This window comes from Cupriavidus neocaledonicus, assembly GCF_000372525.1.
In the GTDB taxonomy this organism is placed as follows: Bacteria; Pseudomonadota; Gammaproteobacteria; order Burkholderiales; family Burkholderiaceae; genus Cupriavidus; species Cupriavidus neocaledonicus.
Genome location: NZ_AQUR01000096.1, coordinates 113071 through 155095, shown reverse-complemented (window position 1 = coordinate 155095; position 42025 = coordinate 113071). Strand labels below are relative to the sequence as shown.

Here is a 42025-nt window from a genome sequence, read left to right as displayed (position 1 = left end):
CACATGAACGTGCTGCTGGCCGAGGCCGAGGTGCCGTACGACCAGGTCTTCGAGATGGAAGACATCAACAGCGAGTTCGGCCAGGCCGACGTGGTGCTGGTGCTGGGCGCCAACGACGTGGTCAACCCGGCGGCCAAGACCGATCCCAAGTCGCCGATCGCGGGCATGCCGATCCTGGAGGCGTACAAGGCCAAGACCATCATCGTCAACAAGCGCTCGATGGCGGCCGGCTACGCCGGCCTGGACAACGAGCTGTTCTACATGGACAAGACCATGATGGTGTTCGGCGACGCCAAGAAGGTGGTCGAGGACATGTTCAAGGCGGTCGACTAACGCCTCCGGCCAGTCTCCGACCCGCGCCGGCCGGGATCTTTCCGGTCCTGGCGCGGGCCATGGTCGTCCCCCGCCGGCCACCCCGGAAACAAGGGCCGGCCTTCCCCGCCATCCCGCCGCCAGGGCCCCTGCCCGCCAGGCGTGCCTTGCAAGGCAGCCATGGCGCGCTATACTGGCCTGCGAATACGCACGCTGGCTTGCCACTTGCGCCACGCCTGTGCCAACCCCTGCCCGCCGCTCCATGACCTTCAATCCGCACGACAGGAATCTGTCGGTCTTTCATCACCCGGTCCTGACTGTCCTTGTGGATGACAGCAAGTCCTTCATCGACAGCCTGGCGTTCCAGATGGATGCCGCGCGCGGCGTGATCACCTTCACCGACCCGCGCGAAGCGCTGCAGTGGATCCGCGAAGCCTACGCCACCCGCTTCCCGGGCTTCCTGCCGGTGCGCGTCACCCACGACGACCTGACCTTCCTGACCGAGCGCCGCACGGTCCAGCTCGACATCGACCGCATCTACCGCCAGATCCACGACGTCAACCGCTTCCTGCAGCCTGGCGTGGTGGTGGTCGATTATTCGATGCCGCAGATGGACGGCCTGGAATTCTGCCAGGCGCTGCAGGACCTGCCGTGCAAGACCATCCTGCTGACCGGCACCGCCGACGAAAGCATCGCCGTGCAAGGCTTCAACCACGGGCTGATCGACCGCTATGTGAAAAAGCACGACAGCAATATGGTGGAGCGGCTGGACCAGGAAATCGAAGCCATGCAGCAGGCGTACTTCGCCACGCTGTCGCGCACGCTGCGCGAACTGCTGACGCGGCATTCGTTCTCGTTCCTGTCCGATCCGGCCATGACCGAGCGCGTGCGCCAGCTGACCGCGCGCTACGGATTTGTCGAGTACTACCTGTACCCCAATCCCGCCGGCATCCTGCTGCTGACCGCACAGGGGCACGCCACCCTGATGGTGATCGAGACCCGCGCCGGGCTGATGACGCAGGTCGAGTCGGCCGAGGCCTACGATGCCCCCGCGGCCCTGATCGAAGGCCTGCGCGAAGGCCGGCTGGTGCCGTTCTTCTGGCCCGGCAACGGCATGTACACGCCGGCCTGCGTCGATTGGGAACAATACTGCCTGCCGGCCGAGCGCTGCGAAGGCAGGGAAGAATTCTTCTACGCGCTGTTCGACCTGCCGCGCCACCTGCTGCAGGAACCGGTGGTCAGCCTGCAGAGCTTCCTGGCGGATTTCAGCCGCAACCCCGACGCCTTGACGGGGCGCAAGCGCCCCTGACGCCACAAACCCGGCCCCTGGCCAGGGTCAGTCCGCCTGCGGCGCCCGGTTGGCGCCGCGCACCATGTCGAAACGGAACAGCCGGCACTCGATATTGCCGTTGTAGAGCGGCGTGCGGCGCGATTCCTTCAGCCGCAGCCGGCGCGGGAAGCCCAGATCGCCGGTGAATACCCACGCCTGCCAGCCGGCGAAATGCTGCTTCAGTGTGGTGGCGAAGGCGCTGGCGAACTGGTTGGCGGCGGCTTCTTCGACCTCGTCGCGCGGCACTTCGTCTTCCGGCGCGCGGCGCTGCCCGCGCACCGCAATGCGCTCGCCATACGGCGGATTCATCAGCAGCAGGCCCGGCTCGTCATAAGGCGGCTGCACGAAGCGCGCGTCCACCTGCTTGGTGCGCGCCTCGCCCGGCAGGCCGGCGCGCTCCCAGTTGGCGCGCGTGATCGCCAGCATGTCGGTGGAGATGTCCGAACCGACCACCTGCAGTTCATCGGCCGAGGCCAGCATGCGGACGCGCTGCGCGTCCGCCTTCAGCTTCTGCCAGGACTTGGTATCCATGCCCTTGAGCCATTCGAAGGCGAAGCTGCGGCTGCCGCCCGGCGCGATGCCCAGCGCCACCTGCGCGGCCTCGATCAGGAAGGTGCCGCTGCCGCACATCGGATCGTAGAAGGGCCGGAAGGTCTGGCCCGGGACCCAGCCCGCCAGGCGCAGGATGCCGGCCGCGAGGTTTTCCTTCAGCGGTGCCTCGCCCTTCTCGGTGCGCCAGCCGCGCTTGAACAGCGGCTCGCCGGTGGTGTCGAGATACAGCGTGCAGTCGCGCTCGGTGAGGTGGGCGTAGATGCGCACATCCGGGCTCACCGTGTCGACGCTGGGCCGGGCCCCGAGCCGCTCGCGCATGGCATCGCAGACGCCGTCCTTGACCCGCAACGCGATGAAATTGAGGCTGCGCAGCGGCGACTTGTGCGCCGTAACGTCCACGCGCAGCGACTCGTCGGGCGAGAACCACTGCTCCCAGCGCACCCCGCGCGCCAGCGTGTAGATGTCGTCCTCGTGCCGGTAGCCGCGCGCGGCCACGCGCATCAGCACCCGGCTGGCAACGCGCGAATGCAGGTTGACCGCATAGGCGGCAGCCATCTCGCCAGAGAAATTGACGCCGCCCGGCACTTCCTGGTGCACGGCGAACGGCGCCAGCGCTGCCATGCCCGGCATCGCGGCGATCTCGCGCAGCTCTTCGGCGAGCGCGCTCTCCAGGCCGCGCGGGCAAGGGGCAAAGAAGGCTTGGGTCATGAGAGGGTTCCTGCAAACAAAAACGTCCGCCGTGGCGGACGGGGAAGTATCGATAGCTTAGGTCAGGCCGCGGCCAAGGCGCGGTCGAGAAAATCGAGGCGGTCCTGGCCCCAGAACGGCTCGCCGTCGAACACGTACCACGGCGCGCCGAACACGCCGGCCGAGATCGCGTCCTGCGTGTTCTGCGCATAGGCGGCCTGCACCGACTGGGCTTCGCTTGCCTTGAGCAGGCCGGCGCCATCCAGGCCGGCCTCGTCGGCGATCTGCGCCAGCGTGGCGGCATCGGCGATATTGCGCTGCTGCGCCCACACCGCCGCGCCGATCGCGCCGGTCAGTGCCATCGCGCGCGCGGTGCCGTGCGCCAGTTGCGCGGCAATGATCAGCTTGCTGGCGGCGTCGCCCGACACCGGGAAGAACGTCGGCTCGACATGCAGCGGGATGTTCAGGAACGTGCTCCAGCGCCTGAGCTCGACCAGCCGGTACGCCTGCCGCTGCGGCGGGCGTTGCGCCAGCGGCAGCCCGCCGGAGACCGAGAACACCTTGCCGAGGTCACACGGCTTGAGGTTCACCTGCGCGCCGTGGCGCGCGGCGATGTCGCTGAAACGGGCATGGCCCATGTAGACGTACGGCGATTGCGGCGTCAGGTAGTAGTCGACCAGCTTGCTCATGTTGGTTTCCGCGATGGAATCAGGCAGCAATGTATAGGCGAAAAAAGCGCGAAACGCGGCCAGCCTCAGAACGGCTTGACCACGACCAGGATCACCACTGCCAGCAGCACCAGCACCGGCAGCTCGTTAAACCAGCGATAGAACTTGTGCGAACGCGCGTTGCGCCCCGCCTCGAACTTGCGCAACAGCACGCCGCAGCCGTGGTGGTAACCGATCAGCACCAGCACCAGCGCCAGCTTGGCATGCATCCACCCCTGCCCTGTGCCGCGGCCGATGCCATAGCCCAGGTACAGCCACAGACCGAATACCACCGCGGGCACCGCCAGCATGGTCATGAAGCGGAACAGCTTGCGCCCCATCAGCAGCAGGCGCTCGGTGCTGGCGGCATCGGTTTCCATCGCCAGGTTGACGAAGATGCGCGGCAGGTAGAACAAGCCGGCGAACCACGAAACGACGAAGACGATATGCAGCGCTTTGACCCAGAGCATCGGCGGACAGACCTTGGCTTGCGGTGGTTATTGTTGCTGGCGGGCCGGCTTCAGGTCCGGCTTCAGGTCCGGCATCAGGTCCTGATCTCGCCGTGACCGAACACCACGTACTTGAGCGAGGTCAGCCCTTCCAGCCCGACCGGGCCGCGCGCATGCAGCTTGTCGTTGGAGATGCCGATCTCCGCGCCCAGCCCGTACTCGAAGCCATCGGCGAAGCGGGTCGAGGCATTGATCATCACGCTGGCCGAATCGACCTCGCGGATAAAGCGCATGCCCGCCGAGTAGTTCTCGGTGATGATCGAGTCGGTATGGTGCGAGCCGTATTCGTTGATATGCGCAATGGCTTCATCAAGGCCCGCGACGGTCTTGATGGCCAGGATCGGGGCCAGGTATTCCAGGCGCCAGTCTGCCTCGGTGGCATCGACCAGGCCGCCGAAGCCTGCCGCTTCCAGCGTGGCGCGGGTGGCCGGGCACACGCGCAGTTCGACGCCCTTCTGCTGGTAGATGCGGCACAGCGGCGGCAGCGCGGCCGCGGCGATGTCCGCCGACACCAGCAGCGTCTCCATGGTGTTGCACGGCGCGTAACGCTGGGTCTTGGCGTTGTCGCAGACGCGCACGGCCTTGTCCAGGTCGGCGGCCGCGTCGATGTAGACGTGGCAGATGCCGTCGAGGTGCTTGATCATCGGCACCCGCGCTTCTTCCATCAGCCGCGCGATCAGGCTCTTGCCGCCGCGCGGCACGATCACGTCGACATATTCGGTCATGGTGATCAGCCGGCCTACCGCGGCGCGGTCGGTGGTCTCGATCACCTGCACCGCCTCGGACGGCAGGCCGGCCGCGGACAGGCCCTCGGCCACCAGCGCGGCCAGCGCGGTGTTGGATTCGATCGCCTCGGACCCGCCGCGCAGGATGGTGGCGTTGCCCGACTTCAGGCACAGCGCGGCGGCGTCGATGGTCACGTTGGGGCGCGACTCGTAGATGATGCCGATCACGCCCAGCGGCACGCGCATCTGGCCCACCTGGATGCCGGTCGGGCGGAACTTCATGTTGGAGATCTCGCCGATCGGGTCGGCCAGCGCGGCGATCTGCTCCAGGCCGGCGGCCATGGTGTCGATGGCCTTGTCCGACAGCGTCAGGCGGTCGACGAAGGCGGCGTCCTGGCCGTTGGCGCGGGCGCGCTCGACGTCGCGCGCGTTGACGGCCTTGAGCCGGTCGGCATCGCGGCGGATCGCCGCGGCAATGGTCAGCAGCGCGCGGTTCTTGTCGGCGGTGGAGGCACGCGCCATCGCGCGCGACGCGGCGCGGGCCTGGCGGCCGACGCGGTCCATGTATTGGTTGAGGTCGAGCTCGGTCATGTCAGTGGCCGGGGGTGATGGCCGTCAATGTATGTTTTCTCACTCTCCCGCTTGCGGGAGAGGGGAGCAAACCGCCAGGGGAGCAAGCCTCCGAGGCTTGCCGCTAGCGCGCAATCATCAGCGCCAGCTGTTGCAAGCCGTCCCACGGCTCGGCCGGCAGCGGCGCGCTGCCTGGCGGCGGCAGGTCCTGCAGGCCCTTGACCTGGCGGTCCAGCCGCGCGGCCAGCGCCAGGGCCGCTTCCAGCCGGGACTGCGACAGGCGCTGCGCCGCCTGCGGCACCAGCCGCTCGCGCGGGCCCCAGACGCGCAGTTCGCGCATCAGCACGCCCGCCGGCTTGCCCGCCGCGAGCCCTTGCCGGACCTTGGATAATACGCGAATTTCCTCGGTCAGCGCCCACAGCACCAGCACCGTGGCCTCGCCCTCGCCGCGCAGCCCTTCGAGCATGCGCACCAGCCTGGGCACGTCGCCCGCCAGCATCGATTCCGACAGCTTGAAGACGTCGTAGCGGGCCACGTTCAGCACCGCGTCGTGGACCTGGTCGAAACTCAGTTCGCCGGGCGGGTACAGCAGGCCCAGCTTCTGGATTTCCTGGTGCGCCGCCAGCAGGTTGCCCTCGACCTTGTCGGCGATGAACTGCAACGCGCGCCGGCCGCTTTCGGCGTTCGCGCCGCCCTGCACGCGCTGCTGCTGCAGCGCCAGCCGCTCGCCGACCCACGCCGGCAAGCGGGTACGGTCCACGGTGTCGACCTTGATCGACACGCCGGCGCCTTCCAGCGCCTGGAACCACGCCGACTTGGACGCGGCAAAGTCCAGCCGCGGCAGCGTCACCAGCATCACCACGTCGGGCGACGGCTGCGCGGCCACGGCGCGCAGCGCATCGCCGCCATCCTTGCCGGGCTTGCCCGAGGGAATGCGCAGCTCGACGATCTTGCGATCGCCGAACAGCGACATCGACTGCTGCGCCTCGACCAGCCGGCCCCAGTGGAAGCCGCGCTCGGCCACCAGCACCTCGCGTTCGGAGAAGCCGGCTTCGCGCGCCGCCGCGCGCAGGCGGTCGACCGCTTCCAGCACCAGCAGGTGCTCGTCGCCGTGCACCACGTACAGCGGCGCCAGCCCCTTGGCCTTGGCCTGGCGCAGGTGCGCGTCGAGCCCGTCGAGCTTGAGCTGCATGCCGTCAGCCTGCCCGCGCGCTCAGATCGCCTTGACGGCGGCCAGCCGGCGCATCAGCTGCTGCACGATGTCGCGCTGCATGTCGCGGTACAGCTGCTGCTCTTCGTAGTCCTTGGCCAGCGTATTGGCTTCGTTGTAGGTCAGGTCGCGCGTCAGCACCAGCTGCGACGGCGCGATCAGTTCCTTGCCGGCGGGGTCGCGCAGGCGGAAGGTGAAGCGCTGGGTCAGGCGGTATTCACGCACCACGCCCTCGGTCGTGATCGACAGGATGGTCTTGGTGCGGGTGTCCTGCAGCACGTCCAGCAGCGCGTCCGCCTCTTTCTGGTCGGCTACCACCTGGGTGTCCGAGCCGCCGCGGATGGCGCGGCGCAGGTCCGCGCCCATCAGCGAGTTGGGCGGGATGCCGATATACAGCCGCTTGAAGACGAAGTCCGAGTTGCCGCGCAGATGGAAGCCGCAGCCGGCCAGCAGGCCGGTGGCCGGCACTGCCAGCAGGGCCGCGAGCAGCTTGCGGCGTCCCAGGTTCAGTCGCTTCATGGTTGGCGATTCCTTTGTCAGGTTCCGGCGGGCGGACGGCGCGGTCAAAGCACCACGTTGACCAGGCGGCCAGGCACCACCACGATCTTCTTGGGCGCCTTGCCTTCGGCGAACTTGGCCACGGTGTCGCTGGCGGCGGCGGTGGCCTCGATCGCGGCGCGGTCGGCGTCGGCGGGCACGGTGATGCTGCCGCGCACCTTGCCGTTGATCTGCAGCACCAGTTCGATCTCGCTGCGCACCAGCGCGGCTTCATCGACCTGCGGCCACGGTGCGTCGAGCAGGTCGCCGCACTCGGCGGCATAGCCCAGCTGCTCCCACAGGCCGTGGGTGATGTGCGGCACCACCGGGTACAGCACGCGCAGCAGGATGCCGAAGCACTCCCGTCGCGCGGCCGGCGACGCGGTCTTGGCGTCGTCGAGCGCGTTCAGCATCTTCATGGTGGCGGACACCACGGTGTTGTACTGGATGCGCTGGTAGTCGTAGTTGGCCTGCTTGAGCACGCCGTGGATCTCGCGGCGCAGCTCGGCATCGTCCACGCCCGGCGCGCCGGCGGCACCGTCGCGGATGGCGGCGGCATTGGCATAGCCATAGTTCCACACGCGGCGCAGGAAGCGCGACGCGCCCTCCACGCCCGAACCGCTCCACTCCAGCTGCTGCTCGGGCGGCGCGGCGAACATCACGAACAGGCGCGCGGTGTCGGCGCCGTACTGGTCGATCAGCGCCTGCGGGTCGATGCCGTTGTTCTTGGACTTCGACATCTTCTCGATGCCGCCGATCACCACCGGCTGGCCGTCGGCCTTCAGCGTGGCGCCCACCGGGCGGCCGCGCTCGTCGGTCTGCACGTCGACGTCGGCCGGGTTGTACCAGTGCTTCTTGCCCGAGGCGTCTTCGCGGTAGAAGGTCTCGTTCAGCACCATGCCCTGCGTCAGCAGGTTGGTGAACGGCTCGTCGAACTTGACCAGGCCCAGGTCGCGCATGACCTTGGTCCAGAAGCGCGCGTACAGCAGGTGCAGGATCGCGTGCTCGATGCCGCCGATGTACTGGTCCATCGGCATCCAGTAGTCGTTGCGGGCATCGACCATGGTGGCCGCGTCCGGGCAGGTATAGCGCATGTAGTACCAGCACGAATCGATGAAGGTATCCATCGTGTCGGTCTCGCGGCGCGCCGGCTTGCCGCACGACGGGCAGGTGCACTGCAGGAAGCGCGGATCCTTGGCCAGCGGGTTGCCGGTGCCGTCCGGCACCAGGTCTTCCGGCAGCACCACCGGCAGGTCCTGCTCGGGCACCGGCACCACGCCGCAGCTGTCGCAGTGGATCAGCGGGATCGGCGTGCCCCAGTAGCGCTGGCGCGAGATGCCCCAGTCGCGCAGGCGCCAGGTGGTCTTCTTTTCGCCCAGGCCCATTGCGCCCAGGTCGGCGGCGATCGCCTCCACCGCGGCCTGGTAGCCGAGGCCGTCGTACTTGCCGCTGTGGATGCAGGTGCCGTGCTCCTTGTCGCCGTACCATTCCTGCCAGGCTTCGGTCGAGTACGGCTGGCCCTTCACGTCGATCACCTGCCTGATCGGCAGGCCGTACTTGTTGGCGAAGGCGAAGTCGCGCTCGTCATGCGCGGGCACGCCCATCACGGCGCCGTCGCCGTAGCTCATCAGCACGTAGTTGCCGACCCACACGTCGACCTTGTCGCCGGTGAGCGGATGCACCACCTGCAGGCCGGTCGGCATGCCCTTCTTCTCCATGGTCGCCATGTCGGCTTCCATGACCGAGCCGTGCTTGCATTCGTCGATGAAGGCGGCCAGTTCGGGGTTGTTCAGCGCGGCGTGCGTGGCCAGCGGGTGCTCGGCGGCAACCGCGCTGAAGGTCACGCCCATGATGGTGTCGGCGCGCGTGGTGAAGACGTAGAGCTTGCCGTCGTGGATCGGCTTGCCGTCCTCGCCCGGGATGTCATGGGTGAAGGCGAAGCGCACGCCCACGCTCTTGCCGATCCAGTTCTGCTGCATCACCTTGACGCGCTCGGGCCAGCCCAGCTGGTCCAGGTCGCCCAGCAGCTCCTGCGCATAGTCGGTGATGCGCAGGTAGTACATCGGGATCTCGCGCTTTTCGACCACCGCGCCCGAGCGCCAGCCGCGGCCGTCGATGACCTGCTCGTTGGCCAGCACGGTCTGGTCGACCGGGTCCCAGTTGACGGTGCCGGTCTTGCGGTAGGCGATGCCCTTCTCCAGCATCTTCAGGAACAGCCACTGGTTCCAGCGGTAATAGTCCGGGCTGCAGGTGGCGACCTCGCGCGACCAGTCGATCGCCAGGCCCATCGACTGCATCTGCTTCTTCATGTAAGCGATGTTGTCGTAGGTCCAGGCGGCCGGCGCCACGCCGTTGTTCAGCGCGGCGTTTTCCGCCGGCATGCCGAAGGCGTCCCAGCCCATCGGCATCAGCACGTTGTTGCCGTTCATGCGCAGGTAGCGCGCCATCACATCGTTGATGGTGTAGTTGCGCACGTGGCCCATATGCAGCTTGCCCGACGGGTACGGCAGCATCGAGCAGGCGTAGAACTTGGGCTTTTCCTTGCCGTCGGGCCCGGCTGCATGCTCCGACACGCGATAGGCGTCGATGGCTTGCCAGTGCTGCTGGGCGGCTTGTTCAACGGCGGAAGGAAGGTATTTGTCTTGCATGGTCGGGACAGCGGTCAAGGACAGCGTCTGCGCGGCAACTGGCCTGCCGGCATCCGGGAAGATTCGTTCGAAGGAAAGCGGCAGGCGCCAGTCTGGGCGCCCGCCCGGCGTGCAATGCTAAAGCAATCGATTATAACCGTGGCGGCAGCGCTGGCCGCCCCGCGCCGGCCTTACTTCAGGCCCAGCACGTCCTGCATGTCGAACAGCCCGGTCGGCTTGTCGGCCAGGAAGCGGGCCGAACGCACCGCGCCGTCGGCATACGACTGGCGGCTCGACGACTTGTGGCTGATCTCGATGCGCTCGCCGATGCCGGCAAACATCACGGTGTGGTCGCCCACGATATCGCCGCCGCGGATGGTGGCAAAGCCGATCGAACCGGGATCGCGCTCGCCGGTATGGCCTTCGCGGGCGAAGACGCCGCAGGTCTTCAGGTCACGGCCCAGCGCATCGGCGATCACTTCGCCCATCTTCAGCGCGGTGCCCGACGGGGCGTCGACCTTGAAGCGATGGTGGGCCTCGATCACCTCGATGTCATAGCCGCTCGACAGCAGCCTGGCCGCCACTTCCAGCAGCTTGAAGGTGGCATTGACGCCGACGCTGAAGTTGGCGGCAAAGACGATGCCGATCGACTTGGCGGCCTCGGCCAGCGCGGCCTTGCCGGTGTCGTCGAAGCCAGTGGTGCCGACCACCATCTTGACGCCCAGCTTCTTCGCCGCTTCCAGGTGCGCCAGCGTGCCTTCCGGACGGGTGAAGTCGATCAGGCAGTCGGCGCCGGCCAGCCCGGCTTCCACGTCCGCGGTGATTGCGACGCCGGTGTTGCGGCCCAGGAACAGGCCCGCATCCTGGCCCAGCGCCGGCGAGCCCGGCACGTCGAGCGCGCCCGACAGCTTCACGCCTTCGGTGTTCAGCACTTGTTCGATCAGCATGCGGCCCATGCGGCCCGATGCGCCTGCGATGGCGATGTTCATGGTGTCTGGCTCTGCGGAATATGCGCGGTGCGCGAAAGGAAAGCGAGCCGGCCATGCCTGGCCGGCCCGGAAAACCGGCGGCGCGCCGCGGCGGGCGCGCGTCATGGATCAGTTGGCGGCGGGCTTGGCCGCGTCGGCCGGGGCAGTGGCCTGGGCCGGCGCCGATGGCTCGGCGACGGGCTGGGCCGCCTGCGCCGGTTGCGCGCCCGCGCCGGTCGCTTCCGGCTGCTGCGCCTGCCGCGGCACGAAGTTCTCGACCGTGGTCTGCTGCTCGGGCGGGGCCGCGGCTGCGCTGGTGGAGATCTTGCCCGGCGTCTGCTCCTTGAGCGCCTTCTTCATGCCGTCGATTTCGGCGATCAGCTCGTACTCGGACGGCAGTTCGTCGCCGCCAAACTTGACCAGGCGGTCGCCGTCGAAGAACACCGTGTAGCGGCGCTGCTGCACCACCGAGGTATTGCCACGGCGGAAAGAAAACACGTAATCCCAGCGGTTGGCATGGAACACGTCGGTCAGCAGCGGCGTGCCAAGCAGGAACTTGACCTGGTCGCGGGTCATGCCCTCGCGCAGCTGCGAAGCGGCTTCGCGCGAGACGAAGTTGCCCTGCACGATGTTGATCCGGTACGGCGTGATGGCGTTGGCTACCTTGCGCGAAGTGGAATCGTAGGCCGAGCAGGCGCCGGCCAGCAGGGCCGCGGCCAGCAGGGAGACAACCAGCGTCGGACGCATGGCGGACGAACGGATAGAACGCATGGATCTCGTTTCCGGAGGGAAAGAAAAGTAACGCGGCAGAGGACGGGCGGCGCAGGCATAAAAATGGCGCAAAATGCGCCGATTGCACCACACCAGCCGCCAGCATCTGCCGCAGCAACCACATGGGGCGGCAGCCTCGCCGGGCACGCGATGCCGACCTCGGGACATCGTCGGCACGAGCGACTTTTGCTGCCAAAACCCTTATGATTCAACTATCCAGACATTGTACTCTAGGGAGTCACCCACATGCCGAGTCCGGCGGACCTCAAGAATATCGGCCTGAAGGCGACCGTGCCCAGGCTGAAGATTCTTGAAATTTTTCAAACCAGCGAACAGCGTCACCTGAGCGCGGAAGACGTCTACCGCATCCTGCTCAACGAGCATATGGATATCGGCCTGGCCACCGTCTACCGCGTGCTGACCCAGTTCGAGCAGGCCGGCCTGCTGTCGCGCAACAACTTCGAGTCCGGCAAGGCCATCTTCGAGCTCAACGAAGGCAAGCACCACGACCACCTGGTGTGCCTGGATTGCGGCCGGGTCGAGGAATTCTTCGATTCCGAGATCGAGCAGCGCCAGCAAAGCATTGCGCGCGAGCGCGGCTTTACCCTGCAGGAACATGCGTTGTCGCTGTACGGCAACTGCACCAAAACAAACTGTCCCCACAGACCCAAACGATAAGCCGCTACTCGCTCCCTTGCGGAGCGCAGACGGGCAACAAAAAACCGGCGCCAAGCGCCGGTTTTTTGTTGGAGGCTTGCCGCCGAGGCTCAGCGCGCCTGCAGGTCCTGCAGGTCCTGCTCGCTTACCGCCCGTGCCGGGCGTGCCGGCGGCAGGCCGACGAACTCGCCCACCACCTGGCGGAACAGGCCACGCGCCCACACCAGCATCGGATGGGTATTGCGGCTGCGGTGCCAGAACATGTTCAGGCCGAGCGTGGTATTCAGCTCCGCCGGCAGCGGGAAGGCCTTCAGGCCATAGGTCTCGCAGGCCATGTCCTTGGTCAGCGCATTGACGGTGAAGATCATGTCGGTCTGCGAGGCCAGTTCGGCCTGGGCCCGCCATGAATGTACCGTCAGCGATGCGTTGCGCTTCAGGCCACGCTGCTGCAGCGCGTAGTCGAGCGGGATCAGCGACGGTGCCGGGCGCCCCGAGCCACCGGAGTGCGCCATGAAGATATGGCCGCAGTCCAGGTATTGCTCGAGCGTGCAGTGGCCCTTGAGCACCGGATGGTCCTTGCGCGCGCACACCCACAGGTTCAGCGACGTCACCATTTCCTCGACGATTTCCGGATGGCGGGTCGGGAACGGCGAGAATGCCAGGTCGAGCTCATTGGCGCGCATCGACGCCACGTCGGTTTCCCACGAGTGGGACTCGACCAGCTTGATATGCAGGTCCGGCGCCAGCGCCTTGATGCGCAGCACGAAACGGTTGAACACCGTATCGCCCAGCTCCGCGGCAAAGCCGATGCTCAGCGTGCCGGTGGCGGTGGCGGGGTCGAAGTTGTCCGCGTCGCCCTCGTTGATCGACGACCACAGGTCCAGCATGTCGCGGATCTTGGGTCCCAGTTCGAGCGCGCGCGGTGTCGGCGTCAGCCCGTGCGGGACGCGGATGAAGAGTGGATCGTCAAAGATTTCGCGCAGCCTGCCCAGCGAATGCGAGACCGCCGGCGCGGTCATGTGCATCTTCTCAGCCACGTAGGTGGCATTACGCTTGCTCAGCAGCTCGGTGAAGATCACTAGAAGCTTTGTGTCTACGTTCACCATGATCAGGCCCCCGGTCAGATTTTTCACAGCTAAGATGGCCCCACCACTTGCACTGGCTGCACATCAGATTTCAACAGCGTCTTAATAGTGTAAGAGGAAAAATCAGGCTCGGAAAGCAAATTCGGCATTTCTGAAAAGGTCGCCCATGGCATAACTGCGAAAAATTGCGCGATTTTGCGGCAATTGATCGTAGATGCGTACATTGGTGGCGGCGCAACCAGCACTTCGCCTCGGCTATCCCCAACCTTAGGGTTCCACTTTTATCATTCTTTTCTGACGCAACTATTTCAGTGGCGGCAGCAGACCAGCATCCTGCCTGAAAAAAGAAAAACGCGCCCGCGGGCGCGTTTTCCTGGGCGCGGAAGGCGCGGATTACTTGGCCACCACGCGGGCCATTTCCAGCACCTTGTTCGAGTAGCCCCACTCGTTGTCGTACCAGCTCACGACCTTGATGAAGGTGCCGTCCAGCGCGATGCCGGCTTCGGCGTCAAAGATCGAGGTGCGGGCATCGCCGCGGAAGTCGGTGGCGACGACCTTGTCTTCGGTGTAGCCCAGCACGCCCTTCAGGGCGCCCTGGCTCTGTGCCTTCATCTCGGCGCAGATTTCCTCGTACGACGCCGACTTTTCCAGTTCGACGGTCAGGTCGACCACCGACACGTCGGAGGTCGGCACGCGGAACGACATGCCGGTCAGCTTCTTGTTCAGCTGCGGGATCACCACGCCCACGGCCTTGGCGGCGCCGGTCGACGACGGGATGATGTTCTCCAGGATGCCGCGGCCGCCGCGCCAGTCCTTGTTGGACGGGCCGTCGACGGTCTTCTGCGTGGCGGTGGCGGCGTGCACGGTGGTCATCAGGCCGCGCTTGATGCCCCACTTGTCGTTCAGCACCTTGGCCACCGGGGCCAGGCAGTTGGTGGTGCAGCTGGCGTTGGAGATGATCGCCTCGCCCTTGTAGGTGTCGTGGTTCACGCCGTACACGAACATCGGGGTGTCGTCCTTGGACGGGGCCGACATGATCACCTTCTTGGCACCCGCGTCGATGTGCTTCTGCGCGCCTTCCTTGGTCAGGAAGATGCCGGTCGACTCGACCACCACGTCGGCGCCGATCTCGCCCCACTTCAGCTCGGCCGGATCCTTGACCGCGGTCAGGCGGATCTTCTTGCCGTTGACGACCAGGGTATTGCCGTCGACCGACACTTCGCCGTCAAAGCGGCCATGCACCGAGTCGTACTTCAGCATGTACGCCAGGTAGTCGGGCTCGAGCAGGTCGTTGATGGCAACGACTTCGATGTCCTTGAAGTTGGCGACGGCGGCGCGGAACACCATGCGCCCGATGCGGCCGAAGCCGTTGATGCCGATCTTGATGGTCATGACTGTCTCTCCTGAGGATCGATTGAAACCGGTGGGCGCCGCGTCTGCCGCGCGCACCGCGCGGCTCCAGCGCCCGGATGCTTAGATAAGGGTGTCCTTCACCGTACGGACCACGTTCTCGACGGTAAAGCCGAAGTGCTTGAACAGCACGCCGGCCGGGGCCGATTCACCAAAGGTGTCGATGCCCACCACCGCCTGGACCTGGTACTTCCACCAGAAGTCCGTCACGCCGGCCTCGACCGCCACGCGCGGCACACCGGCCGGCAGCACGCTGGCCTTGTAGGCGGTGTCCTGCTTGTCGAACACGGTGGTCGCGGGAACCGACACCACGCGCACGTGCACGCCTTCGGCGGCCAGTGCATCGGCGGCACCGACGGCCAGGCCCACTTCGGAACCGGTGGCCAGGATCACGGCGTCCGGGCGGCCGGTGCTGGTGTTGACGCTGTCGCGCAGCACGTAGCCGCCGCGCGCGATATTGGCGCGGGTGGCGTCGTCGCGCTGCTGGAACGGCAGGTTCTGGCGGCTGAAGATCAGGCAGCTGGGGCCGTTCTCGCGGCGGATCGCCTCGGCCCAGGCCACGGCGGTCTCGGTGGTGTCGGCGGTACGCCAGACGTCCATGTTGGGGATCAGGCGCAGGCTGGCGACGTGCTCGATCGACTGGTGCGTCGGGCCGTCTTCGCCCAGGCCGATCGAGTCATGGGTGAACACGAACAGCGAGCGGATCTTCATCAGCGCCGCCATGCGCAGCGCATTGCGGCTGTAGTCCGAGAACGTCAGGAAGGTCGCGCCGTAGGGAATGTAACCGCCATGCAGCGTGATGCCGTTCATGATCGCGCTCATGCCGAACTCGCGCACGCCGTAGTTGATGTGGTTGCCCCAGGCATCGACGCGCACGGCCTTGCTGCCCGACCAGTTGGTCAGGTTCGAGCCGGTCAGGTCGGCCGAGCCCCCGAGGAACTCGGGCAGCACCGGTCCGAAGGCTTCGATGGTGTTCTGGCTGGCCTTGCGGGTGGCGATGGTCTCGGCTTTTTCCTCGCACTTGGCGATGAAGGCTTCGACGGCAGCGTCGAACGCGCCAGGCAGTTCGCCCTTCATGCGGCGGGTGAATTCGCCGGCCTCGTACGGGTGGCGCTCGGCATACGATTCGAACAGCGCGTTCCAGGCACGCTCCAGCGCCTGGCCGTTGGCCTTGGCGTCCCAGGCGTCGTAGACCTCGGCCGGCACTTCGAACGGGGCGTGGGCCCAGCCCAGTGCCTCGCGCGTGGCCAGTACCTCGGCGCCGCCCAGCGGGGCGCCGTGCACGTCGTGGCCGCCTTCCTTGTTGGGCGCGCCCTTGCCGATCTTGGTGCGGCAGCAGATCAGGGTGGGCTTGTCGCTGGCCTTGGCCTGCGAAATTGCCAGGTCCACGGCGGTGACGTCGTGGCCGTCGATGCCGCGGATCACGTTCCAGCCGTAGGCTTCGAAGCGCTTCGGCGTGTCGTCGTTGAACCAGTGCACCACGTCGCCGTCGATCGAGATGCCGTTGTCATCCCACAGCGCAATCAGCTTGTTCAGCTTGAGCGTGCCGGCCAGCGAGCAGGCCTCGTGCGAGATGCCTTCCATCAGGCAACCGTCGCCCAGGAACACATAGGTGTAGTGGTCGACGATGTCGAAGCCCGGGCGGTTGAATTCCTCGCCCAGCAGGCGTTCAGCCAGCGCCATGCCGACCGCGTTGGTGATGCCCTGGCCGAGCGGGCCGGTGGTGGTTTCCACGCCCGGGGTGATGCCGTATTCCGGGTGGCCGGCGGTCTTGCTGTGCAGCTGGCGGAAGTTCTTCAGCTCTTCGATCGGCAGGTCATAGCCGGTCAGGTGCAGCAGCGCGTAGATCAGCATCGAGCCGTGGCCGTTGGACAGCACGAAGCGATCGCGGTCGGCCCACTGCGGGTTGCTCGGGTTGTGCTTCAGGTGCCGGCCCCACAGCGCCACGGCGATGTCTGCCATGCCCATCGGCGCACCGGGGTGGCCGGAATTGGCCTGCTGGACGGCGTCCATGGCAAGCACGCGGATGGCATCGGCCATCAGCTTGGCGGGCTGGGAAGCAAAAGGACTTGTGGCGGGATGGGCAAGGGCGGACATGCGGGCGGATTCGGCGTAAGCCTTGGCGGCAGGAAAACCGCAATTTTAGCAGAAGCTAGGGGGTTTTCCGGACTCCCGGACGCCCCGCCGGCCGAGTCCGGGCGATCATCGCAGGCCGCCCGCGCCGCCGCATGCCGCAATGGGAACCATCCGGGCCCCGGCATGCCTGATGCTTCACCCCGGCGCCGCTGCCCGCGCGGCCGCGCGGCACTTCGACAGCCTAGCGCGGCACGCGTAAGATGCACTCTCGCACCGCGCGGCACGCCGCCGCGCCGGGTTTCCCGCAATCAGGAGACGATCATGACCAGACCGGCCAACACCCCCTGGCTCACCCCCTACCTGACCGTCGCCAATGGCCGCGCCGCGCTGGATTTCTATGGCCGCGCCTTCGGCTTCACCCCCGGCAACGTGGTCGACGAGAACGGCGTTCCCACCCACGCCGAGATGCACTACCAGGGCCAACTGGTGGTGATGTTCGCGCCCGAGGGCGCGTGGGGCAGCACCGCGCGCACGCCGCGCTCGCTGGGCGTCGAGTGCCCGCAGACCTTCTATGTCTATTGCGACGATGTCGACGCCATGCACCAGCGCGCGGTCGATGCCGGCGCGGTCAGCCTGATGGCGCCGGCCGACCAGTTCTGGGGCGACCGCTACTGCATGGTCGAGGATCCCGACGGCTACCGCTGGGGCTTCGGCAAGCCGCTGGCCCAGGCCAACCAGGCAGGCCAGGCAGGCCAGGCAAGCCAGGAAAGCTGATGGCGCCACGATTTTTTGTCGGCGGCACCGACACCGTACTGGCCGCCGAGTCCGATTTCCCGCTGCCCGAGCCGGTGGTGCGCCACGCGCAGGTGCTGCGCCTGGCGCCGGGCGACGCCATCACCCTGTTCGACGGCCGCGGCGGCAGCCACGCCGCCACGCTGGTCGAACTCGGCAAGCGCCACGCGCTGGCGCGCATCGGCGCGCACGACGCCGCCGAGGCCGAGCCGCCCTTCCGCGTTACGCTGGCACAGGGCCTGGCCGGCGGCGACAAGATGGACTGGCTGATCGAGAAAGCCGTCGAACTTGGCGTCGCGGCGATCCAGCCGCTGCAGGCCAGCCGCTCGGTGGTGCGCCTGTCCGGCGAGCGCGCGCAGAAGCGCCAGGCGCACTGGCAGGCGCTGGTCCAGGCCGCCTGCGAGCAATGCGGCCGAAATCGTTTGCCGGCAGTGGCGGAGGTCACTAACTTGGATACGTGGCTGGCGCGCGCAGACCGGTCCGCCAACGGCGGCACCAGGCTGCTGGTGTCGCCGCGTGCCGCGCAAGCGCTGCCGGCGCTGGTGGCAGAACGACGCGAGGCCTTGCTGGCCGATGGCGTCACTCTGCTGATCGGCCCCGAAGGCGGGCTGGCCCCCGAAGAAGAACAGGCCGCGCTGCAGGCGGGGTTCACCGGCGTGTCGCTCGGCCCGCGCATCCTGCGCACGGAAACCGCCGGGCTCGCGTGCCTGGCAACCCTGAACGCCTTGCTGGGCGGATTCTGACGACAGGGCCGCCCCGGCCCGGTGTCACCTTGCAACCCCTGACTGAAAGGAGTCGACCATGGGACTAGTCGATAGCGTGCTGGGCGGTGTGCTCGGGCAGCTCGGCGGCGCGCGCGCAGAGAACGGCCAGGCCGGCGGGCTCGACCCCAAGCTGATGATGGCGCTGGGCCTGCTGGCAACGCTGGCCATGCGCCGGCGCGCGCAAGGCAGCGATGCCGCCGGCGACGCGCCCGCGGCCGATGATGGGCTGGGCGGGCTGGGCAGCCTCGGCGGGCTGCTGGGCGGCATGCTCGGCGGCGGCGCCGGCACCGCGCCGGGCGGCGCTACGGGCGGGCTCGACCTGGGCTCGCTGCTCGGCGGCCTGCTGGGCGGCCAGGGCGGCGCGCCGGCCAACAGCCAGGCGCTCGGCGCGGCCGCGGGCGGCATCGGCGCGCTGCAGCAGATCCTGGCGCAGGCCGGGCTCGGCGAACAGGTCGACTCATGGATCAGCAGCGGCCCCAACCAGCCGGTCACGCCGTCGGCATTGAGCGATGCGCTGAACGACACCGGCGCGCTGCAGTCGCTGGCGCAGAGCACCGGCATGTCGCAGGACGACGTCGCGGCGCAGCTGAGCGAAGGCCTGCCGGAACTGATCGACCGGCTCACGCCGCATGGCCATGTGCCGGCGCAGGAATAGGCGCCGCACCTGGCGCTGACAAGCAAAAAGCCCGCATCAGCGGGCTTTTTGCTTGGTATGCCGCGGCACGGCAGCCGGCGCGCTCAGGCGAACGAATAGAACACGCGGAACTGCACCTTGCGCTCGCCCCAGAACTCGGCGGCGTCGCGGAACACGTCGAGCAGCACTTCGCGCGCTTCCTTGTCGAACTTCTGCGCGATCGGCAGGCCCTCCAGCACGATCACGAAACCCGGCTGCGGGCCGGCCTTGTAGATCATGTCGGTCAGGCAGTCGGCCAGCGCGTCGAAATTCTTGCCGAAATGCTTGGGAAAGGTGAACGAGGTGGCGATCGTTTCCAGGATCTCCGCCTTGCTCGCGCAATGCGCGCAATTGGCATAGAGGAAATGCTGGCCGAGATCGGCCGCGGCCTGGGCCAGTTCCGGCACGCGGAAGGCGCGGATCGACTGGACGATGTTCGGGCGCACCGTCTTGAACAGGTTCATGGCCCCCTCGCTGGTGCCGTCGTTCCAACCGGGACCGGCGGGCATGGCCACGGGCGCGGTCGCGGGCGGGAGTTTTTGCATGAGCTCCTGGCTCGGCATCATCAGCACGTTGTCGTATAGGTTCTGGGCCTGCTGCTGAGCCCGCTGCCAGCCATCTCCGGCGCCGCGCTCTTCGCGGGCGGCAAGGGCGTCGCCCAGTCCGAAAATGTCAGTCATCATTTGAGTATCCGTTTGAAGCTGTTGTAGTGGTCTTCCGTGTAGTAACAATCGTTGGCAGCGCGCTGTTCCCCGCCGCAGACGATCCGCTTGGCTCCCCGGTTCCGGCTCCTGGCGCTCTTGACCGTGTATTCGCGGTAATAACCGCGTTCTCTTTGCGGCAGGATGCGTTCGTAGTTGCCGAATCGCGAGCCGTCCTTGTCATACGGGAAGGGGCCGCCGGCTTCGATGCGCTCCAGGGTCTGCCGCGCTTCGTTGGGCAACTGCTGCACTGCAATGGTTCCCAGCCCTTCGGTCTGCGCCTGGCGCGCCAGCGTCGGCTGCGCCAGGGCCAGCACCAGCGCCGCGCCGGTCAGGGACCGGGCCAGCATGCGCGTTGCCTGCCGCATCGGAGAAACTTGGAAACCCACGTTGCTTGTCTTGGTTGAACCGGAAATCGAGCCTGCCGCTGGTTGGGTAGACGATCTGGCCGGGCCACCCTGGCCTGCCCCTCTGCGCTGCGTGAAGCATCGCGCGAGGAATGCCGGCCGCACCGGGGCGCTCATGGCGAGCGCCTGTATCAAAGGCGTAAGGTTACGCGCATGCACGCAATTAATCAATCCCGCCCCTGTCGCAGCGCAATTTCTTCAATTGTTTCAATATGTTAAGCGTATGTGTGCGCATACTAACCACCATTGCGAGGCGATAAAAAAAGCCGGGCGAACCCGGCTTTTCGTACCTTGGCCCGCTCCGGGCCAGGTCAATCGGCTTAGCGCTTGGCAGCGGCGTCTACCACCACCAGCGACGTCATGTTGACGATGCGGCGCACCGTTGCCGACGGCGTCAGGATGTGGACCGGCGCCTTCACGCCCAGCAGGATCGGACCGATCGCGACGTTGTTGCCCGCGGCAACCTTGAGCAGGTTGTACGAGATATTGGCCGCGTCGATATTCGGGCACACCAGCAGGTTGGCCTCACCCTTGAGCGTGCCGTCCGGCACCAGCTGGTCGCGCAGCTTCTGGTCGAGCGCGCAGTCGCCGTGCATTTCGCCGTCGATCTCAAGCTCGGGCGCCTGCTCGCGCAGGATCGCCAGGGTTTCGCGCATCTTGCGCGCCGACGGCGCCTCGGACGAGCCGAAGTTCGAATGCGACAGCAGGCCGACCTTGGGTTCGATACCGAAGCGCTTCAGCTCTTCGGCGGCCATCAGCGTGATCGCGGCCAGTTCCTCCGCGCTCGGGTCGACGTTGACATGGGTGTCTACCAGGAAGATCTGGCGACCCGGCAGCACCAGGCCGTTCATCGCCGCATAGACCTTGTTGGTGCCGCCCAGCACCTGGTCGATATAGCGCAGGTGCGCCGCGGTGTTGCTGACGGTGCCGCAGATCATGCCGTCGGCCTCGCCCTTGTGCACCAGCATCGCGCCGATCAGCGTGGTGCGGCGGCGCATTTCCAGCTTGGCGTACTGGGGCGTGATGCCCTGGCGCGCCATCATGCGGTAGTAGGCGTCGGAATAATCGCGGAAGCGCTCGTCGTGTTCCGGGTTGACCACGGTAAAGTCCACGCCGGCGCGCAGGCGCAGGCCGAAGCGCTCGATGCGGTGCTGCAGCACGGCGGGGCGGCCGATCAGGATCGGGTTGGCCAGCTTTTCGTCGACGATCACCTGCACCGCGCGCAGCACGCGCTCTTCCTCGCCCTCGGCGAAGACGATGCGCTTCTTGTCCATCTCGACCTTGCGCGCGGCGGCATAGATCGGCTTCATCACCGTGCCGGAGTGGTACACGAACTGCTGCAGCTGCAGGCGGTACGCGTCCATGTCCTCGATCGGGCGCGCGGCCACGCCGGACTTCATCGCGGCTTCCGCCACCGCCGGCGCCACCTTGACGATCAGGCGCGGGTCGAACGGCTTCGGAATCAGGTATTCGGGCCCGAACGACAGGTCCTGGATGCCGTAGGCGGTGGCAACGATGTCGCTCTGCTCCTGGCGCGCCAGTTCGGCCAGCGCATTGGCCGCGGCGATCTCCATCTCGCGCGTGATGGTGGTGGCACCGCAGTCCAGCGCGCCGCGGAAGATAAACGGGAAGCACAGGACGTTGTTGACCTGGTTCGGGTAGTCGGTACGGCCGGTGGCCATCACCGCGTCCGGACGCACTTCCTTGACCAGTTCCGGCGCGATTTCCGGATTCGGGTTGGCCAGCGCCAGCACCAGCGGCTTGTCGGCCATGCGCTGGACCATGTCCTGCTTCAGCACGCCCGCCGCGGACAGGCCCAGGAAAATGTCGGCGCCGTCGATCACTTCGCCCAGCTTGCGCTTGTCGGTCTTTTGCGAGAAGCGGGCCTTTTCCGGGTCCATCAGCTCGGTGCGGCCCTCGTAGACCACGCCGGCCAGGTCGGTCACCCAGATGTTTTCGATCGGCAGGCCGATGTCGACCAGCAGGTCCAGGCAGGCCAGCGCCGCCGCGCCGGCGCCGGAAGCCACCAGCTTGACCTTGGCGATATCCTTGCCGACCACCTTCAGGCCGTTGATGATGGCGGCGGCGACCACGATGGCGGTGCCGTGCTGGTCGTCGTGGAAGACGGGAATCTTCATCTTCTCGCGCAGCTTGCGCTCGACGTAGAAGCACTCCGGTGCCTTGATGTCTTCCAGGTTGATGCCGCCGAAGGTGGGCTCGAGCGCGGCGATGATCTGGACCAGCTTTTCCGGGTCCTTTTCGTCGATCTCGATATCGAACACGTCGATACCGGCAAACTTCTTGAACAGCCCGCCCTTGCCTTCCATCACCGGCTTGGAGGCCGCGGCGCCAATGTCGCCCAGGCCCAGCACGGCGGTGCCGTTGGTGATCACCGCGACCAGGTTGCCGCGTGCGGTGTAGCGGAACGAATTGGCCGGATCGGAAACGATTTCTTCACAGGCTGCGGCCACGCCGGGCGAATATGCCAGGGCCAGGTCGCGCTGGTTCGACAGCGGCTTGGTCGGCGTGACCGAGATCTTGCCGGGAGTGGGAAACTCGTGATACTCGAGCGCCGCTTTGCGCAGCGCCTCGCGCTGCTGCTGTTTCAGATCGTCTTGGGACGGGGACTGTGGGCTGGTCATCGGCGCATCTTCCAATCGGTGGAGCCGTCATTGACAAGGCGGGGACGATCGGCGGACCGGCTCCACGCGTCCGCCCTTCTCTTCCTTTGGAACCCAGCATTTTATATAGTGAAAAACTATTTCACAATAAGCGTTTTGCTTGGGGCACCTTTGCGATTCGGTACAATATGCCCCATCCTCCCGGGCAACACCAGCAGGCGTAGCGCCCAGCCGGCAAAGCGGCGCAGCGCATGGCGGTCATGGCTGTGATGCGCGGCAGTATCTTGCTGAAACGCGCGACGTGCACTCATGCTGAGGCCCGCGCCGCTGCTGGATTTACGGGCATGTCCCGCCGATCTGCTGCAAAACCCCGCCGTCACTTCACCGCCCGTCTCGGGCACGTCGTCGATCCATGCCCAACGCCCAGCCCGCCCAGCTTTCCGAATTCGACCTGATCCGCCGCTATTTCACGCGGCCGGTGCGCAAGGCTGCGCTCGGCGTGGGCGACGACTGCGCACTGATCGAGGGCCGTCCCGGCCATCATCTCGCCATCAGCACCGACATGCTGGTCAGCGGCCGCCATTTCTTCCCCGACGTGGCGCCGCGCGCGCTCGGCCACAAGGCGCTGGCCGTAAACCTGTCGGACCTTGCCGCCATGGGTGCCGAGCCGCGCGCCTTTACGCTGGCGCTGGCCTTGCCGGAGGCCGAGCCCGATTGGCTCGCCGAACTGGCGGGCGGCATGCTGGCGCTGGCCGACGAACATGGCTGCGAACTGGTGGGCGGCGACACCACGCGCGGCCCGCTGACGCTGTCGCTGACGGTATTCGGCGACGTGCCGCTGCGCGCGGCGCTGCGCCGCGACGCGGCCCGCGCCGGCGACGATATCTGGATCTCCGGCACCCTGGGCGACGCGCGCCTGGCGCTGGGCGACTGCCGCGGCGAATGGCTGCTGCCCGAACCCGAATTCAGCCAGGTGAGGCCGCGCATGGACACGCCCACGCCGCGCGTGGCGCTGGGCATGGCCCTGCGGGGCGTGGCGCATGCGGCACTGGACATCTCCGACGGCCTGGTCGGCGATCTCGGCCATATCCTGTCGCGTTCGCAGGTCGGCGCGCTGGTCGACGTCGATGCCCTGCCCCGCTCGGCCGTGCTGGCCGGCCAGCCCGAGGCTATCCAGCGCGAATGCGTGCTGGCGGGCGGTGACGACTATGAACTGTGTTTCACCGCACTGGCCGGCCAGCGCGACGCCATTGCGGCAATCGGCGAGCGCCTGGCGCTGCCGCTGACGCGTGTCGGCGCGATCACGCCCGAGCCGGGCCTGCGGCTGGTCGACCGCGCCGGCAACCCGACCCGCTACGAGGGCGCCAGCTTCGACCATTTCGCTGCCCCCTGACACCCGGCCACAGGCATGTCATGATGCCGGCATCGGCGCCTGCGCGGGCAAGGGAGTCCCGCACGCATCGCAGCGCAAGCCGGCCATAACCATAAGCCGTATCTGCATCACACGAGCCAACTTTGATGCCCACCTTCCCTCCCGGGGCCGCGCCGCGCGACCCCGCCCTGACCCTGGAAGCCGGCCAGACCGTCAAGGTCACGCGCCCGAGCGCGCGCTTCATGCTGGCGCATCCGGCGCACCTGATCGCCTTCGGCTTCGGCTCGGGCCTGTCTCCGGTCGGTCCCGGCACCGTCGGCACGCTCTACGCCTGGCTCTCGTTCGTGGTGATTTCACTGTGGATCGAGCCCGCCGCCTGGCTGTGGATCATCGCCGGCGGCTTCGTTCTGGGCCTGTGGGCGTGCGCCCGCACCGCGCGCGCCATGGGCGTGCACGACCACGGCAGCATGGTCTGGGACGAGATCGTAGCCTTCTGGCTGGTGCTGGCCTTTGTCATGCCGACCGGCTTCTGGGGGCAGTTCGCCGCGTTCCTGTGGTTCCGGCTGTTCGATATCGCCAAGCCCGCGCCGATCGGCCACTATGACCGCAGTTTGAAAGGCCCGGGCCTGCGCGGCGGCTTCGGCGTGATGTTCGACGACATCTTCGCGGCGTTCTACACGCTGCTGGTGTTTGCCCTGTGGCGCTCGTTCTGAGCGGCCAACGCCAGACTGATTCCCAACACAACCTTTGCACCCATCATGTCCGTCAGCCGCCTGCTCGACCAGCTCGCCATCCAGGCCGGCGTCGCCCTAGCCGACAAATCCCTGATGCTGGCCACCGCCGAATCCTGCACCGGCGGCCTGGTCGCCGCCGCCATTACCGACGTGTCGGGCTCGTCGGGCTGGTTCGAGCGCGGCTTCGTCACGTATTCCAACGAGGCCAAGTCGACCATGCTGGGGGTGCCGGCCAAGCTGATCCGCGATCACGGCGCGGTCAGCGAAGAGGTCGCGCGCGCGATGGCGGAAGGGGCGCTGCTGAACAGCCGCGCGCAGGTTTCGCTGTCGATCACCGGGGTCGCCGGCCCCAACGGCGGCACGCCGGAAAAGCCCGTGGGCATGGTGTGCTTTGGCTGGAGCAACCGCATCACCACCATCGTCGAAACCCAGCGCTTTCCCGGCGACCGCGCGCAGATCCGGCGCCAGGCGGCCGAGCACGCGATGCGGGGCCTGGTGGAGTTGCTGCGCAACGAGGCCTGAAGCCGCTGCCGCCGCAAGCCGCTCAAACGAAAAACCGCGCCAGCAGGCGCGGTTTTTTTATCGTTCCGCGTGCGGCGGTCAGCCGTGGCGGTAGCGGTTGATGGTCTCGCGCGTCTGCAGCGCGACGTTGCGCGCGGCCGCGGCGAAGTCTTTCTCGCGGCTGGCGTACAGGATGGCGCGCGAAGAGTTGATCATCATGCCGGTGCCGTCGGCGGTGCGCCCGGCCTTCACCGTGGCTTCGATATCGCCGCCCTGGGCGCCGATGCCGGGAATCAGCAGCGGCATGTCGCCGACGATCTGGCGCACCCGCGCGATCTCGTTGGGGAAGGTCGCGCCGACCACCAGGCCCATCTGGCCGGTGGTGTTCCAGCGCTCGCGCGCGGCCTCGGCCACCAGCTGGTACAGCGGCTTGCCGTCGACCTGCAGGAACTGCACGTCGGAACCGCCCGGATTGGAGGTGCGGCACAGCACGATCACGCCGCGGCCCGGGTAGGCGAGATAGGGCTGCATCGAGTCGAAGCCCATGTACGGGCTGACCGTGACCGCATCGGCCTTGTAGCGCTCGAAGGCTTCCAGTGCATAGTGCTCGGCGGTCGAGCCGATGTCGCCGCGCTTGGCGTCGAGGATCACCGGGATGCCGGGGTGGGCATCATGGATATAGTGGATCAGCTGCTCGAGCTGGTCTTCGGCGCGCTGCGAATGGAAGTAGGCGATCTGAGGCTTGAAGGCGCAGACCAGGTCGGCGGTGGCGTCGACGATCTCGCGGCAGAACGAGAAGATGGCGCCGCCGGCCCCGGTCAGGGACAGAGGAAGCTTGTGCGGATCAGGATCGAGCCCGACGCACAGGAGGGAATCGTTGCGCTGCCAGGCGGCAGCAAGCTGCTCGGTGAAAGTCATGGGTACTCGGAATGTCCTGGTGGCGCCGGCGTCTCATCGTGAAGCCATCGTTGGCCGAAGAACTCGGCCGGCGCGGTTGGCCGCAGCGGCGTGAAAACCGTTCATCCCTGCAGCATATGTCGCTTTCGGCAATTTTACCCGCTGCGTGCTATCGTTTTGCGCTTCCTCTCAAAACAAAGCGCGGCATCCCGCACAGCCGCGTCCCGTCATGTCTCTCGATCGCCGTGGTCTCTTCCTGCTTGTGGTGCTGACGCTCGCCTGGGGCATCAACTGGCCCATCATGAAGGTCGGCGTGGCGCATTTCCCGGCGCTGGGCTTCCGCCTGCTGTGCATGGCCGGCGGGCTGGTTGCGCTGGGCCTGGCGCTGCGGCTGCGCGGCGATTCGCTGGCGGTGCCGCGGCGCGAATGGGGCACGGTATTCCGGCTGGCGCTGCCCAACATGGTGATCTGGCACCTGTTTGCGATCTGCGCGGTCAAGATGCTGTCGTCGGGCCGCGCCGCCATCCTGGGCTACACCATGCCGATCTGGGCGGTGGTCTGGGGCCTGGTGTTCTTCCGCGAGCGCATCGGCGCATGGGCGTGGCTGGGCATCGCCTGCGCGCTGGCGGGCACGGTGCTGCTGCTGTCGGGCGAGCTCGCCGCGCTGACCGGCAGCCCGGCCGGTACGCTGCTGATGCTGCTGGCCGCGGCCGGCTGGGGCTTCGGCACCCAGCTGATGAAGCGTACCCGGACCGACGTGCCGATCGGCGCCATGACCTTCTGGATGCTGGCGGTGACGCTGCCCTTCCTGGCGCTGGGCTCGCTGCTGCTGGAAGACGGCTGGCGCATGCCCACCGCGATCGAATGGGCCGCGATCGCCTACAACGCGGTGGTGGTCTTCGCCTTCTGCCACCTGGTCTGGTTCGGGCTGGCGCGCAGCCTGCCGCCGGTGGTGTCGAGCCTGTCGATCATGTTCATCCCGGTGGTCGGGGTGTTTTCCGGGATGTGGATGCTGGGCGAGCAGCCGCACTGGCAGGACTACGCCGCGATCGTGCTGATGTTCCTGGCGCTGTCCTCGGTGATGCTGGCGCCGCTGCTGTGGCGCCGGCTGCGCGGCGTGGCCGGCTGACGCCCGCGGTGCATGGCGGGTCGCGAGCCGGCAACGGCGCGCGCCGTTCGCGGAGATTTCACTTAACAAGCCACCCTCCGTTGGGCTACACTCGCGGCCATCACAATCCCGGAGAAATTACGTGGGCAGTAGCATCGGGTGTTCGAGTTGGCGCGGCAACGCTGCGACCTCTGCGAATGCCATGTCACTGCGGGCTGCGTAACGACGACCCGCCCGGAGCACCCGGCTCCGCGCTTCGTCGGCCTTGCCCGCAGTCAGAACTGCGGGCGAGTGTCTTTCCGTGCCACCGGCGGCGCCTCCATGCGCGCCCACCGTGGCGGATCTTCCCTCTCCCGGCTAGCCAGCCAACCCAGGCAAACGCCATCGCCTTGTCCGCCTGCCGCGCGCAGCCGCGGCACAGCGCGATCACGCTTGCCCGTGGCCCGGCCTTGCGCGGCATGCCGCGCGGCCATGACGGGGCATGACGCAATACCTGGGAATGCGGCGAGCCGCCTGCGCTTGTCTTCGCGCTTGTCTTTGTTTTTCGTCGCAATCAGCAATAAGGAATCCCGGGGATGATCAACCTGTTCGTCCTGCAAAAAGGCCGGCTTGCCCAGGAGCAGGTCGACGAGCGCAATGAGCTGCTGCAGCACAAGCCGATCTGGATCGATGTCGTCAATCCCGACGACGAGGAACTGAACTGGATCAAGGAAGCCTATGGCGTCGCCCTTCCCGAACTGGAAGACCTGGGCGACCTGGAAGCGTCCGCGCGTTATTTCGAGGGCGAGGACGAGAATATCCATATCCGCACCGACTTCCTGCTCGACGAGGAAGAGGTGTCGCGCAACGTGCGCGTCGCCTTCGTGCTGACCAAGGACGTGCTGTTCTCCATCCACGACGAAGACCTGCCGGTGTTCCGCCTGGTGCGGCTGCGCGCGCGCATGCGCCCGGGCTCGGTGCGCAACGCCAAGGACGTGCTGATGGACCTGTACGCGACCGACGCCGAATACTCGGCCGACTCGATCGAGGAAATCTACGAGCGCCTGGAAGAAGCCAGCCGCCGCGTGCTGGCCGAGAACGTGACCGATGCCGCCGCGGCCGACGTGCTGGAAACCATCGCGCGCGAGGAAGACCTGAACGGACGCATCCGCCGCAACGTGATGGACACGCGCCGCGCGGTGTCCTTCCTGATGCGCAGCCAGCTGTTGTCGGCCGAGCAGCAGGACGAGGCGCGCCAGATCCTGCGCGACATCGACTCGATCGAGAACCACACCGCGTTCCTGTTCGACAAGATCAACTTCCTGATGGACGCCACCGTCGGTTTCATCAACATCAACCAGAACAAGATCATCAAGCTGTTCTCGGTGGTGTCGGTGGCGCTGATGCCGCCCACGCTGATCGCCAGCATCTACGGCATGAACTTCAAGTTCATGCCGGAACTCGACTGGGGCGCCGGGTATCCGTGGGCGATTGCGCTGATGGCGGTGTCGGCGGCGATCCCGCTGGTGTATTTCCGCCGCAAGGGGTGGTTGAGCTGAGGCCGGCGGCTTCAGTCGGGCAGCGTCGCTGCCCCCATCCGCCGCGCGATGATGCCCGCCTTGGCGCGGAAGTTCACGCGCACGTTGGCGCAGTATTCCTTCTTGTCGAAGCACTTGGGCGCCGGCAGCGCCGCCGCCAGGCGCGCTGACTGGCCCACGCTGAGCTTGTCGGCGCTGGTGCGGAAGTAGTGCTGCGCCGCGGCCTGCGCGCCGAACACGCCCTCGCCCCATTCGACAGAATTCAGATAGATCTCGTAGATGCGCTGCTTGTCCAGCCAGAACTCGAGCATCCACGTGATGGCGAGTTCCTGGCCCTTGCGCAGGTAATGCTGCTCGGACGACAGGAACAGGTTCTTGGCCAGCTGCTGCGTGATGGTCGAGCCGCCGCGCACGATGCGCCCGCGCTTCTTGTTGCGCTCCCAGGCATCCAGCATGGCATCGAGCTCATAGCCGGGGTGGTTGACGAAGTCGGCATCCTCGCTGGCGATCACCGCGCGCTTGAGGTTGCGCGAGATACGGTCGTACGGCACCCACTGCCGGTCCAGGCCGCAGCTCCATACATTGATGCCGCACAGGCGCCAGCGCTCGGCGCGCATGAAGGTAGTGGTGCTGGGATTGAGATACTGCCAGCTGGCGATCTGCACGAAGAAGTACAGTTGCATCGCCACCACGCCGGCAACCACGCAGCCCAGCAGGTAGCCGAGCCAGCGCACCGGATTGAAGACGGCGCGCGCCGGCGCCGCGTGGGTGCGGGCGGCACTGGCCGTGCGGTTGCGGTTGGCCACGGCTGGCGGCGCCCCGGTCAGCCCTTGCGTTCGGCCTGCAGCGCGGCGCGCAGCTCGGCCAGCACGGGCGCGGTACGGGGCCGCACGCCGCGCCAGATATAGAAGGCCTCGGCGGCCTGCTCGACCAGCATGCCCAGCCCGTCGCTCACGCGCGCGCCGCAGCGTGCGGCGAACTGCAGGAACACGGTAGGCTCGGCGCCGTACATCATGTCGTAGGCCAGCACGCCCTCGCCCAGCAGGAACTCCGGCACCGGCGGCACCTCGCCCTGCAGGCTGCTGGACGAGGCATTGATCACCACGTCGACGGCTTCATCCTCGGACAGGCCCTCGAGCGCGTCGAGGCCGCCGCCCCACAGCTCGACGCCATACTGGTCGGCTGCCTCGACAAATTCTTCGAGCATGTCGCTGGCGCGCGACGCGGTGCGGTTGGCCACCACGATGCGCGAAGGCCGGCATTCGACCAGCGGCAGCATCGCGCCCATCGCCGCGCCGCCGGCGCCCAGCAGCAGCACGCGCTTGCCCTCGATCAGGGTGTCGAGGTTGTCCTGGATATCGCGCACCAGGCCGATGCCGTCGGTGTTGTCGCCATGGATCAACCCCTCTTCGATCCACAGCGTATTGACCGCGCCGGCGGCCTCGGCGCGCTCGGTCAGGCGGTCGGCCAGGTCATAGGCTTCGAGCTTGAACGGCACGGTCACGTTGCAGCCGTAGCCTCCGTCGGCGAAGAACTGGCGCACGGTGTCGGCAAACCCGTCCAGCGGCGCCTCCAGGCGGTCATATTGCACGGCCTCGCCGGTCTGGCGCGCGAAGGCGGCGTGGATCGCGGGCGAGCGGCTGTGCGCGACCGGGTTGCCGATCACCACATAGCGGTCGGCGCTGGCTTGGGAAGGATCAGTGGATGTCATCAGCGTGCCTGCAAGCGGGTTTCCAGCCCGCTGCGCGAAAACTTGAAAGTGGATATGACTTCGAGGATGTCCTGGCGCGCCGACATCTCCGCGGTAAAGGCGCCGAACGGCGCGGCCGCGCGCACGATCGCCACCGCCTGGCGGTCCAGCGCGGGATCGCCCGAGCTCTTGACTACGTCGATGGCATCGACGTTATAGCCATCGCGGTTGTAGCCGAGCTTGCCCTGCCGGTTGACGTTGATCACCAGGATCAGCTGGCCGTAGAGCGGCTTGCCGTTGCGTTGCGGGAAATCCGTGGTGCCGCGCGCCTCGATCTTGCGGCGCAGCCGGTCGTAGTACTGCGCGTAGTCGACCGCCTGCGCGCTGGTGGCGGTCAGCTGGAAACGCTTGGGCCGCTTGGCGTAATGTTCCAGGTTGCGGCCGATCTCGGCTTCCAGCCTGGCCATCTCGTCGGCCGAGGTGCGCTCGTCCTGGCCGCGCAGCGGCGTGTCCTGGCGCTTCTCGCCGGGCTTGAGCGGCTGGTTGCGCACCGCAGGCGCGGCCTCGCGCGCCTGGGTCAGCAGGCGCTGCTGCTCCTGTTCCAGCTGCTCGACGCGGCGCTGCACCTGGCGCACCAGCTCGCCCTCCTGCGTCAGGGTCTGTGCCGGCAGCGGCGTGGTGGCGCGCTGCCGGTCATGGTCACCACCGCCGTCGAGGTTGGCCTGCGCCAAAGCGGTCGGGTTGCGCGGCTTCTGCGCCGACTTGGCATTGACCAGCACCACGTCGAGCGCGGCATCGCTGCGCTTGATCTCGAACACTTCCGGCGCGGCCACCCGCACCATCAGCAGCAGCGCGTGCACGGCCACGGAAATGGCCAGCGCCCGGGCCAGCATACTGCTGTTTTGCCACCTGGCATGCCACCAGGGGCGGGAAGCGGCAAGAGTGGCGTTCACGATGGATGGATGAGGGCTCGGCAGACAACCGCGGCGGCACCGGCCGGTGCCGGTCTGGCAGAGCGGGCCCGCGGGCCCGCGGGTCCGACTGGACCCGACCCGCATTGTAAGGGAGCCCCGCGGATTTCCGAAGGCTTCAGCCGGCCGCCGGGGCGCCGGTGTCGCGCTCGCCCGACGCCTCGCCGCCGGCGTCACCCCCCGGCTGGCCCGGCTCCGGATCCGCGACGCCCGCGGCGTGCTCGGCGGCTTCCTCGGCCGCTGCCTCGGCTGCGGCTTCGGCGGACATTTCAGCGGCTTCCTCGTCGCTTTCCAGCTCTTCTTCGGGGACTTCGCCTTCACCGGCAAAGATCTCGAGCACCCGGCACGAGACCTCCAGCGTGATCTCGTCGGTCTCGCCGATCTCCAGCAGCACCTGGGTGCCGCGCTGCGCCTGCACCAGCTCGGGCACGCGCGTGACCAGCGGGATCTCGGTAAAGCGCACCGCGCCTTCCTTGAGCACGGAGGCCACCATGCGTTCGCGGTTTTCCTGCTTGAGCCAGCGCAGGCACCAATAGCGCTCCATGGTCGACTGGTGGTCGGCATAGGCGGCGTAGGTGCCTTCGAAATCGGCCACCGCGGCCAGCAGGTCGGCGTCCTTGGGCTTGAACGGCGCCACCAGCTTGGCGGTCACGCCGTGCTGGGCCACCGCCAGGATCTGCCACTGGTTGACCAGGTCGACATAGCGGCGCAGCGGCGAGGTGCTCCACGCGTACTGCGCCACGCCCAGCCCTTCATGGGGTGCCGGATAGGTCTGCATGCGCGTGCGATGCATGCCCCAGGCCTTCTGCGTGCGGTAGATGCCCGGCACGCCGTGGTCCGCCAGCAGCTTGCCCCAGGTACTGTTGGCCAGGATCATCATCTCGGCCACGATCTTGTCGAGCGGCGAGCCGCGCTTGCGCTGCTCGATGCGCACACGCTGGCTGCCGTCGGCCTGCTCGTCGAGGTAGAAATTGAAGTCGGCGCGGTTGTGCGTCTCCGGGCGCAGGCCGCTGGCGAGGCGCGCCCGCTGGCGCTCGTCGTACAGGTAGCCGGCAAAGTGCCACAGCCGGGTCAGCGCCTCGCGGAACGGATACTCGCCGGTGCCCTCGGCGAGCGAGGCCTCGGTAATGACGTCGTCGAGCAGGTTGTGGCGCAGGTTGGCGGCGATGGGCACCATCTCGGCGCGGGTCTCGCTGCCGGTGATCAGCCACACCGACGGGTCCACCGTCACGTACAGCGACAGCGCCGGGCAGACCCGGCCTTCCTGCAGCGTGTAGCGCTCGACCACCGGGTCGGGCAGCATGGTGATCTTGTCGCCCGGGAAGTAAACGGTCGACAGGCGCTGGCGCGCGATCGCGTCGAGCGGCTCGCCGCGGCGGATGCCCAGCGCCGGCGCGGCGATATGGATGCCGATGCGCAGCTTGCCGTCGGGCAGCTGCGTCACCGACAGCGCATCGTCGATCTCGGTGGTGGTGACGTCGTCGATCGAGAACGCCTCGACCTCGGCCAACGGCAGGTCTGCCGGCGGCTCGGGCACGTCGGTATCGGGAAAGCCAGTGCCCTTGGGGAAGCACTCGGCGAGGAACTTGGCCTCGTGCAGCGCGCGCGCGCTGGCGACGCCGCCGGCGGCCACCATCAGCCGCATCGGCGACATGCCGAGCGCGGTGCAGGCGGCGTCCATGGCCTTGTATTCGAGGCTGTTCTTGTCCGGCTTGAACAGCAGCTGCAGCACCTTGTTGCGGAACGATTCCGGCAGCGTCAGCGCCTTCAGCTGTTCCTCATATTCGGCCTGCACCAGCGCCTGCTGGCGCTTGCGCTCGAGCGCGGCCAGCGCGGCCTTGAGCTGGTCTTCGGGCGCGCGCTGGTAGCGTCCGCGCCCCTTGCGGCGGAAGTACACCGGGTTGCCGTGCAGCGCCATCGCCAGCGCCGCCTGCTGCACCGCCCCGGGCTCGGCGCCATAGTATTCGGCGGCCAGCTCGGCAAAGCCGAACTCGGCCTCGGGCGCGCATTCCCACAGGAAGTCCAGGTCGATCTCGGCCACCATGTCGCCGGTCTGGCGCACCAGCTCGGGCGCCGACGGCTGCGCGAACTGCAGCAGCACGTCGCGCGACTTGACCTTGGTGCGCTTGCCGGCCGGCAACTCCACCTGGTAAGCCTCGCCCTGCTGGTTCAGCACGGTGCCGGCGCGGATCTCGCCGCCTTCTTCGAACAGCAACTGCATCGATCGGTACTTTCAACTATGCGCGGAACCGCGCCGGGCGGCCCTGTGGCCAGCGCTGGAGCGGATCCTGTGGGAGAAATGGTGCCACCGCGCGCACCCCGCCATCGAAGCGTGCGAACGGCAACGGCTGGGGGCGCGTGTGCCTGCCGGTGGCCTGCCGGTGACTGGCAAAGACCCGGCCTGAGACCTGGCATGATACCGCACCGCGGTCCGGCCGCCCCCGGGCTCAGAGCGACATGCCGCCGCTGGCCTCGATCGCCACGCCGTTGACGTAGCTGGCGTCGTCGCTGGCCAGGAAGGCGTAGATGCTGGCGATCTCGGCCGGCTCGGCCAGCCGGCGCAGCCAGCACGACGACTTCATGCCGTCCAGCACCTTGTCCGGCACGGTCTGCAGGATCTCGGTGTTGACGAAGCCCGGGCACACCGCGTTCACGCGCACGCCCTTGGGACCGAGCTCGCGCGCCCAGGTCTTGGTGAAGCCAATCACGCCGAATTTGCTGGCGGCGTAGTTGGTCTGGCCGAAATTGCCGTACAGGCCGACCACGCTCGAGGCGTTCAGGATCACGCCCTTGCCCTGCTCGGTCATCAGCCCGGCCACGGCCTGCGCGCAGTTGAATACGCCTTTCAGGTTGACGTCGATGACGGCATCGAACTGGGCCTCGGTCATCTTGGCCAGGCGCGCGTCCTTGGTGATGCCGGCGTTGTTGACGAGGATATCGACCCGCTCGTGGGCGGCCAGTACGGCCGCCACCATGGCGTCGACCTCTTCGCGGCGCGTCACGTCGACGCGGTAGGCCGATACGGTGGCGCCGGTGGCCGCCAGCCTGGCGGCGGCCTCGCGCACGCGCGCTTCGTGCACGTCGCACAGCACGACGATGGCACCGTCTTCGGCAAAGCGCTGCGCGGTGGCAAAGCCGATGCCGGCGGCGGCACCGGTGATGATGGCAACCCGACCCTGCAGTTTCATCTCGTGGTCTCTTTCTTGGTTTCGGTAGTGTGTGTCGAAACAGGGCTTCGGTCTGTCGTCCGCATATATTTGGGATGCGGTACCGCCTCGGTCCCCGGGGATGGCCGCGACAGCAGGTCCGGCAGGAACACTTCCGTCACGAGCATGACGCCGCTGCCGCGCCGGAACACCGAGCGCCGCGCGGTCAGCATGGGCACCGCCGCCATGGCCGGCAGCACGCGGTGCAGGGCCTGCCGCAGCGGGTGGTGCGGCAGCAGCCGCGCAAACTGGAACGGCTCGCGCTGCACCGCCGGATCGACGAACAGGCGCCCGCCCAGCGGGCGCTCGCCCAACCCGCGCAGGAACGGCCAGTCGCGCCGCGCATGGCGCAGCCGCACCACGGTGTGGGCGAACACGGCGGGGATCTCGTCGCAGATCAGCAGCACCTCGCGCGTCAGCGCGGGGGTGCGGTCGGCCTGGCCCAGCGCTTGCCATTCGTCGGCGAGCGGGCGCTGCGGCGCCTGCAGCAGCCGCGCCACGCGAAAGCGCGCGGAGGCAGCCACCAGCCGCGCCGTCAGCGAGCCGTCATCGCCGGTGACCCAGCGCCGCAGGTTGGGCGGGACCGTCGCGTCGAAGGCCAGGTGGGGACTCCAGCCGCAGCGGCGCACCGACTGCGCGCTCATGCCACGCCGGCGCCGTCCGGCACCTTGCCGCCCGGGCCATAGCCGCAGAAGGCGAGCACATCGTCGACGTAGTCGGCAAATTCGCTGATGCCGTGGTCGCTGCCTTCGATTACGCGGATGTTCGCGCCGGGGCAGGCCTCGACCATTTCGCGGTAATCCAGCACCTCGTCGCCGGTGGCGGCGATCAGGTAGTAGCGCTCGGGCCGGGTGATGGTGTCCACGCGCAGGTCCAGCAATTCCTGCAGGTGGCGGGGTTCGACCGTGACCGAGCCGCCGCCGTGCCACAGCGGCTGTTCGCCCAGGTAGCTTGCCAGGTCGGTCCAGGGATGGATCGCGGGATTGAGCAAAACGGTCTTGCAGCCGTGCTGCTCGCCCAGCCAGCGCGCATAGAAGCCGCCCAGCGACGAGCCGACGATGGCGATTTCCTGGTCGCCGCCGGCTTGCGCGGCGCGGATCGCCGCCTGCGCCTGGGCCACGGCCAACGCCGGCGAGACATTGAGCGTGGGGCAGGCGTAATAGCGCCCCACGCCCCACTCGCGCATGCGCGCCTGCACCAGCTGGGCCTTGAACGATTGCGGCGAAGAGCGAAATCCGTGCAGATACAGCAGCATGGCGTCGGGTCCGGTCAGGCCGCCGCGCCCTGGGCCAGCGCGTCCAGCAGCTTCTGGTGGACGCCGCCGAAGCCGCCGTTGCTCATCACCAGCACATGGTCGCCCGGGCGCGCCGCGGTGCACACCGCCTGCACCAGCGCGCCGAGGTCCTGGAATGCGGTGGCGGTGGCGCCCAGCGGCGCCAGCGCTTCGGCCAGGTCCCAGCCCAGGGCGTCCTTGCCGGCGGGGGCGCCGTAGCCGAACACCAGGTCGGCCTGCTCCAGGCTGGCCGGCAGCTGCGCCTTCATCACGCCCAGCTTCATGGTGTTGGAACGCGGCTCCAGCACCGCCAGGATGCGGGCATTGCCGACACGGCGGCGCAGCCCTTCGAGCGTGGTCTGGATCGCGGTGGGATGGTGGGCGAAGTCGTCATAGACCGTGACGCCGCCGGCCACGCCGCGCACTTCCATGCGGCGCTTGACGTTGGCGAAGCGCGACAGCGATGCGATCGCCTGCGCGGCCGGCACCCCGACATGGCGCGCGGCGGCGATCGCGGCGAGCGCGTTCATGCGGTTGTGGGTGCCCTGCAGGCCCCACACCACGGTGCCGGCGACGGCGTCGCCGAACCAGACATCGAACGCATCCTTGCCTGGCGCCGCCTCGGTGCCGGCGGCGTCGCTCTCGCGCCAGTCGCCCACGCCGAACTGCTCCACTTCGCTCCAGCAGCCGCGCTCCAGCACTCGCGCCAGGCTCGCTTCCACGCCGTTGACGACGATCCGCCCCTGGCCCGGCACGGTGCGGACCAGGTGATGGAACTGGGTCTCGATCGCGGCCAGATCCGGGAAGATGTCGGCGTGATCGTATTCCAGGTTGTTCAGGATGGCGGTGCGCGGACGGTAGTGGACGAACTTGCTGCGCTTGTCGAAAAACGCCGTATCGTACTCGTCGGCCTCGATCACGAAGAAGTCCGATTCGGTCACGCGCGCCGAGATGCCGAAGTTCTGCGGCACCCCGCCCACCAGGAACCCGGGGTTGTAGCCCGCGTCTTCGAGGATCCAGGCCAGCATCGACGTGGTGGTGGTCTTGCCGTGCGTGCCGGCCACCGCCAGGACCCACTTGCGCGCCAGCACGTGCTCGCCCAGCCATTGGGGGCCGGACACGTAAGGCAGGTTGCGGTCGAGGATGGCCTCCATCAGCGGATTGCCGCGCGAGACCACGTTGCCGATCACGAACAGGTCCGGCTCCAGCGACAGCTGGGCCGGGTCGAAGCCCTCGATCAGTTCGATGCCCTGGGCTTCGAGCTGGGTGCTCATCGGCGGGTAGACGTTGGCATCGCAGCCGGTGACGCGGTGGCCGGCCTGCTTGGCCAGCACCGCCAGGCCGCCCATGAAGGTGCCGCAGATGCCGAGGATATGAATATGCATGGGTTCCCGGAAAGACTTGAAGCCCGCAGGCGTGGGGGATTCGGGCCCGGCGGCGCGGCGGCTGGGTGGAGCCTTGTGGCGCGGCGGCGGCCGGGCAGGAAGCCTACGATTGTACCCGAGCGCCAGCGCCCTTCGCTGCACTGCGGCAGCGTGCGCACCGCGTGCGGGGACGCCTCCGGTATCATGGGGCATGAACCGACGTACCGCCCCTGACCCCACCCGCTTGCGCGAGGAAATCGCCCAGGCCGCCGCCCGCATGATCGCCGAGGACGGCGCCGACTACGCCACCGCCAAGCGCAAGGCCGCGCGCCAGGTGCTGGGCGAGCAGCGCGTGCCGGGCGAATGGCTGCCCGACAACGAGCAGGTCGAGGCCGAAGTGCGCGCCTACCAGGCGCTGTTCCACGCCGACAGCCAGCCGCGCGTGCTGGCGCTGCTGCGCCGGCTGGCGGTGCTGGCGATGCAAGACCTGGCGCCGTTCCGGCCCTATCTGGTCGGCGCCGTGCTCAACGGCACCGCCACCGAACACTCCGATATCTATCTGCAATGCTTCTGTGACAGCGCCAAGGACGCCGCGCTGCACCTGATCAACGCCGGTGTCGACTTCGAGACCAGCGAGAGCCGCCACTTTGGCGGCCGCGGCGAGGTCGAAACGCTGAGCTTCCTGTGGAAAGGCCAGTGGCCCGACCGCCGCGAGGCGCGGCTGCTGGCGGGCGAGGTCCGCGCGGAACTGGGTGCGCCAGTCGGCATTCATATAGCGCTGTATGATGCCGTCGATGAACGCGGCGCAGTGCGAACGGACGCCTCCGGGCGCGCGGCGCGCGCCGATGCGCAGGCCGTGCAGGCCTTGCTCGATGCCGCCGACGCCGCCGGCAACGCCTGAAGCCCGCCCTCCCTTCTACTGGTCAAGCCACCCATGACTGAAACCGTCGTCCCGCCCGTCCGCCGCTCCCGTCTGTGGCTGTGGATCGCCGTCGCCGTGATCGCCTCTGCCGCCGGCGCACTGGCCGGGCATTTCGTGTTCTCGCCGAAGCCCGCAAACGACCAGGCCGTCGAAACCTTGTTCCAGTCGCGCCTGCCGGATCCCGCCGGAGCCGAGCTGGACCTGGGCAAGTTGCGGGGCAAGACGGTGGTGGTCAATTTCTGGGCACCGTGGTGCGGACCGTGCGTCGAGGAAATGCCGGAACTGACCGCGCTGCACGAGGAGTTCAAGCATCGCCAGGTCGAATTTGTCGGCATCGGTATTGATTCCGCGGCGAACATCCAGCAGTTCACCAAAAAGGTACCGGTCGCTTACCCCTTGGCCGTAGCCGGCTTTGCCGGTACCGAACTATCCCGCAATTTCGGTAACAGTGCCGGCGGCCTGCCTTATACCGTAGTCATCCAGCCGGACGGATCGGTGAAGTACCGCAAAATGGGGCGGGTCAGCGCGGATGAGCTGCGTGCGGTGCTGCCGCGCTCATGAGTCCATCACTGCGACAACGTCGTGCAATTCCTGCGTTCTTGACAGAATTACTGGCGTTACGGATCGCTTTGGTGCGAAAGTGCGGGAAAGGCCGCCGCAAGCGCGCGCCGGCCCGGCAGAACCTGTATGGCGTGCTAGACAAATCCCTCTAAGCTACGGTAATCTCCGCGCAATTTCGTTGATCTGGTCGAGCCGCCGTGACTGCATCCCGCTCTATCCGTCGCTCACCCCGCTACCGCAAGGTGCTGGTCCTGCATGGACCCAACCTGAACTTGCTTGGGACGCGCGAGCCGGAAACCTACGGGCACACCACGCTGGCCGATATCGACGCGGCCCTGGCAGAGCGTGCGGCGAAAGCCGGCATTGCGCTGGATACGTTCCAGTCCAACCACGAGGGAGCGCTGGTCGACCGCATCCATGCCGCGCGCGCGGAAGGGGTCGAGTTCATCATCATCAACCCGGCTGCCTATACGCATACCAGCGTGGCGTTGCGTGACGCGCTGGCCGGCGTGGCGATCCCGTTCGTCGAGGTGCACCTGTCGAACGTGCACCGGCGTGAAAGCTTCCGGCACCACTCCTATTTCTCGGACGTGGCGGTCGGGGTGGTCTGCGGGCTAGGCTGGCAGGGTTACCTGCTGGCGCTGGACTATGTACTGGGCCAGGAGCAGCCCCCGCCCGACAGTTCGGGGAGCTGAACCCCCACAAGGATTTTTTCGACAACCTGCGCGCGCCGCCCGGCGGCCTGCGCCCGTTGGCGTGCCTTGGCACGGCGGGTGCGGATTTCCGGTGGCCGGCACAACGATTGTTCCGCTACGGCTCGTCCCGGGCAGCGGCGGAAAACCCGATTCAGGAGGATAAAAAGATGGACCTGCGCAAGCTGAAGACGCTTATCGACCTGGTGGCCGAATCCGGCATCTCCGAGCTGGAAGTCACCGAAGGCGACGGCAAGGTACGCATCGTCAAGCAACCGCCGCAAGTCGTCGCCGCGCCGATGGCCATGCCGCAGATGCAGGCCCTGCCCGCCGCCATGCCGGCCGCCGCGGCCCCGGCCAGCGCCGCCGCACCGGCGGCCGAGCCGGCTGCGCAACTGCCCGCCGGCCACGTGGTGACCTCGCCGATGGTGGGCACTTTCTACCGCGCCCCGTCGCCGGGCGCCGCGCCCTTCGTCAACGTCGGGGACGCGGTCAAGGAAGGCCAGACCGTTTGCATCATCGAAGCCATGAAGCTGCTCAACGAGATCGAGTGCGACAAGGCTGGCGTCATCAAGGAAATCCTGGTCGAGAACGGCCAGGCCGTTGAATACGGCCAGCCGCTGTTCGTCATCGGCTGATCCTGACCGGCATGCCGGGCCCGATGCTGCAGCCGCCCGCGCCAGCGGTCCACTGCGGCACTGCCCGCGCGGCATGCCAGGGCGCTTCCCGCGCCACGGACGTCGTGGGCCTCGCGGCCCGTTCCGTGCAGTTTCATGCAGTTCCCGCAGTCTCGCCGCCCGCGTGGCCACCGGCCATCGCGGAGCGCGCCCGGCGCGCCATGGCGCCACGTAGCGGGACCGCTACTGTTCTCGCAGAGAGAGACCATGTTTGAAAAAATTCTGATCGCGAACCGCGGCGAAATCGCTCTTCGCATCCAGCGCGCCTGCCGCGAGCTGGGCATCAAGACGGTCGTGGTGTACTCCGAGGCCGACAAGGAGGCCAAGTACGTGCGCCTGGCAGACGAAGCCGTCTGCATCGGCCCGGCCCCGTCGCCGCTGTCCTACCTGAACATGCCCGCCATCATCTCGGCCGCCGAGGTGACCGATGCGCAGGCCATCCACCCCGGCTACGGCTTCCTGTCCGAGAACGCGGACTTTGCCGAGCGCGTGGAAAAGTCCGGCTTCGTCTTTATCGGCCCGACCGCCGACAGCATCCGCCTGATGGGCGACAAGGTCTCGGCCAAGCAAGCCATGATCAAGGCCGGCGTGCCGTGCGTGCCCGGCTCGGATGGCGCCCTGCCCGACGATCCCAAGGAAATCCTGGCGACCGCGCGCCGCGTCGGCTACCCGGTGATCATCAAGGCCGCCGGCGGCGGCGGTGGCCGCGGCATGCGCGTGGTGCATACCGAAGCCGCGCTGATCAACGCCGTCAACATGACACGCGAAGAAGCCGGCCGTGCCTTCGGCAATCCCGAGGTCTACATGGAGAAGTTCCTCGAGAACCCGCGCCATGTGGAAATCCAGATCCTGGCCGACCAGCACAAGCAGGCCATCTGGCTAGGCGAGCGCGACTGCTCGATGCAGCGCCGCCACCAGAAGGTGATCGAGGAAGCCCCCGCGCCGCATATCCCGCGCCGCCTGATCGAGCGCATCGGCGACCGCTGCGCCGACGCTTGCAAGAAGATGGGCTACCGCGGCGCCGGCACCTTCGAGTTCCTGTACGAGAACAACGAGTTCTACTTCATCGAGATGAACACGCGCGTGCAGGTCGAGCACCCGGTCACCGAGATGATCACCGGCATCGACATCGTGCAGGAGCAGATCCGCATCGCCTTCGGCGAAAAGCTGCGCTTCCGCCAGAAGGATGTGCAGTTCCGCGGCCACGCGATCGAATGCCGCATCAACGCCGAGGACCCGTTCAAGTTCATCCCGTCGCCGGGGCGCATCACCGCCTGGCACATGCCCGGCGGCCCGGGTGTGCGGGTCGACTCGCACGCGTATGATGGTTACTTCGTCCCGCCCAACTACGATTCGATGATCGGCAAGATCATCTCCTACGGCGCCACACGCGAGCAGGCCATCGCCCGCATGCGCATCGCGCTGTCGGAAATGGTGGTGGACGGCATCCAGACCAACGTGCCGCTGCACCGCGAACTGATGATGGACGCCAACTTCGTCGAAGGCGGCACCAGCATCCACTATCTCGAGCATCGCCTGGCCGAACGCGCGAAGGCCTGAGCACCGGTCTGAGCTAACCCGCAGCAACAGAAGGAAGCCCGTGGCATTTCAGGAATGTGTGATCGAAGTGGCGCAGGACCAGGCCGAGGCCTGGTCTGACGCCCTGTTCGACCTCGGCGCGCTGTCGGTCTCGGTGGAAGACGCCGACGCCGACACGCCCGACGAGCAGCCGCTCTTTGGCGAGCCCGGGCTGGAACCGAAGCAACTCGCGTGGAACCGCTCGCGCGTGGTCGCGCTGTTCGGCGACGACGCCGATCCGGCCGTGGTGGTGGCGGCCGCCGCCAACCAG

41 protein-coding genes (1 of these 41 cut by a window edge) are annotated in these 42025 nt (G+C 67.4%); 17 read left to right on the top strand and 24 right to left on the bottom strand.

Annotated features, from left to right (window positions below):
* The coding region (locus A3AG_RS0115795; protein ID WP_167332271.1) for an NAD(P)(+) transhydrogenase (Re/Si-specific) subunit beta at nucleotides 1-333 on the top strand (333 nt) is incomplete at its 5' end.
* Nucleotides 334-574: 241 nt separating this feature from the next.
* Nucleotides 575-1621: a response regulator gene (locus A3AG_RS0115790; protein WP_018006347.1), complete on the top strand. Its 1047-nt coding sequence runs from the start codon at nucleotides 575-577 to the stop codon at nucleotides 1619-1621.
* A gap of 27 nt (nucleotides 1622-1648) precedes the next feature.
* Here A3AG_RS0115790 and A3AG_RS0115785 read toward each other — a convergent pair whose 3' ends face one another.
* From A3AG_RS0115785 to A3AG_RS0115745, 9 genes are all read right to left on the bottom strand, one after another.
* Nucleotides 1649-2902 carry a THUMP domain-containing class I SAM-dependent RNA methyltransferase gene (locus A3AG_RS0115785; protein WP_018006346.1) on the bottom strand — a complete coding sequence of 418 codons (1254 nt, stop codon included), beginning with the start codon at nucleotides 2900-2902 and terminating at the stop codon, nucleotides 1649-1651.
* 62 nt (nucleotides 2903-2964) lie between these two features.
* Nucleotides 2965-3570: a 2-hydroxychromene-2-carboxylate isomerase gene (locus tag A3AG_RS0115780; protein ID WP_018006345.1), complete on the bottom strand. Its 606-nt coding sequence runs from the start codon at nucleotides 3568-3570 to the stop codon at nucleotides 2965-2967.
* Nucleotides 3571-3635: 65 nt separating this feature from the next.
* Entirely contained in the window at nucleotides 3636-4058 is a 423-nt protein-coding gene (locus tag A3AG_RS0115775; RefSeq protein WP_018006344.1) for a CopD family protein, read from the bottom strand.
* 74 nt (nucleotides 4059-4132) lie between these two features.
* Complete coding sequence (locus A3AG_RS0115770; protein ID WP_018006343.1) at nucleotides 4133-5413, bottom strand: glutamate-5-semialdehyde dehydrogenase; 1281 nt, start codon at nucleotides 5411-5413, stop codon at nucleotides 4133-4135.
* Nucleotides 5414-5516: 103 nt separating this feature from the next.
* Entirely contained in the window at nucleotides 5517-6584 is a 1068-nt protein-coding gene (gene holA / locus A3AG_RS0115765) for a DNA polymerase III subunit delta (RefSeq protein WP_018006342.1), read from the bottom strand.
* Between the two features lie 21 nt (nucleotides 6585-6605).
* Complete coding sequence (locus A3AG_RS0115760; protein WP_018006341.1) at nucleotides 6606-7121, bottom strand: LPS-assembly lipoprotein LptE; 516 nt, start codon at nucleotides 7119-7121, stop codon at nucleotides 6606-6608.
* Between the two features lie 44 nt (nucleotides 7122-7165).
* Nucleotides 7166-9787 carry a leucine--tRNA ligase gene (gene leuS / locus A3AG_RS0115755; protein ID WP_018006340.1) on the bottom strand — a complete coding sequence of 874 codons (2622 nt, stop codon included), beginning with the start codon at nucleotides 9785-9787 and terminating at the stop codon, nucleotides 7166-7168.
* A 170-nt stretch (nucleotides 9788-9957) separates the two neighbouring features.
* Nucleotides 9958-10755, bottom strand: a complete 798-nt coding sequence (dapB, locus tag A3AG_RS0115750) for a 4-hydroxy-tetrahydrodipicolinate reductase (RefSeq protein ID WP_026164223.1) — start codon at nucleotides 10753-10755, stop codon at nucleotides 9958-9960.
* Nucleotides 10756-10863: 108 nt separating this feature from the next.
* A complete protein-coding gene (locus A3AG_RS0115745) occupies nucleotides 10864-11505 on the bottom strand; it encodes an outer membrane protein assembly factor BamE (RefSeq protein ID WP_018006338.1) in 642 nt (213 codons plus the stop codon).
* Between the two features lie 246 nt (nucleotides 11506-11751).
* On the opposite strand from A3AG_RS0115745, the gene fur reads away from it, so the two are divergent.
* On the top strand, nucleotides 11752-12183 hold the full coding sequence (gene fur / locus A3AG_RS0115740; RefSeq protein WP_012353845.1) for a ferric iron uptake transcriptional regulator: 432 nt from the start codon (nucleotides 11752-11754) through the stop codon (nucleotides 12181-12183).
* 89 nt (nucleotides 12184-12272) lie between these two features.
* Here the strand turns inward: fur and A3AG_RS0115735 are convergent, their stop codons facing one another.
* The 3 genes from A3AG_RS0115735 to tkt form a co-directional block, all read right to left on the bottom strand.
* Complete coding sequence (locus A3AG_RS0115735) at nucleotides 12273-13268, bottom strand: LysR family transcriptional regulator (protein WP_026164222.1); 996 nt, start codon at nucleotides 13266-13268, stop codon at nucleotides 12273-12275.
* 372 nt (nucleotides 13269-13640) lie between these two features.
* Nucleotides 13641-14639 carry a type I glyceraldehyde-3-phosphate dehydrogenase gene (gene gap, locus A3AG_RS0115730; RefSeq protein ID WP_018006336.1) on the bottom strand — a complete coding sequence of 333 codons (999 nt, stop codon included), beginning with the start codon at nucleotides 14637-14639 and terminating at the stop codon, nucleotides 13641-13643.
* An 81-nt stretch (nucleotides 14640-14720) separates the two neighbouring features.
* Nucleotides 14721-16754, bottom strand: a complete 2034-nt coding sequence (tkt, locus tag A3AG_RS0115725; protein WP_018006335.1) for a transketolase — start codon at nucleotides 16752-16754, stop codon at nucleotides 14721-14723.
* A gap of 300 nt (nucleotides 16755-17054) precedes the next feature.
* Between tkt and A3AG_RS0115720 the strand changes: the two genes are divergently transcribed.
* Genes A3AG_RS0115720 through A3AG_RS0115710 form a run of 3 tightly spaced genes read left to right on the top strand, consistent with a single transcriptional unit; the run spans nucleotide 17055 to nucleotide 18944 of the window.
* Nucleotides 17055-17507, top strand: coding sequence for a VOC family protein (locus tag A3AG_RS0115720; RefSeq protein WP_018006334.1), 453 nt, complete (start codon nucleotides 17055-17057; stop codon nucleotides 17505-17507).
* Nucleotides 17507-18268, top strand: a complete 762-nt coding sequence (locus A3AG_RS0115715; protein ID WP_018006333.1) for a 16S rRNA (uracil(1498)-N(3))-methyltransferase — start codon at nucleotides 17507-17509, stop codon at nucleotides 18266-18268. Before A3AG_RS0115720 ends, A3AG_RS0115715 begins: the two co-directional genes overlap by 1 nt.
* A 58-nt stretch (nucleotides 18269-18326) precedes the next feature.
* Nucleotides 18327-18944: a YidB family protein gene (locus tag A3AG_RS0115710; RefSeq protein ID WP_018006332.1), complete on the top strand. Its 618-nt coding sequence runs from the start codon at nucleotides 18327-18329 to the stop codon at nucleotides 18942-18944.
* Nucleotides 18945-19027: 83 nt separating this feature from the next.
* On the opposite strand, the gene A3AG_RS0115705 is transcribed toward A3AG_RS0115710, so the two are convergent.
* The 3 genes from A3AG_RS0115705 to A3AG_RS0115695 all read right to left on the bottom strand — a co-directional run bounded on the left by A3AG_RS0115705 (nucleotide 19028) and on the right by A3AG_RS0115695 (nucleotide 22712).
* Nucleotides 19028-19645 carry a barstar family protein gene (locus tag A3AG_RS0115705; RefSeq protein ID WP_018006331.1) on the bottom strand — a complete coding sequence of 206 codons (618 nt, stop codon included), beginning with the start codon at nucleotides 19643-19645 and terminating at the stop codon, nucleotides 19028-19030.
* A complete protein-coding gene (locus tag A3AG_RS0115700; RefSeq protein ID WP_012353853.1) occupies nucleotides 19642-20013 on the bottom strand; it encodes a guanyl-specific ribonuclease in 372 nt (123 codons plus the stop codon). Before A3AG_RS0115700 ends, A3AG_RS0115705 begins: the two co-directional genes overlap by 4 nt.
* A gap of 377 nt (nucleotides 20014-20390) precedes the next feature.
* A complete protein-coding gene (locus tag A3AG_RS0115695) occupies nucleotides 20391-22712 on the bottom strand; it encodes an NADP-dependent malic enzyme (RefSeq protein ID WP_018006329.1) in 2322 nt (773 codons plus the stop codon).
* 391 nt (nucleotides 22713-23103) lie between these two features.
* Between A3AG_RS0115695 and thiL the strand changes: the two genes are divergently transcribed.
* From thiL to A3AG_RS0115680, 3 genes are all read left to right on the top strand, one after another.
* Nucleotides 23104-24084: a thiamine-phosphate kinase gene (gene thiL, locus A3AG_RS0115690; RefSeq protein ID WP_018006328.1), complete on the top strand. Its 981-nt coding sequence runs from the start codon at nucleotides 23104-23106 to the stop codon at nucleotides 24082-24084.
* 125 nt (nucleotides 24085-24209) lie between these two features.
* Nucleotides 24210-24776 carry a phosphatidylglycerophosphatase A family protein gene (locus tag A3AG_RS0115685; protein WP_018006327.1) on the top strand — a complete coding sequence of 189 codons (567 nt, stop codon included), beginning with the start codon at nucleotides 24210-24212 and terminating at the stop codon, nucleotides 24774-24776.
* A 45-nt stretch (nucleotides 24777-24821) separates the two neighbouring features.
* Nucleotides 24822-25319, top strand: coding sequence for a CinA family protein (locus tag A3AG_RS0115680; protein ID WP_012353857.1), 498 nt, complete (start codon nucleotides 24822-24824; stop codon nucleotides 25317-25319).
* Between the two features lie 78 nt (nucleotides 25320-25397).
* On the opposite strand, the gene pyrF is transcribed toward A3AG_RS0115680, so the two are convergent.
* Complete coding sequence (gene pyrF, locus A3AG_RS0115675; protein ID WP_018006326.1) at nucleotides 25398-26216, bottom strand: orotidine-5'-phosphate decarboxylase; 819 nt, start codon at nucleotides 26214-26216, stop codon at nucleotides 25398-25400.
* A gap of 208 nt (nucleotides 26217-26424) precedes the next feature.
* Between pyrF and A3AG_RS0115670 the strand changes: the two genes are divergently transcribed.
* Both A3AG_RS0115670 and corA read left to right on the top strand, forming a co-directional pair.
* On the top strand, nucleotides 26425-27324 hold the full coding sequence (locus A3AG_RS0115670; protein WP_018006325.1) for a DMT family transporter: 900 nt from the start codon (nucleotides 26425-26427) through the stop codon (nucleotides 27322-27324).
* A gap of 554 nt (nucleotides 27325-27878) precedes the next feature.
* A complete protein-coding gene (gene corA / locus A3AG_RS0115665) occupies nucleotides 27879-28841 on the top strand; it encodes a magnesium/cobalt transporter CorA (protein WP_018006324.1) in 963 nt (320 codons plus the stop codon).
* An 11-nt stretch (nucleotides 28842-28852) separates the two neighbouring features.
* On the opposite strand, the gene mtgA is transcribed toward corA, so the two are convergent.
* The 8 genes from mtgA to mpl all read right to left on the bottom strand — a co-directional run bounded on the left by mtgA (nucleotide 28853) and on the right by mpl (nucleotide 37345).
* On the bottom strand, nucleotides 28853-29554 hold the full coding sequence (gene mtgA / locus A3AG_RS0115660) for a monofunctional biosynthetic peptidoglycan transglycosylase (RefSeq protein ID WP_035848921.1): 702 nt from the start codon (nucleotides 29552-29554) through the stop codon (nucleotides 28853-28855).
* An 89-nt stretch (nucleotides 29555-29643) separates the two neighbouring features.
* The gene (aroE, locus tag A3AG_RS0115655; protein ID WP_018006322.1) at nucleotides 29644-30531 is read right to left on the bottom strand and encodes a shikimate dehydrogenase; all 888 of its coding nucleotides are present in this window, start codon (nucleotides 30529-30531) and stop codon (nucleotides 29644-29646) included.
* A complete protein-coding gene (locus tag A3AG_RS0115650) occupies nucleotides 30531-31463 on the bottom strand; it encodes an energy transducer TonB (protein WP_018006321.1) in 933 nt (310 codons plus the stop codon). The genes aroE and A3AG_RS0115650 overlap by 1 nt, the downstream gene beginning before the upstream one ends.
* Before the next feature lie 136 nt (nucleotides 31464-31599).
* The gene (locus A3AG_RS0115645) at nucleotides 31600-33702 is read right to left on the bottom strand and encodes a ribonuclease catalytic domain-containing protein (protein WP_018006320.1); all 2103 of its coding nucleotides are present in this window, start codon (nucleotides 33700-33702) and stop codon (nucleotides 31600-31602) included.
* 226 nt (nucleotides 33703-33928) lie between these two features.
* Complete coding sequence (fabG, locus tag A3AG_RS0115640; protein WP_018006319.1) at nucleotides 33929-34669, bottom strand: 3-oxoacyl-ACP reductase FabG; 741 nt, start codon at nucleotides 34667-34669, stop codon at nucleotides 33929-33931.
* Nucleotides 34666-35331, bottom strand: coding sequence for a chorismate--pyruvate lyase family protein (locus A3AG_RS0115635; protein ID WP_018006318.1), 666 nt, complete (start codon nucleotides 35329-35331; stop codon nucleotides 34666-34668). Before A3AG_RS0115635 ends, fabG begins: the two co-directional genes overlap by 4 nt.
* A complete protein-coding gene (locus A3AG_RS0115630) occupies nucleotides 35328-35942 on the bottom strand; it encodes a YqiA/YcfP family alpha/beta fold hydrolase (protein WP_018006317.1) in 615 nt (204 codons plus the stop codon). The genes A3AG_RS0115635 and A3AG_RS0115630 overlap by 4 nt, the downstream gene beginning before the upstream one ends.
* Before the next feature lie 14 nt (nucleotides 35943-35956).
* A complete protein-coding gene (mpl, locus tag A3AG_RS0115625) occupies nucleotides 35957-37345 on the bottom strand; it encodes a UDP-N-acetylmuramate:L-alanyl-gamma-D-glutamyl-meso-diaminopimelate ligase (RefSeq protein ID WP_026164221.1) in 1389 nt (462 codons plus the stop codon).
* A gap of 190 nt (nucleotides 37346-37535) precedes the next feature.
* Here mpl and A3AG_RS0115620 point away from each other — a divergent pair, with 190 nt between their 5' ends.
* From A3AG_RS0115620 to prmA, 6 genes are all read left to right on the top strand, one after another.
* Nucleotides 37536-38225: a hypothetical protein gene (locus A3AG_RS0115620; RefSeq protein ID WP_018006315.1), complete on the top strand. Its 690-nt coding sequence runs from the start codon at nucleotides 37536-37538 to the stop codon at nucleotides 38223-38225.
* Between the two features lie 33 nt (nucleotides 38226-38258).
* Nucleotides 38259-38807, top strand: a complete 549-nt coding sequence (locus A3AG_RS0115615) for a TlpA family protein disulfide reductase (RefSeq protein WP_018006314.1) — start codon at nucleotides 38259-38261, stop codon at nucleotides 38805-38807.
* 197 nt (nucleotides 38808-39004) lie between these two features.
* Nucleotides 39005-39502, top strand: coding sequence for a type II 3-dehydroquinate dehydratase (gene aroQ, locus A3AG_RS0115610; RefSeq protein WP_018006313.1), 498 nt, complete (start codon nucleotides 39005-39007; stop codon nucleotides 39500-39502).
* Between the two features lie 167 nt (nucleotides 39503-39669).
* Nucleotides 39670-40137: an acetyl-CoA carboxylase biotin carboxyl carrier protein gene (accB, locus tag A3AG_RS0115605; protein ID WP_018006312.1), complete on the top strand. Its 468-nt coding sequence runs from the start codon at nucleotides 39670-39672 to the stop codon at nucleotides 40135-40137.
* 246 nt (nucleotides 40138-40383) lie between these two features.
* Entirely contained in the window at nucleotides 40384-41736 is a 1353-nt protein-coding gene (accC, locus tag A3AG_RS0115600; RefSeq protein WP_026164220.1) for an acetyl-CoA carboxylase biotin carboxylase subunit, read from the top strand.
* A gap of 40 nt (nucleotides 41737-41776) precedes the next feature.
* A protein-coding gene (prmA, locus tag A3AG_RS0115595) for a 50S ribosomal protein L11 methyltransferase (RefSeq protein ID WP_018006310.1) crosses the window boundary here: on the top strand, nucleotides 41777-42025 show its start. It continues 645 nt past the right edge of the window; the window shows 249 of its 894 coding nt (coding positions 1-249); it begins with the start codon at nucleotides 41777-41779; its stop codon lies beyond the right edge, outside the window.

Coding starts and splice junctions, on each gene's coding strand:
- thiL (WP_018006328.1), top strand. CDS start 23,104: ATGCCCAACGCCCAGCCCGCCCAGCTTTCCGAATTCGACCTGATCCGC.
- holA (WP_018006342.1), bottom strand. CDS start 6,584: ATGCAGCTCAAGCTCGACGGGCTCGACGCGCACCTGCGCCAGGCCAAG.
- A3AG_RS0115770 (WP_018006343.1), bottom strand. CDS start 5,413: ATGACCGAGCTCGACCTCAACCAATACATGGACCGCGTCGGCCGCCAG.
- A3AG_RS0115685 (WP_018006327.1), top strand. CDS start 24,210: ATGCCCACCTTCCCTCCCGGGGCCGCGCCGCGCGACCCCGCCCTGACC.
- fabG (WP_018006319.1), bottom strand. CDS start 34,669: ATGAAACTGCAGGGTCGGGTTGCCATCATCACCGGTGCCGCCGCCGGC.
- A3AG_RS0115680 (WP_012353857.1), top strand. CDS start 24,822: ATGTCCGTCAGCCGCCTGCTCGACCAGCTCGCCATCCAGGCCGGCGTC.
- A3AG_RS0115630 (WP_018006317.1), bottom strand. CDS start 35,942: ATGCTGCTGTATCTGCACGGATTTCGCTCTTCGCCGCAATCGTTCAAG.
- accC (WP_026164220.1), top strand. CDS start 40,384: ATGTTTGAAAAAATTCTGATCGCGAACCGCGGCGAAATCGCTCTTCGC.
- A3AG_RS0115615 (WP_018006314.1), top strand. CDS start 38,259: ATGACTGAAACCGTCGTCCCGCCCGTCCGCCGCTCCCGTCTGTGGCTG.
- A3AG_RS0115790 (WP_018006347.1), top strand. CDS start 575: ATGACCTTCAATCCGCACGACAGGAATCTGTCGGTCTTTCATCACCCG.
- accB (WP_018006312.1), top strand. CDS start 39,670: ATGGACCTGCGCAAGCTGAAGACGCTTATCGACCTGGTGGCCGAATCC.
- A3AG_RS0115645 (WP_018006320.1), bottom strand. CDS start 33,702: ATGCAGTTGCTGTTCGAAGAAGGCGGCGAGATCCGCGCCGGCACCGTG.
- leuS (WP_018006340.1), bottom strand. CDS start 9,787: ATGCAAGACAAATACCTTCCTTCCGCCGTTGAACAAGCCGCCCAGCAG.
- A3AG_RS0115620 (WP_018006315.1), top strand. CDS start 37,536: ATGAACCGACGTACCGCCCCTGACCCCACCCGCTTGCGCGAGGAAATC.
- A3AG_RS0115635 (WP_018006318.1), bottom strand. CDS start 35,331: ATGAGCGCGCAGTCGGTGCGCCGCTGCGGCTGGAGTCCCCACCTGGCC.
- A3AG_RS0115735 (WP_026164222.1), bottom strand. CDS start 13,268: ATGGTGAACGTAGACACAAAGCTTCTAGTGATCTTCACCGAGCTGCTG.
- corA (WP_018006324.1), top strand. CDS start 27,879: ATGATCAACCTGTTCGTCCTGCAAAAAGGCCGGCTTGCCCAGGAGCAG.
- A3AG_RS0115670 (WP_018006325.1), top strand. CDS start 26,425: ATGTCTCTCGATCGCCGTGGTCTCTTCCTGCTTGTGGTGCTGACGCTC.
- A3AG_RS0115710 (WP_018006332.1), top strand. CDS start 18,327: ATGGGACTAGTCGATAGCGTGCTGGGCGGTGTGCTCGGGCAGCTCGGC.
- A3AG_RS0115760 (WP_018006341.1), bottom strand. CDS start 7,121: ATGAAGCGACTGAACCTGGGACGCCGCAAGCTGCTCGCGGCCCTGCTG.
- mpl (WP_026164221.1), bottom strand. CDS start 37,345: ATGCATATTCATATCCTCGGCATCTGCGGCACCTTCATGGGCGGCCTG.
- A3AG_RS0115695 (WP_018006329.1), bottom strand. CDS start 22,712: ATGACCAGCCCACAGTCCCCGTCCCAAGACGATCTGAAACAGCAGCAG.
- pyrF (WP_018006326.1), bottom strand. CDS start 26,216: ATGACTTTCACCGAGCAGCTTGCTGCCGCCTGGCAGCGCAACGATTCC.
- dapB (WP_026164223.1), bottom strand. CDS start 10,755: ATGAACATCGCCATCGCAGGCGCATCGGGCCGCATGGGCCGCATGCTG.
- tkt (WP_018006335.1), bottom strand. CDS start 16,754: ATGTCCGCCCTTGCCCATCCCGCCACAAGTCCTTTTGCTTCCCAGCCC.
- A3AG_RS0115720 (WP_018006334.1), top strand. CDS start 17,055: ATGACCAGACCGGCCAACACCCCCTGGCTCACCCCCTACCTGACCGTC.
- fur (WP_012353845.1), top strand. CDS start 11,752: ATGCCGAGTCCGGCGGACCTCAAGAATATCGGCCTGAAGGCGACCGTG.
- A3AG_RS0115715 (WP_018006333.1), top strand. CDS start 17,507: ATGGCGCCACGATTTTTTGTCGGCGGCACCGACACCGTACTGGCCGCC.
- A3AG_RS0115775 (WP_018006344.1), bottom strand. CDS start 4,058: ATGCTCTGGGTCAAAGCGCTGCATATCGTCTTCGTCGTTTCGTGGTTC.
- A3AG_RS0115785 (WP_018006346.1), bottom strand. CDS start 2,902: ATGACCCAAGCCTTCTTTGCCCCTTGCCCGCGCGGCCTGGAGAGCGCG.
- A3AG_RS0115780 (WP_018006345.1), bottom strand. CDS start 3,570: ATGAGCAAGCTGGTCGACTACTACCTGACGCCGCAATCGCCGTACGTC.
- A3AG_RS0115700 (WP_012353853.1), bottom strand. CDS start 20,013: ATGCTGGCCCGGTCCCTGACCGGCGCGGCGCTGGTGCTGGCCCTGGCG.
- gap (WP_018006336.1), bottom strand. CDS start 14,639: ATGACCATCAAGATCGGCATCAACGGCTTCGGCCGCATCGGGCGCATG.
- aroE (WP_018006322.1), bottom strand. CDS start 30,531: ATGACATCCACTGATCCTTCCCAAGCCAGCGCCGACCGCTATGTGGTG.
- A3AG_RS0115705 (WP_018006331.1), bottom strand. CDS start 19,645: ATGATGACTGACATTTTCGGACTGGGCGACGCCCTTGCCGCCCGCGAA.
- A3AG_RS0115745 (WP_018006338.1), bottom strand. CDS start 11,505: ATGCGTTCTATCCGTTCGTCCGCCATGCGTCCGACGCTGGTTGTCTCC.